Source organism: Paenibacillus luteus (assembly GCF_006542765.1).
Taxonomy (GTDB): domain Bacteria; phylum Bacillota; class Bacilli; order Paenibacillales; family Paenibacillaceae; genus Pristimantibacillus; species Pristimantibacillus luteus.
In genome coordinates this window covers 57,672-112,724 of the sequence record NZ_SKCD01000024.1, presented here as the reverse complement: position 1 = coordinate 112,724, position 55,053 = coordinate 57,672, and the positions used below count along the sequence as shown (strand labels likewise).

Sequence of the window (55,053 nt, the reverse complement as noted above, 5' to 3'; positions counted from 1 at the left end):
CTCGGATGGAGTACTTTCCAGATAGAACATCACGAATCGCAGTCTGCTTGAGCGCATGTGAGTATGTTTTCCAAGCCTTGGATTCCTTTAACCCCTCATAACCATCCGCTTTGTATTTCCTTATCCAATCCACAACAGTCGTATAGTCGATCCCCAGCTGCTTTGCTTCATGATGAGGATTTGAATTCTGTTTAAGGCACCTTTTTACAACCTGTAGTTTTACATCTAATGTAATTGGACTCCTTTTTGACAAAGCAAAAACCCCCATCATGGTAGAAGTAGAAGTTTTGTTTTTTCTACTGTCTACTATGATGGGAGCATATCAGAATCACCGTGTATGGGCTGTTTGTCGCCTGCTTATGCGAATAATACGAAAACGAGGGCGATAAGCGCTGGCAAGCCTTGCACGACAAGAATCGACTTCTTTGCCGTTAAACCGCCATACACCGCAGCCACCAATACGCAGATTAAGAAAAACAATTGAAGCTGATATCCGAATTCAGCGGTGGGATGGAACAAACCCCAGAACAAGCCCGCTGCCAAAAAACCGTTATATAACCCTTGGTTAGCAGCCAAGGATTTGGTGCTTTCCGCGAACTCCTTCGTTGTACCAAAGGATTTGCGTGCCCGGTCCGAGGTCCACAAAAACATCTCTAGCACTAATATGTACAGGTGCTCCATTGCTACTAATGCCACGAATATAATGCTTGCTATAACCATCTTTGTCACTCTCCTTCCTTAAATGGGCCGTTCAATGGTAAATTGCTGTCCCAGCTTCGCATAATCATTGCCTGCCAAACGGCTGACGGGCTGCAGTGCTTCGGCGTTAATTCTTCCGTTTTCATAGAGCTCATCTGCTACATGAAAATGCACGACTCGCCCGATCAAGAGATCGCAAGCCGGCGTTTCGTCGGAGCCGCCAAGCGGCAATGCTTGCTCAAGCACGCACTCCATGCGAATTCTCGCCTCGGCAATGCCTGGAACCTTTACCCGTTCGCTCGCGATAGCCGTCAAGCCTGACAGCTCCACCTCACTTTCCTCCGGCGGCAAATTAGCAGCGGTGACGTTGATCGCCTCTATATAGCTCTCATCAGAAATATGGACAACGAATTCGCCTGCATAAACGGCATTTCGGGCGGTGTCCTTCTGGACACCACCCGGCTTGCGCTGTACGGATACCGCCACCATCGGCGGATTGGCCGTTACGATATTGAAGAAGCTAAAGGGTGCTGCATTCAGCACCCCTTCGCTAGACAACGTGGTGACAAAAGCGATCGGTCTCGGCACAATGCTGCCAATGAGGAGCTTGTAATTGTCTTGAACGCTCTGACTCGCGGGATCAATGGATCGCATCTTCAGTCTCCTTTTTTCCTTTATCCTGCTATTGTGACAGCTCGTTGCTTATCCATTAAAGGTTTCGTTATACCAGGCTGCCGCTGCGGCTACCTCGGTACTGGTCAACTGATGACCATATGGCTCCCAGTGAACGGTAACCGGCGCGCCCGCTGCCTGCAGCAAGCGGTCAAGCTCCTCTGTCTCCTGCGGAGGACAGATCGGATCATTGGACCCTGCGCCGATGAAGCATGGAACAGCGGACAGACCAGGAATCTCAAGCCCCCGAATCGGAACCATCGGATGATGCAGGATGGCCCCGCGCAGCGTGCCTTCGTAGTGGAACAGCAAGCTGCCTGCGATATTAGCTCCGTTAGAATAGCCGATTGCTACCATATTGCCACGATCAAATCCATATTCCACTGCGGCGTTATCCAGGAAATCATTCAGCTCCTTGGTGCGAAACGCCAAGTCCTCTAAGTCGAAGACCCCTTCAGCGAGCCGCCGAAAATAACGCGGCATCCCATTTTCCAACACATTGCCCCTTACGCTTAGAACAGAGGATGCGGGAGAGATACGGTCGGCAAGCGGGAGCAAGTCCCGCTCCGTTCCGCCAGTTCCGTGCAGCAGCAGCAATACGGGTGCATTAGGATCAGTACCTTGTTTGAATATATGCTTCATCATTTGTCCTCCTCTAGAACTCTTACTTCGAATGGCGATAACAATTGCTCAATTTGTGTGCGATGCTCTTCGAACCATTCTGGAAGCATCAGTTTCTCGCCTAAATGCTCTGGCTCTTCATCGCGGGCAAAGCCTGGAGGATCGGTCGCAATCTCGAATAAGATGCCGCCTGTTTCGCGGAAATAGATCGCGTTGAAATACTGACGGTCTACGATCGGCGTTGGCTGATAGCCGCTGCTTTCCACAAGGCTTCTCCAAAGCGCATGTTCAGCGTCGTCTTTTGCCCGCCATGCAATATGATGCACCGTTCCAGCACCGCCATGACCAGGCTCCATATTTTCCACGTTCACGTCAATCAGGTTGCCTAGATCGCCAGTTGATTTGAACCGGGCATAGCCGCCTTCTTCGCCTACTTTCTCAAGTCCCATTACGTTCACCAGAAGCGCTGCCGTTTGGGCAGCGTTGGTGCTGTACAGGATGGCTCCGCCAAATCCTTTAATCGCTTTTTCCGCAGGAACCCCGCCAAACGCCCACTGGCTCTGCGCTCCTTGTTCACGGGCAACGATCTCCAGTTTCAAACCGTCCGGATCGGCAAGCTGCAAATACTCTTCGCCAAATCTTGAGGTTTGTGCAAAATCAACATTCAGCTTAGTCAGCCGCTCTTTCCAGAAATCAAGCGTATGGGCAGGGACAACATACGTGGTATAACCGACTTGGCCTCCGCCAATTTTGCCTTTACGCGAGTTTTCCCAAGGGAAAAAGGTGATGATCGTACCTGGACTGCCTGCTTCATTGCCAAAATAGAGATGGTATACCTCTGGTGCATCGAAGTTAATTGTTTTTTTGATTAGGCGAAGTCCAAGGACCCCTGCATAAAAGTCAGCCGTTACCTGTGCGTTTCTTACAAAAGCAGTTATATGGTGAATTCCAGCGGTTTGAGTTGTCATGTGTTTCCACTCCCTAGTTTATATTAGTTTCTAAAGTATTGTAACTAACAAAATAATTTCTTAACGAATGAGCGCATCCAGCGAATAATCGCCCGCTCCGATTAAAGCAATACCTATAGCAATGGCTACAAGAACCAGATTATATTCATAACCGTTTGCTGTCGCCCACAAACCGTTAGGCCCATGAACCTTTACGATAGCTACAAGCATCGTTAGCACGATGATAACGGCAGCTAGCGGAGTAAGCAATCCGGCTGCAAATAATAAACCGCCTACAAGCTCCATCAGCCCGGCAACCACTGCCATAGCAACCCCTGGCTTAACGCCAATCGATTCGAGCCAGCCGCCCGTTCCTTTAGGTCCGTAACCTCCGAACCAGCCGAACAGCTTCTGAGCGCCATGCCCTACGAACAATAAACCGACAACCAGACGTACAATCAACAATCCCAATGCGATACTCATTTTAAATTCCTCCATTTGGTTTTTATTATTATTTAAAGAATCTTTAATTTAAGATATTAGACAAACATAATCGGCTGACTATACACTCCGGCTACAAGTTAAAACCAGTAAGGCTAAGCGGGAGAAGCAGCCGTTAGAAAACCCTATTTTGCCATGCGTATCAAATAGTTGTTAGATTTGCAGCAAATCCACAGGCTCAGCTACTTGTAATGCTCCTGTGCAAACTTGCCGAGCTTCTTCAACAGCTGGCTCGCCTGCATCTTCTCTTCTGCCGTAAGTCCATCTACCGCCTGTTCAATGACGACCTGATGGGCCGGGAAAATTTCTTCTATAAATTTCGTGCCATGCTCCGTAATCTCAGCATAGATGAGGCGTCTATCCTCAGTCGAAGCTCGCCTGCGTACCATTTCCTTCTTCTCCAGCTTATCTACTACATAAGTGATGTTGCCGCTGCTCATGAGCACCTTCTCGCCAATTTGCTGCAAGGGCTGCGGTCCTCTATGGTAAAGCAGTTCAAGAACCCCAAACTCCGTCCGGTTCAAGCCATTCTTGCGAATATCGCGATCCGCATGGGCATTCACCCATTGAGTCGCTCTAGACAGCGCGATGAAGAGATCTAATGAATCATTTGGTTTCTGATTTTCCTTGGACATGATGATCACTCCCTTCTGCGCTGCATTTATCTTTAAGTTAATTATCTTGAATTAAAGATAATATATTTCGAAGCTCCTGTCAACACCTTTTACCAAACTAATTTGATTTCACCCATGAAGCTTGAAAAACTGCAGTCCGCACTCATGAGCTTATTGTAACCATTTGGTCTCCCTCATACGCTAGTATCAGTCGTTAAGCACACATTGGCGCTTAACGACAACTAACTCGAACGACCTAAATGCTGTTAGCATATGGACGCACGTACTGCTTCCATTATCCTGCCTTTTCATTCAGCTATTGCCATACCATCTTCGCTTATCGCCACCAAGGCAAGGAGGGATAAGCTGCCGACGGAACGAAGACGGTCTCGCCTATTTTCGGAGTAGCTATCCGCGCTTGGCGATCCCTAGCTGCTTTAACTGCCCGCTCAACGGGATCGGTCCAATCATGCAGCGCCAGTGTAAACGCGCCCCAATGGATGGGAATCATCACTTTGCCTTGCACGTCCAGATGAGCCTGAACCGTTTCTTCCGGCATCATATGAATAGCAGCCCAGCGCTCATCGTATTGGCCGCATTCCATTAAAGTGAGGTCAAACGGGCCATACTTATCGCCGATATCCTTAAAGTGGGGGCCATATCCGCTGTCGCCGCTAAAAAAGATTTTGGATTCGCGTCCCTCAATGACCCATGAGCACCATAACGTAGCATCTCGATCGGACAAGCTTCTGCCGGAAAAATGCCTAGCAGGCGTACAAGCCAGCCGCAAGCCAGCATATTCAAACTCATCCCACCAGTCATGCTCTTCAATAATAGCCGCGCTCACTCCCCATCTCACCAAGTGCGGAGCCACGCCAAGCGGTACAATGAATCGCTTCACCTTACCCTTAAGCTTCACGATCGATCCGTAATCGAGATGGTCATAATGATCATGAGAGATAATAACAGCATCAATTAGCGGCAGCTGCTCAATTTCAAACGGCAGCTTGCTGCTGAAGCGTTTGCCTCCAATGAAAGGGAACGGCGATGGCGCGCGGCCGAACATCGGGTCAAGCAGCAGCGTCTTCCCATCTAATTGAAGCATAGCCGCCGAATGGCCGAACCATGTGATGGCTGCTTTGCCGCTCTGCTCAGCTCCTACTTCCCCATTGCTCCCGCGAAACGGTTCGACAGCCACGGGAATGGCAGGCCTACCCTTTGGATTGCCTTTTGCAAATTCCACCAGCAGCTTTATTTTCCCGCCCATGTTGGTGTTGTCGATCGGTGCTGGTGTAGCGTTTCTAAACTTTTTAGCGCCATACTGCGCAGACCGGCTTAGCTGAGCCTTCCTCGCCTTCGATTGCCTAGCCCCGAAAGCAGGGTAGTAGTTCAGCAGCACATAAACCATGACGACCAGTACAACAATGATGCCAAGCAGTATCCACATGTTCTAACCTCTTTCAATTTCACAAATTTTATGCAAAAAAAACCGCTATTGAAGTATACGTTATACTTCAACAACGGTTTTATCAAGTTTTCGCAAAGATCGTCTTACGCTCTTCTTGCGCCACGCATAATGGCACTCAAAATCAGAACGACTACAATGGCTCCGATAATCGCCGGGATGAGCGCAAACCCGCCAAGCGAAGGACCCCACGATCCTAGAATGAGCGTACCTAGCCAAGCTCCGATAAAGCCAGCGATAATATTGCCGATAATGCCTCCCGGAATGTCACGCCCTGCGATCAAGCCACCTAACCAACCAATGATTCCGCCTACAATTAATGTCCACAATAGACCCATATTTATCTTCCCCTCTCTGTATTACGATATAGCTAAGATTAACCGTATATACCGGCTTTGAAACAAAGCCGCGAGATGTAAATTGTGGGAACGATACAGAGGCTTTTATTGGCCTTCATAAAATGGAACCAACCGTTATTCGAAAGGCAGCGTAACTTTAAATGTCGAGCCTTCATGCAGCCGGCTGCTTACTCGAATGTCGCCATGATGCAGCTCTACGATCTTTTTCACGATCGACAGCCCAAGCCCGCTTCCATCGGCTGTTCTTGTCCGCTGCTTGTCGCCTTTATAAAAACGCTCAAATATGCGCAGTTGATCCTCCGGCGTAATTCCGATACCCGTATCCGTAATGTATACTTCGATTTGGTTTTCCCTGCTGTGCAGCCCAATCTTAACGCTCCCTAGTACCGGCGTAAACTTGATTGCATTATGCACCAAGTTGACCCATACCTGGCTCAGCATCTCTTCGTTTGCTACGATTTCCGTTTCTTGAAGCGCAAGTTCCAGCTCCAGCTCTTTCCCCAGCCACTGTGGCTCGCAAGCAAGCACGACATTTTCCAATTGGGTGTCCAATCGGTAGCGCTTCTTATCCAGCTGCTGCTGCTCGGCTTCGAGTGTAGTCAGCTTCAGCAAATTGTCGCTTATGCTCGACAGGCGCGTCGTTTCCTGTTCGATAATCGACAAATAATGCTTTTGCTCCTCTGGGCTCAGATCCTCGCGCTGCAGCGTGCTTGCAAAGCCGCGAATCGAGGTTAGCGGCGACTGAATTTCATGCGATACATTGGAAATAAACTCCTGCCGCAGCAGCTCCACCTGCTTTAGCTCATGGGCCATATCGTTTATAGACTGAATAAAATCGCCCATTTGCCCGTGATATTTTTTATCTTGGTCAACAATGACATTGAAGTCGCCTTTAGCCATTCGCTTCAGCGCGTCCATCATTTCCTTCCATACCGCTCTTTGCTTCGGCCGAACCAACACGTTCACGACTGCAAATATTAAAATCATGATGAAAACGCCCAAGCCCCAATTCACAAGCTGAAGCAGATACTCCGGCATGCGCACTTCATGATGGGAATAGAACCAATAGGTCAGCCAGTAGGCCAGTGAAAAGGCGCCGCCGCTGAAAGCGAACACCATCGCCGTCGCTCCCGAAATCCGCACCGCAATCTGCCATTTATTATATTGTGAATTCATTTCAATGCCTCCAGCCGATAGCCAAGGCCGCGAATGGTACTGATCTTAATCGATACGTTCCATGCGACAAATCGTTCTCTCAACCGGTTAATGTGTACGTCAAGCGTTCGCTCGTTGCCATCAAAATCATACCCCCATATCGCTTCAATCAGCTGATTGCGCGTCAAGGTGCGGCCGAGATGGCTAACCAGCATGAACAGCAGCTCGAACTCCTTCGGCGGGAGCGTACTATAGTCCGCATGGACCTTGACTTCAAACGTCTGGCGATCCAGCATCAGCTCGGCAACGGACACCTGCTGAGAAACGGCAATTCGGTAGCGCTTCATTAGCGCCTTGACTCTAACAGCAAGCTCAGCGGGGTCAAACGGCTTCACCAAATAATCATCCGTACCCAGATTAAACCCTTTGACCTTATCTCCCATTTCCCCTTTGGCTGTCAGCATGAGCAGCGGAATATCATAGTGCTGCCGCAGCTGCCTGCAGAGCTCCCAGCCGTCCATATTCGGCATCATAATGTCAAGGATGACCATGTCTGCCGGCAACGCCTCCATTTGCGCAAGCGCTGATTGCCCATCCGCAGCCTCCTGTACGTTCAAGCCTTCTTTTTGCAAAATAACGCGAACAAGCTCCCGGATATGCGGATCATCGTCCACAACAAGCACATAGCCCATCATTGCACCCTCTTCTCTGCCTAGGAGGCCGTTTTATTCATTCTTAGCTGGCCATTGGCGAACTCGCGATACATCGCGTGGCTGGCATACAGCTCTTCATGCGTTCCAACGCCCGTAATGATCCCTTTCTCCAAAAACACAATCGAATCCGCGTCGACGACCGTCGACAGCCGATGCGCGATGACCACTGTCGTTCGCCCGATCATCAGATTTTTGAGCGCATCCTGCACGACCTCCTCCGACTTGCTGTCCAGATTGGAGGTTGCTTCATCCAGCATCAGTATATGAGGGTCACGCAGCAGCGCCCTCGCAATCGCAATCCGCTGCCGCTGTCCGCCAGAGAGCTTGATGCCGCGCTCGCCAACCTCCGTATCGTAGCTGTCTGGCAAGGCTTCAATGAAACCATCCGCATACGCCCTTCGCGCCGCCTGTTCGATTTCCTGATCGGTGACCTCGCGCGTCAAGCCGTAACATAAATTATCTCGGATCGATCCTGCGATGATCGGGCTTTCCTGCGAAACGTAGCCGATCTGGCTGCGCCACGAGCGAAGCGAGGCATCGCGGATATCCGTTCCGCCTAACCGGATCGCGCCGGAGGTCGGATCATAGAAACGCTCCAGCAGCGAGAATAGCGTCGTCTTGCCGCTGCCGCTCGGGCCGACCAGCGCCGTTACCTTACCTGCTTCGATCGTCAAGCTTACATCCCGAAGAATCGGCTCCTCCGGCTTGTAGGCAAAGGATACGTGGTCTACTTGCAGCGTTTGATTCATTTTCGTAACGGCTTTGCCGCTTTCCTGATCTTCCTCTTCTGACTCTATAATACCAATAATGCTGTCCGTCGCCCCCATCGCCTTCTGAAACTGCGTGAAAAACTGCGAAATTTGCGTAATGGGAAGCATGATTTGGAACAGGTACATGATAAATGCAACCAGTTCTCCCGCCGTCATGGCACCTGATGACACCTGAACCCCGCCAAAGCCAATCAAGCAAACGAGCAGCAGCAAAATAATAAATGTGATGATTGGCGAAATAAGCGCCTGCATCCGGGCTTCCTTCAAGCCGAGGCCGAACAGATTTTGAATGCCTGTGCGTCCTTGCTCATATTCCACCGGCTCAGAGCCCGAAGCCTTCACGAGACGGATTTCGGAAACAACCCGGTTCACAACCGAGGTAAACTGGGCATTTTCCGCCTGCGTGGATTTGGAAATGCTGTACATTTTACGACCGATGGGAATCATAATCAAGGCTGCAACCGGGAACACCGTCAGCATAATCAGCGTCATTTGCCAGTTCATGTAGAACAGGATCGACAGGGCGCCGATAATCGACAAAATCCCTGTGAAGAAGCCGGTCACATGCTCCGTAATCAATCCCTTGAGCAGCGCTGTATCATTGGTCAGTCGGCTAATCGTATCGCCTGACGACTTGTTGTCATAGTAGGGAACCGGCAAACGAAGCAGCTTGCTCCACAGCCTCTCGCGGATAGACGATACAATCTTGTTTCCGCTGTAATGCAGCAAATACACCGAGACCCCGCCCGATACCACCTGCGCAATGAACGCTATCGCCATGCCGACAATCTGGGCCGTGCTTAACGAACCGAGCGAGAAGCCGTTCACCATGTTTTTCGTAAATAACGGTATCGTCAATCCAACGAGCGTGCTAATCAAACTTAGAACAATGGCTATGGTCAACATCTTCTTTGGAGGATTTGTCTCCATGATCAGTCCGATAAATCGCTTCACATTGCTTTTTTTATCTTTCATTGCTCCCACTCCTCTATCTCTCTTCTCTCCACTATGTCGTTTACTTTACCTTCCCTGTTTAAACGCAATTTAAACAAAGCGGCAAGCTGCCGCAGGATCGCTGAATACCTGTTAATACCGTTTTTCAAAAAAAGGGTTGCAGCTGAAGTTGCGTGAGAAATGATCGCTAGGTTACAGGTAAATACAGCTCTGGCGAAAGGGGATGGTGAAGAGATAAAGAGCAAGCCGGAAAGCCCGCAGCTTCATACGGAAGAAGCAGTATCCTCCAAAAGGAACAGCTTCTTTTTTATGGAAAATAGCGGTAAAATAAATCATGCGGCTCATTTCATCTTGGGCTGAATCAACGAAATAACTAGGGGGAATCCTATGAGCACCAAACAGGTCGTTATCGGTATCGATGGCGGCGGAACGCATACCCGTGTGATGATTAGCGATAAACAGGGACATGTTCTGGCTTACTTGGAGCGAGGCTCAGCCTCCATCTATAAAGACAAGCAGGCTGCACAAAACGTAAAAGGAGCCATAGCCGAAGCGCTGCAACAAGCAGACCGGACAACTGCTGACATACAAGCATTGGTTGCCGGGATCGCAGGCTATGATGCACCATCCGATCTAGAGTGGATAACGCCGTTAACAGAGCTGCCGGGTCTGAACTGCCCCGTCTTGCACGTCAACGACGCTGTATCCGCACATTCAGGTGCGCTGATGGGCAAGCCTGGCATCGTCGTTATAGCTGGAACTGGCTCGATTATTGTAGGCGTAACGGAAGATGGGCAATTCATTCGCAATTATGATTTTCATCATTATGCCGTAACTGCTGCCCGCTCCATCGCTTACGATGCCGTATACGAAGTGCTTGCTGGCAGCTATGACAAATCGGACAAGGGATTGCTGGACTCCATGCTTGCGCACTGGAGAGTTCCAAGCTTAGGCGAGCTTGCCGAGCTAGCAAAAAAAGGGTTCCTCGAGGAGCGCCGTGCACGAGACAAGCAGTTTGGCGACTTCGCCCCCGCGGTTACCAAAGCGGCAGAGCAAGGAAGCTCCGCTGCGATCCGTGTATGCGAGCGAGCGATTGGCCAAATCAAAATAGGCATTGAGCTTATTGCCGCCTCCTTCGCTAGCCAGGAAGTTTCAGTCACCTTCATAGGCAGTGTAGCAAACAGTGCTTATTACTTAGAGTCACTAAGGGAAAAGCTTGCCCAAGGGAACAACAAACGCTATCTTATCGTACAGCCGCAATTCCCGCCCGTCATCGGCTCGGTCTTACTTGCGCTAAAGCATGCGGATAGCTCCATTGATGAGGGCGCCATTAACCAATTACAAAGGTGGGAGCTTAGCAACAGTTAGCGCTAATTAACGTCCACCAACTGCAGAGATGGGAGCTCAGCAATCGTTAGCGCTACTTTACGTTCACCAACTGCAGAGGTCGGTGCCCGGTGATAGTTAGCATTTCATAACGGTTAGTCCAATCTATAGGATCCCCGTCCGTAATCGTTTGCCTACTCGCTATCCTGCATCTGTGCAGCAACTTATCCTTATTCCGTGCACTTGAGCAGCCTATCCTTCAAAATCGCATGATAAACGTATGATTTAGCAGCTCCATACACCAAAAAGAGCAGCTCTGCTGCGACGATGCAACATAGCTGCTCATTCAAGCAGTTTATTAACCCCTATCCTGCCAACGTGCAGGATAGCCTGCCGACAAATCACTTCGTCTGCCGATTTTTCGAAAGCACCAGCAGGCTGTCCTTATAGGTTTCCCCCCACTGCTTCATTTGCAATATAATCGGCTTCAGCGTTTCCCCGAATTCCGTCAGCGAATACTCCACCTTCGGCGGTACTTGATGATAAACCTCGCGATGAACGATCCCATCATTCTCAAGCTCTCTAAGCTGTAGGGTCAGCATGCGCTGGGTAATGTTCGGGCATATTTTACGAAATTCATTAAACCGTTTCGTTCCATCGATTAGATGATACAGGATGACGCCTTTCCACTTGCCGCCAATCACGTCCAGCGTGAATTCTACGGGGCAGCCTTCACCGGATGGACAATCGCCATACCCGCTTATCCGGTCTCTCATCTCACCTCATCCTCTCTTTCATAGTATACATTTTGATACTACATTACATGAATGTTCGTACTTACGTATCTGTAGGTTAACACCTATACTAGGGCTATGGCTAGTCAAAAAGAGAGGAATGAACCATATGACCACAATGAAAGCAATTGGATTGCACCGTTATTTGCCGATCGAACACGTTGAAAGCCTCATCGATTTCCACATGGATAAGCCTATTCCTACGGGCCGCGACCTGCTAGTGAGAGTTCAGGCAATTTCAGTTAATCCCGTAGATGTGAAAGTCCGTGCTCCTAAGGAAAAAATTGAGGCAGCCCCGCGCGTGCTCGGCTGGGATGTCTCGGGTATCGTCGAAGCTGTCGGCCCACATGCCTCACTCTTTAAACCGGGCGATGAGATTTACTATGCGGGCAGCATCACGCGCGCAGGCGGCAACAGCGAATTTCACCTCGTGGATGAACGCATTGCCGGCTACAAACCGAAAACCCTTGATTTTGCTCAAGCCGCAGCCTTGCCGCTTACCGCCATCACGGCATGGGAAGGGCTCTTTGACCGTCTCGGCATCTCACACGACTGCGGCAAGAATGAAGGCAAGTCTATCTTGATTATAGGCGCTGCCGGTGGAGTCGGTTCCATCGCTACCCAGCTCGCAAGCGAAGCAGGATTAACTGTGGTTGGAACCGCTTCGAGACCCGAATCCACAGATTGGGCACGGGCACATGGCGCTGCCCATACGATTAATCACCATGAGTCTTTTTTGCCTCAGCTGCAGGCCATCGGCCTTGCATCGGTCGACTACATTTTCTGCCTTAACCAAACGGAGCAGCATTGGGCCAATATGGCTGCAGCGATTGCACCGCAAGGAAAAATTTGCTCTATCGTCGAGATGAGCTCGCCTATCGACCTCACCCTGCTCAAAAACAAAAGCGTCACTTTCGTTTGGGAGTTCATGTTCACAAGAGCAATGTACGAAACAGCAGATATGGAAGAGCAGCATCGGTTGCTGAATGAGATTGCCAAGCGAATCGATAACGGCACGCTTCGTTCCACCCTCGCAAAGCGGCTATCCCCGATTAATGCCGCTAACCTGCGAGAAGCCCACAAAATCATCGAGACCGGCAGCATGATTGGAAAAATCGTTTTGGAGCGGTTTGAATAAGCTAACATCGTTTCTACCGGATTGCCCATCGTATCGGGATGAAAATGCCCAGTCGAAGGCATTTCGGTTTTTTTATTGCTTTGATCGCCTCTCGTCTTCTCCTGAATACTGTCAAACCACCTTTCTAGCAAGAAATGCGCCACCTGATTTTGATCAAAAGCGGCTTCCAATCCATCAGCAGCGCTTTGAGTGTCTTGCACAGATGATGGGAATCCATCCAAAAAGCATTCTCACCTTTAACGAACATTGTTCTTTACGAACATTGTTCGTTATGGTATAACTAGATCAATTCATTTCAAATCTAATACCGAGGTGTTGACTATCATGACAACTACAAACGCAGTAACAAAGAAACAACAACGCATAGCCATCGTCGGCGGAGGTCCTGGCGGGCTGACTCTTGCCCTCATTCTCCAGAGACACGGCATACCGACCGTCGTCTATGAACGCGAAGCTTCGCCATCGAGCAAGCAGCAGGGCGGTTCGTTGGATCTGCATGCGGAGTCCGGACAACGAGCGCTCAAAGAAGCTGGCTTGTATGAGCAGTTTCAAGCCATTGCCCGCTATGAAGGAGAAGATTTCCGCATTTTCGATAAAACCGGAAGAAACTATTGGGATGAAGTCGCTGATCCCGATGACACCGATGAAGGACAACGTCCCGAGATCGATCGCGGCACGCTGCGCCGGCTGTTGCTTGATGCTCTCGATCCGGGCTGCATCCGCTGGGGATATAAGCTGGACCAAGCCATTTCCTTGGAAAATGGTATGCACGAGCTTCGCTTCGAGAACGGGCACGTGGACACTGTGCATCTTGTCGTAGCAGCCGATGGCGCCTTCTCCCGCATTCGCCCGCTTCTTACGGATGCCGTGCCAGCCTACACCGGGCTCAGCATGGTTGAGATTAGCTTGCGGAATGCTGTCGCAATTCATCCTGAAATCGCCGCTTTCAACGGACGCGGCAAAATGTTCGCACTCTCCGACCATAAAGCCATTATCGGCCAGTTGAATGGAGACGGAACCATCCGGGTATATCTGAGCTTTAAAGTCGAGCAGGATTGGCTGGATACTTGCGGCATTCCCTTTGACCAACCCGAGGAGGCAAAGCGGCAGCTGCTTCAGCAGTATAGCGATTGGGATGAATCCCTAACCAAATATATCAGCGATGCCGATGGCCCTCTGCTGCCAAGACGCATTTATATGCTCCCTGTCGGTCTGACGTGGGAGCATAAGCCGGGCATCACGATGATCGGCGATGCTGCCCATGTGATGTCACCGTTTGCTGGAGAAGGTGCGAACCTGGCGATGCTGGATGCTACAGAGCTCGCATTGTCCCTCGTGCAGCACGACGATATCAACAAAGCCATCTCCGACTACGAGCAGAAGATGTATGGCTATTCCTCTAAATCAGCTGCGGAGTCAGATGATAGCCTAAAGCTTTGCTTTGGCGATGATGCCGCAGCGAAGCTTAGCCAGATGATGACTCAATTTCATGGGCAGCACTAAAAAGCGCGCCCGATTGTTTACTAATTTAAGCGGGCATGCTATAAGGAAACTATGGATAAACCTACTCGAACCATTATCAGTCGTCGTTCGCGGCCTGCCAAGGAGCCGCTAAGCAAAGAGCTCATTATAAAGACCGCCTTGGAGTTATTAAAAAGTGAAGGCCCATCCGGGCTAAGCATGCGAAAAATCGCCAAAGCACTAGATACGGGCCCTTCTTCGCTTTATGTCTATGTCACAAACCTGCAGGAGCTAAGCGCTTATGTGTTAGATCACGGGCTTGGCAAGATGGCATTGCCTGATGTCCAAGAAGGCTCCTGGAAAACGAACCTGTTCGATGCGCTAAACTCGTATCTCATGGTTTTGTATGAGACCCCGGGCATCGCTGAGCTTGCGCTTACGACCATTCCCGTCGGACCCCATTCGTTAGCGTTGACGGAGTATATTCTTGAGCGGCTGCATGAAGGAGGCATCCGCTCCACTTCGGCAGCTTGGGGAGTCGATCTGCTGCTGCTTTACCCGGCTTCGGTCGCTTTCGAACAAGCTTCCCGCAATCAGAAGGGCTCGCCGCTCCACGCGCTTACCGCTTCTTACCAGACGCTTGATGCGTCACGTTATCCGCTACTCGCGGGCCTGAAGGACGAAATGACATCCTCCGGCGGCAAGGAACGGTTTCATTGGGGGCTTGAGGTCATCCTGCAAGGAATTCTAAACAAGCAGGATTAATAGAAATAGACATGCAGGATTGGTCAGGCCTCGCCCGTGTTCTGCCGCAAATAGAAAGAGCCGCCCCATGAATGGGGCGGCTCTTTCTATTCTCACCTTCGCAGCTTGCATTTCGCACCACTGCTAAGTGGCTTCACTCTCTATTTGGCGGACTGCGTTAACCAGCGGCCCACACGTCCAGTTCAATTTTTAATTCAGGCAAACCTAATCCTTGAACATAAGCAATGGTCATGGAAGGAGGCGTATCGCCGAAGGTTTGATTCCAAACGCCATAGAAATGGTCCCAATCAATTTCTTCCGTTGCCCAGATATTAACCTTAACCACATGATCGGGAGTCAGCTTCTGAGAAGCAAGAATCGCAACAATATTGCCCATCGTATTGGTCACCTGCTGATTGAAGTCCGAAGGGATATGCTCGTTCATGTCCACGCCAACTTGACCAGAAAACACATACATCTCCGCATGTCTGCTGATCTTAGTCACAAGGCTATATCCACCGACAGGTTTCGCTATATTTTCCGGATTATATCGTTGTACAACGTTATGGTTTGAATTCATCATGGATAAAGTCTCCTTATAAATTGAAAATCAACCGCCAAATTACGGTGATCCATTTTCACTGTTTTTTTAATTTCCGAATTGTTGACAGACCTATCCCGTCCACATTCATTCTAGAAAAAAACAGCAGTGGAATACCCGATGCCCCAAGACAGCGATTTGATCGATCTTTTTTTCATCCGGTATCCCTCCTTCCAATGTATAAGAAAAATGACTGACTACAAAAGCTTATCATGAACAATATCAAAATTAAAGTCAACGTTTGCAGCTAAACATCCCGAATAACAAAATTCCATAAAAATAACGCCATAAATTCCTGCTAAATCAAATAGGAAGTCGTCATAACGAGGTCAAAACGAAGACATATTGAAACGGAAGCTCAGATAAGGAGGCAGCTGAAAGCCTGATTTTCTACACCTATCATTTGTCGATTTAATAGTTCATTCTAAATGAAAACCAAAAAAAACCGCACGTTGGTCACTTTTGCGAAAGTGTCCGACGTACGGGTTAAAATCATGCTTAGCCAAGCTTCTGTATACACCAAGTCGTCATGCAGCGCTTTCCGGCTACGATAACGGTTTTGAGAGGCTCATATAACTCGCCGTTCAGCTTTTTGGTCATTTGCAGCAGGCGTTCCTCATTCACGAGAAAACGAGTGCTGCCGTCGGGGAGCAAATAACGCTCATTGCCAAGCGGCTGCATAGCCGATTCCATTCCAATCGAAGATGCCAAGCGCGCGAACAGCCTTCCACCGGGCTTCAGTACACGCCAAAGCTCTTGGACCATTTGCTCAAAATGGGCCTCATGCTCCGCAAAATGCAGCACTGCGCTGCTGATGACAAAATCAAAGCTCCTATCAGGGAAGCTCAACTGCTCAACCGCTTCCACGCACGCCCGATCCTTCTGCCAATCAGGCACTAAAGCAGCTCCGAGCTTCTGCACCTCCAAAACCGCAGCCTCCGAACGGTCGGTGGCATACACCTCGTAGCCCTCGCGGAGCAAATAGGCGATGTTCCTTCCCGACCCGCAGCCAGCATCGAGGATGCGCAGCTCCTTCGTGATCCGGCCTTTCAACAGCTGATCGAATAAATAAATGTCGATATCTCCGAATTGTTCCTTAATGCTCATCTGCATGAAAGGATGCCACCTCTTTTCCCGTTTCCCTCTTCAGGCCGTATAGAGATAAAGCTTAGTTCGATACATATCACGGCAAACCACAATCTGCTCTGGCTTCCAACCCGGCAGCGCAAAGCAGACGCTAATGATATGCGTGCCAGGTTTCAACTGATCGCGAAATACCTCGCTTAACCGCTGCATCGCTCCTGGAAAGAGATAACACACAACCATATCCACATCCCGGTACAAATATGTGTATAAATCGCCTCTAACGAACGTTACATTCCGGCTTTGATCCAATTTGGCTGCCAAAAAAGATATCCACATGGGGATAAGTGAATTTTCGATCCCTATAATTCGCCAGCCTTTCGTGCTTCTTCCGATTTGCAATGCCAGCGTTCCCCAGCCCGAGCCTGCCTCTACCATCAACCCCCCGCTCCCTCCTGGGAGCTTTCGAATCGCCGAAATAACCGCTCGCCTGACAGGCTCCGATGCAGGCATGGGCGAAATGCCGTTGCGCCAGCTAACATAGACAATAGATAAGACCGCAGCCAGCACGGCTGCGGCCACCGATAGTAACACGATCTGGTAGACGAGGCTCTCGATCGTCATCGCCCCCCCTTCCAACCCGCGCTTTGTCTTAGGACTTATTCCCTCTGCGAACCTTCAGTTGTTTGCCTTTAACCGTTGTATTACGCATCACCTCAAGCACGAGTGAGCCTTTTCCGTTCAATATTTCAACGTCCGTAACATTGTCGAGAATGGTAATGATCCCGATATCGTCGGCTGAGACGCCTTCAATCTTGGCGATCGTACCGACAAAGTCCACGGCCCGAAGCTTCTTTTTCTTGCCGCCGTTGAAGTTCAGCTTCATGATCTGCTTGTTCAATTGCTCGCGCTTATCCTTCTTAAGGACCGGACCAATATTCAGCTTCTGCTCGAAATCCTCGCGACGAAGATCAACCGCCTCTTCGGAAGGAGCCTTGGCTTTGGCAATAGGGAATCCGATATAATCCTCGATCTCCGCTAGTCGCCTTCCATCCTTAGGCGCGACAAACGTAATGGCCTTGCCCGTCTTGCCCGCCCGTCCCGTCCGTCCGGTACGGTGAACGTAGCTTTCTTTCTCCAGCGGAATATCGAAGTTAATGACATGGGTAATATTCGTAATATCGATGCCTCTAGCCGCTACGTCTGTCGCAACCAGATAACGGAACTGTCCCCTTCGGAAAGCATTCATAACTTCAAAGCGCTCATCCTGCTCCATGCCGCCGTGAATGCGATCGCAAGGATACGAGAGATCAGCCATCTGTCTGAATACTTGGTCCACGTTCTCCTGCGTGCGGCAGAAGATGATGCAGCTATCCGGATTTTCGGTAATCATCACGTCCTGCAGCAGCTTGAACTTGTCCGCTTCCTTTACCTCGATGACCGCATGCTCGATCGTCGCCGTAGTCAGTCCCGAAGCCTTGATTTCTACCTCTACAGGTTCCTTCATATATCTGCGCGACAGCTTGGCCACATCCTCCGGGAACGTCGCTGAGAACAGCATTGTTACCCTTTCCGTTGGAAGCTGTTGAATAATCGCCTGCACCTGCTCGATAAAGCCCATATTCAGCATTTCATCGGCTTCGTCGATGACCAAATATTTAATCTTCTCAATGGCCAGCGTGCCCCGCTCGATATGGTCATGCACGCGCCCAGGCGTACCTACAACCATATGCGTTCTTTGCTTCAGCTCCGCCTTCTGGATATGGAAAGGAGCTTTGCCGTAAACCGCCATGGATTTAATCCGCTTGAAGCGCCCGATGTTCGTAATATCCTCATTGACTTGAAGCGCAAGCTCTCTTGTCGGTGTCAGTACAAGCACCTGCGGCTTGTTCTCGTTCCAATCGACTAGCTCACACAGCGGAATGCCGTAGGCTGCCGTCTTGCCGCTGCCTGTCTGGGATTTAACCACCAGATCCTTCTGAGCAAGCGCCACGGGAATTACCTCGCGCTGCACCTCGGTTGGCGTTTCATAGGACAGGCTCTCTAGCGCCCGCACGATTTCTTGGCTTAATTTATAATCCGAAAATTTGATTTCACTCATCTATAGACCTCTTCTGCACATGTAGTTTATTCGTAACTTTAAGCATAGCATACTCGCTGGCCTTTTGATTCATAAACCTTTCCCCTCCACGTGTAAACGGTTTGCTGAAGCTTAGGCATAAGGTCTTAGGACTCATAAAGAGTCAAGACCTTAGTCTTATTATTCAACCAACATTGGAAATAAAACACAAAATAATAGTAAACTATTGGTTATACCCGCCAGCATAGGAGCCATTCGAATACAACGATTAAGGGAGAGTGTCCGATGAGTGAGCAGCAGGAATATCGGTTTCAGGTTAATTTAAGCGGAATGATCAATATATTATCTAATCACTTATATAGCAGTCCAAAGGTATTTTTGCGGGAGCTGCTGCAAAATGCAACCGACGCAATTACGGCAAGAAGCAGCGTTGACCCCTCCTACAAAGGGAAAGTATCTGTTGAAATAGCAGGAGGCGGCGAGCACGTTACGATGACGGTGGAGGATACGGGCATCGGCCTAACGGAAGAGGATATCCATCAGTTCCTTGCGATGATCGGCCATTCGTCCAAGGTCGGCAAGGACTTCCTTGCGACGGAAACCTCCTTCATCGGCCGCTTCGGGATCGGCCTCTTGTCCTGTTTTATGGTCAGCGACGAGATTGTCGTGCTGACCCAGTCGGCCAAGGGCGGCCCTTCCATGGAATGGCGCGGCAAGCCGGACGGCACCTATACGATTCGCAAGCTCGATACACAGCTCGCAATCGGAACCAAGGTGTACCTTCGCTGCAAAGCCGATTGCGCCGACTATTTTGAGCCTGCTGCTGTCGAAGAGCTGCTCTTCTATTACGGCGCCTTGCTGCCGTATCCGGTCACACTGGTCGCAGGCGGACAGCAGAAGACTATTAACGCTACGCAGCCTGTGTGGTTCGCGGAGCCTGAGCTCGCCCGCGGCAAGCGCCGCGAAGTGCTGGATTTCGGAACCCGCCTCCTTACGGAGCCCTTCGAAGATTTCATTCCGCTGCGCACGGCAAACGGCCGTACCGGCGGAATCGCCTACATACTTCCGCATAGCGTAAATCTGAATACGCGGCGCTCACACAAGGTTTACTTAAAGCAAATGCTGGTTTCGGATAAAGCGGAAAATATTTTGCCGGAATGGGCTTTCTTCGTCAAATGCCTGATTTGGACCGATGAGCTGCAGCCGACGGCCTCGCGCGAGCATTTTTATGAGGATGACCGGCTGCAATCCGTACGCGATGAACTAGGGGAAGCCATCCGTGATGAGCTTGTGCGCATCGGAAACCATGAACTCGAGCGGCTGCAGCGCATCATTTCGCTCCACGCCCTGCCAATGAAGGCGCTAGCTGCAGAGGATGCCGCGTTCCTGAACACTATCTACAAATGGCTCTCCTTCGAGAGCACCTATGGCGAGCGGACGCTCGGTGAGCTTATCGACGAGAAGAAAAAGATATACTACACCGCTACGGTCGACGAATACCGCCAAATTACGCATGTAGCCGTAGCGCAATCCTTGCTCGTGTTAAACGGCGGTTATATTTATAACCATCAGCTGCTGGAGGGGATCGCCTACATGAACCCAGAGCTTGAGCTGGAGCGATTGATGCCAGAGGACGTGTCCCTATCGTTCACTGATCTCACAATGGAGGAGAAAAATGCCCATTACGATGCGATTCGCCTTGCCGACATCACACTGCAGCGGTTTCGCTGCCAAATCCAGCTGAAACGCTTCAAGCCTGCTGAGCTGCCGGCTCTCTATACGCTGTCGAAGGAATCCTCCGCGCTGCGCTCGCTGGAGAAAGCGAAGGAAACCAGCACGGATCTGCTGGCCTCCGTGCTTGGCAATTTAGGCAGCAGCTTTGGCGAGTCCGCATATTCCACGTTGTATTTCAATCTGGATAACCCGCTCATTGACCGCTTATTCTCCTCAGGCAGCAAGGATATGCTTCCTGCGGCCGTGGAGATGCTTTACACGAATGCGTTAATGATGGGGCATTATCCGCTTAGCCGGCAAGAGCTTGCCGTGCTTAATCAAGGAATCGTTCGATTTATCGACTGGGGTTTGTCCGCGAATGCGGGGAATGGAGGGGCTTCTAAATGAACTATGATTTCGAGACACTAATGGATGAAGCTTATGATTTGCCCGATGGGCTTGCGAAGCTGGAGGTTCTGGAAGCGGCGGCACGGTATGCCGACGCGGAGGGGGACATCGAGCAAGGCTTTGAAGCGAGAAAAGAAATCGTGCATACCGCTATTTTTCACGGTTACCCCTTAAAAGCATTGATCGCCTTCTCTTGGCAGCTAGGGCAATATGACCGAAATCCCGAGCAGTTCGGCAGCTTCGATCTGATGTGGTCTTATAAGTGGATTGTCGGCCAGGTGGCCCACTTCCCGGAAATCCCGCTTCATAAGATCGAGGAGCTCGTGGATGACCTGGGCAAGCGCTACAAGGAGCACGGCTATAATGAGCGCACTTATTTCTATTACCGCTTCCGCGTTGCCATGGACCTTGGCAAGATGGCAGAGGCACAAACCTATCTGGAGCTATTCCAAAAGGCCGAACGCGATTATATGAGCGATTGCGATGCTTGTGAGCAAAACCAGATCGTTCAGTTCTACTCCCAGCTCGGCGAGCACGAGAAGGCGCTGGAAGCTGCGCAGCCGATTCTGTCCGGCGCTATGAGCTGCGCGGAGGTGCCGCATATTACGTTATCCTACTTGCTGCTGCCTATGCTTGAGCTGCAATCAGAGCAGGATGCGCGCAAGACCCATAACAGAGGTTACCGGCTCATTAAAGGCAAACGTGACTTTATCGAAACGGTGGGCAGGCACATGTCGTTTCTGGCTCGGACGGACGTGAAGAAAGGAATAGAGCTGTTTGAGCACCACTTAGCGATGACTCTCGATCACGAGGACCCGTTCCACAAGCTGGTATTCCATCTCTACAGCGCGCAGTTGCTACAGAAGCTCGCAGCGAACGGATCCAAATACCGTCCAAGGCTGCCGATGTCCTTCCTCGTCTCAAACGAGGAGATGAGTCTGGCGCATCTGGCCGATCATTTTGCCCAGCTCGCCTTATCGGCTGCCCAGCAATACGATACTCGCAACGGCAACTCGTATTATATGGAGTGGGCCGAGGAAGCGCTTCGCGCGTAGCGCGTACGTAGACGAGCGACAAAGAGGCCAATAGCAGCTATATTCTGGGCATTGAGCATTATTGAACTTGCCACAAATTATCATGGTCGCTTAGCATCTGCTTCAGGACCAACGCATTTCCCTACAAAAAGGCTTTTCCTAAAGATCCGATTAGGATCAGAAGGAAAAGCCTTTTTTTGCTGCGAGCGATTAATAAACGACTTTCACCGGCGTTCTGGTTTTGGCGGATTCCATAATCGCTAGAATAACCATCGTCGTGTTGTACGCATCCTCGATTGTCACCTGGAACGGCTCGCCCGTAATCAGCTGATCTACGAAATGACGGATGCTCTCGTATGCGAAGCCCTTGGGCTTGCCGTGGATGAAGTGGCGGACCAGCAGATCCGGGCGGTCTGCCTTCGTTTCCGTGAATCGCTCCATCATCTGGCTGTGCGTGGGATCAATATTGAACATCCCTTTCGTACCCGTAATATTAAGCTTCATATCGTTCACGTTCGGATTGGAGTTCGGCGTGATCCAACCGTTCTCCATCGTAGCGATGCCGCCGCCGCGAAATTCCAGAATCGTCTGATACACGTCGACGGTATCGACTCCCTCGCTCTTCAGCACACCTTCGCGGGATACGGAGTAAACACGCTCCACCTCGTCATCGAACAGCCAGCGCAGCACATCCACGCTATGATAACCAAGAAACCAAAGGATCGACGACTTGGCAGCCCACGGCAGCAGATCGGTCGCCACCCATTTGATGTCATTTAGCCGGTAATATGCGCTGTACGGCTCTCCGATCTCCCCGTCCACGATACTCTGCTTCGGCAAGGCGACAAGAGGGCTCCAGCGGCTGTGCAAATCCACCATCATCCGCACGTTGTTGCGCTCCACGGCCTCGACGATTTCCAGCGCTTCCTCGCGGCTGGTCGTCAGCGGCTTCTCGATAATGAAATGCTTGCCTGCGTTCGCGCAGTCCACCGCGATTCTCGTGTGGGCAAAATCCGGCGTCACGATAGCGACCGCATCCACATCGCCGCTGCGCAGCATCTCGTTATGATCGGTAAAAATGCCGCTTTCCGGAATATTAAACTTTGCCGCCAGCGCTTTAGCCCGCTCCACATTCATGTCGCATACAGCCGCAACCTCCGCGCACGGATGATCGTTGTAAATGAATGCATGGGTCTCCCCCCATGTGCCCGCTCCTACAATCCCCATTTTAATTTTCTCCATACCTCTCATCGCCTTTCAGTCAAGTTAGCTTGCCGTTACTTCACGCCGCCAAAGGTGAGTCCGCGGATCATATATTTCTGAACAATCATGGCAAACAGCAGCACGGGCATAATCGTCACGATGCCGATCGCCGACATCTCGCCCCATACGACGCCGCTTACGGAAAGGAACAGCGTTACTGTCGTAGGCAGTGTGCTTGCGTCCGCGCTCGTCAGGAATAACGCAAATACGAATTCATTCCAAGAATTAATGATGCAAAAAATAGCGGTAGCGATGAGCCCAGGCGTTGCCAGCGGCAGAATCACCTTCATAAATACTTGAAACCGCGAGGCGCCATCCACGAAAGCCGCTTCCTCCAGCGCCAGCGGAATCTCCTCGAAGAAGCTGCGCATCATCCAAATCGTAAACGGGATGTTGAAGAGCATATAACAAATGATGAGCACCAGATGCGTATCGAGCACGCCAAGCAGGCTGGCCATGACAAAGATCGGAATGACCGATGCCATCGGCGGCAGCATTCTAAGGCTAAGCACCCAAAACGCCTTGTTTTCCTTTTTCTTGAACTCGAACCTGGCAAAGCCATAAGCGGCCATGCCGCCAATAAATATCGAAAATAATGTAGTCAACACAACGACGATCGAGCTGTTTCTCAAATAATCAAGCGCATGCCGGTTGGCGAATACATTTTTGTAATTTTCAAAGGTTGGCGAGAAAAACCAAATGCTAGGATCATAGGTTTGCGTTTTTGTCTTCAAGCTGATGATGAGCATCCAGAACAAGGGAAACACGCAGGACACGCATACGATCAGCAGAACAATGGCCGTTCCAATACCCAATTTTTTCGTACCCATCGGATTCATCCCTTGTTCTCAACCCCTTTCCGGTAAGCCCTAATGAGGATCATGCTGATCACCGTGGTCAGAATGAGCAGGACGACGGAGACTGCTGCCGATCTTCCTACCCAACCGGTTTGGGCAAAGCCCAGGCGGTATACATGCAAGCTCAAAAATTCGGTGGCGCTGCCCGGTCCGCCCTGCGTGAGGGAATACGGGATATCAAAGGTTTTCAACGAATCTATTGCCCGGAAAATAACCGCCAGCAAAATCATGGGCCATAGCAGCGGCATCGTTATGTTTCTAAAAATTTGCAGCCGATTCGCACCGTCGATCGCCGCCGCTTCATACGGGTCGGAAGGCAGCGAGCGGATACCCGCGTAAATGATCAACGCCACGAAAGGGGTGTTTTGCCATACGTCCACGAGTACTGTCGACCAAAAAGCATTTTCGCCGGACAGCCAGATTACCTTTGCCCCTATGAATTGGAGGAAATAGTTAAGCACGCCATATTCAGCGTTCATCATCAGCTTCCACACCTGGCCCGTAATGCTCGGAGTCATGGCAATCGGTACGATCATGCAAGCAAAGACGAGAAACTTCAGCTTGAATTCTCGGTCCAGCAGCACGGCCAGCCAGAAGCCCAGCAGCAGTTCAACCACGGTAACGATAACCATGAAGCCAAGGCTGATCATGACCGAATACCAGAACTCGGGATCGCGGCCGGAGAACAAGCGGATAAAATTGTCCAAGCCGACAAAGTTGAAGGAAGAGTAACCCAGCTCATAGTCGGAGACGCTTAGCACATACAGAAACAAAGTCGGTATAAAGGTAAGCGCCCCGAGAATAATCATGGCCGGCATAATATATACAAGATGCGGTTTTTTCTGAAAGTAAGAGCGAATCATAGTTGTCACCTTCTCTGCTTAAGCTTATCGAGGCTGCTGGCGCAGCCCCGTTGGTATCCCTTACTTGCCAACAATATCCTCAAGCTCGGTTTGTGATTTCTTCGCGGCTTCCTCTACCGTCATTTCGCCAAACATCGCTGCGCTGACATAGTAGCCGACCCGGTCCAAAATTTGGCCAAGCTTCTCATGCGGCGGAATCCATGAAATTCCTTTTTCCACAAGTACGTTCGCATCGCTTAGCGCTGCTAGCTGTACTGGATACGAAGGATCAGCGGCAACAAGCTCCTCATCCTGATAGATGGATGTGCGAACCGGCACTCCTCCGCCTTCTACGTAAGCTTTGGCGTTCTCCTTGCTGTTCATATAGACGATGAAGGCCCAAGCCGCTTCTTTGTTCTTGGAGAGGGAGGACAGGGACATGTTCCAGCCCGCGAGCGCGCTTGCTTTGCCTTCCGGCCCTTCCGGCGTCGGCACAAAACCAACCTTGTCATAGACTTGCGAACCGGCAGGGTCCAAAATTCTTGTCGCTAGTGCCGTGGCATCCAGCCACATCGCTGCTTTGCCCGTCGTAAAGGCAGAGAGCGCTTCTTCATGCGTATAGGAAGCAACGTCTTTCGGAGCATTCTTCAGCAAATCCACATAAAACTGCATCGCTTCGACTGTTTTCGGATCGGTCATCGTTACGGCGCCTGTCTTCTGATCAATAAAGCCCCCGCCGAAGTTGTACATCACGGTCATAAGGCCAGAAGCGGCATGAATGCCTCGTTGTGCCCTCATCGTTACGCCGTACAACCCATCTTCCTTGCCGTTAAAGAACTTGGCCAATTCCAGAAACTCAGCCATCGTAGCTGGCGGCTGTTTGCCGTATTTCTCGAAGAGATCCTTGCGGTAGGCAATGAACCTTGTTTCGCCCGCCGTAGGGATACCGTAAGCCTTGCCATCGTATTTGCTGATCCCGTTCCGGTACGCAGGCACGATATCTTCATAATCGAACCAAGCTGGCGTGAGATCTTTATTCACGATATAGGAATCAAGCGGCTCTACGACCTTTTTGGCGCCGTATTCGCTCATCCAGAAGCCATCGACCATCAATACGTCATAAGTGCCGGTTTTGCCTGTGTAATCCAGCAGTTGCTTGTTCTTGAGGTAGGTTTCCTCCATGACTTCCCATTTCACTTTGATGCCCGTCAGCTTCTCAAAATCCCCGGTCAGCTTCTGGAACGATTCCGTTGACGGATGGCTGGCGAATGCCAGCTTGATTTCTTCGCCGTCGTACTTCTCTTTGATTGTCTTACCCCACGCCTCAAGCGTATCCGTAGCGCCGCCCGATGTTCCTTGCACCGGATCAGTTCCTTTATTCCCCTCGTTCTTGCCGCCGTTATTTCCCCCGCATGCTGAAATGATTGCCACCAGCAGCATTACGACGATGAGCAGAGACCCTTTTTTCGCCATTGCCAGACACTCCCCTTATCCTGAATGTTTTGCGTAAGGTTAAGTAACATATATCTGTCACTCATCTTACGAACGCGTTGTTAATACCACAAATAATATCCAAATAAAACGTTTACAACAATGTATTGTAGCGTCCATCCTTGTCTTCACGAAACTAAACTAGTCGAAAAATGAAAAAAACAAACCTTCGCGTGAAGGTTTGTTACATCAATCAACTATTTTTTTCCTTATATTCTAACGGCGATATGCCAAAGTACTTTTTAAATATTTTCGAAAAATAGGGATAATCATTAAAGCCGCATTGTTCGGCCACGATATTAATCTTTGCAGATGCTTCGTTTTTTAATCGCGAGCGCGCCTGCTCCAGCCGGTATTCGCTAATATGCTGCGTGATCGGCTTCTTCATCACTTCCCGAAAGATTTTACTGAGATACGGAGCGCTGACTCCGCAGCCCTCGGCAAGCCCCTGCAGATTCAAGCCGGCATCGCCGTAGCCTTTTTCGATTTTGGCCAGCACATCCTCGACTATCCGTTTATTACGGGGCGCTCTTCTCTCGGAAACTCTTGCAATTTCGCTTGCCAGGTAACTCTTCCAAACCGCAAACAACTCGTCAGCGGTCGTCGCCGCCTGATTGAGGGAAGGCGACGTCTCACCAGCCTCCTGCTTGAGATTAAGCAGTAGCTCCGAACGGAAGGAAAGCTGGAAATGCCCCATAATCTGCTTAAGCTCCAGCCAAGAAAACCCGTATGTCCGGCAATAGGCGCTCCAATCGTCTACAATCCGCTCCATTTCGTTCCGATTCTCGGCCAATACGTTTTTCACGAGGGATGCGACCGTATCCTTCATAACGCGAATGCTATCCACATCCATTTGAGAGGTCCATCTAGCAGGGTCTTTAAGCAGCACCTTAGACATAACCTCGTTTAATCGCTCCTGCGTGATCGGCTTTAGCAAATAATCGGCGACCTGATGCCGCAGCGCCTGCTGGACGTACTCGAATTCCGCGTAGCCGCTCAAAATAATCACGTCCATCTCCGGATCTCGGACCCTTATGCTTTCAATGAGCTGCAAACCGTTCATGACGGGCATCTGAATGTCCGTGATGACAATATCCGGCTTGCGTGCTTCGATTTTCAGCAGCGCTTCCTCACCGTTCTTAGCTTCTTCAATGTCCGTGATGCTCTTACTGAATTGCTCCAGCAGCTTTATAATCCCTTTTCGAATGACAACCTCATCATCAACGACTAGAATCCTCACTGTCTTTCCCCTCCTTAGGAAGCCATACTCGAACTGTTACCCCGCCCGTCATCGACTCCTCAAGCGACAGGCCAAATGGTGCGCCATAGCGCAGCCGAATGCGGTGATGCACGTTCAGCAGGCCAATGCCCCGTTTGCGGGTGTCGTCATTTTCCGGTAAATCGCTAAATTCCAGCGCAAAAAGCTCGTTCATCGCTGCCATCGCCAATTCATCCATCCCCTGCCCGTTGTCCTCGATATAGAGGGCGTAGGCCTCCTCGCCAATATCGCCGGCATAAATTTTCAAATAGTAATCACGCTCGCCGATAAACGCGTAATGAAAGGCATTTTCCACGATCGGTTGCAGCGTAAGCTTGATGATGGGGTATGAATTATAAGGCTCCAGCTCATCCAGATCAATCTCGATATCCGGATATCGCTCCTGCTGGATTTCCAAATACGTTCGTACGTGATCGATTTCGACTCGCAGCTCTACCTCGGCCTTCGGATTATCGATCGTGTACCGGAAGAAGTCGGCCATCGCCTTGCTCATCCGGCTGATCGCAGGCACATCATTCAGAATAGCCTGACAATTAATGACCTCAAGCGTGTTATATAAAAAATGAGGATTGATTTGATTTTGCATCGCCAGCAGCGTGGCGTCCTTTTGCTTCATTTCCGCATGTATCTTCTCCATTTCGACCACGTACACTTTATCGATCATGCCGGAGAGGTTCGCAAGCATCTTATTGAAGTTTCTCCCCAGCAGCCCGATTTCATCGGTATACTTGCTTGTAAACCGCACATCCAGGTCGCCGATCTCCACCTTCTTCATAAGCTGAAGCAGCTTTTTGATCGGCTGAACGAGCGTAAGCGACAGCACGAACGAAATGAGGAGCGTGAACAGCAAAATAAGAGCGATAACGAGCGGCTGCACGTTTTGAATCTTTCTGACCTTGTCGGAAATGGCCTGCTGGTTAATATAAGCCTGCACTTCAAAGCCGCTGTAGCTGAGCTTCGAATCCATTTTCAAATAGACGGAGCGATTAGCGCTGATATCCGTTGGAAAGGATGAATAGACGATATGTCCCCCCGCATCCTTCAGCTCAATAAGCAGATCCGACGCGGCAAGCAGGCGGAACGCATCGCTGAACAGCTTGCCATTGAGCCGCACGACAAGAATGCCATCCCTGCCTTCAACGTCATATTTCCCCAAGGTCAAATAGATCGTGCTGTAGGATCGGTCCTGATAAAAGAGATGCTCCTTGGTCGGCTTGGACCACAAATCGGTTTCCTTGTTTAAGAAATACCGATACCACGCTTGGCTCCGATAGTCGATATCCGGCACGCGGTCCAGATTCTGATCGTAGATCAGCGTCTCGGCTCCACCCTCATTGCTTTCCTTGATCATAAAAAATACCGATTCCAGCTCGCTGGAGTATTGGGTCCGATACGCTTCAAGCGCCTTCTCTATCCGGCTTCGGTCAGTTGCCTCGATCAGCTCTGAGCCGTTATCAGAATAATAAAAGAAGTAATAAACATTCTGAACGACTCTGTTCAGCTGGTTATCGAGATTGAGACCTGCTTGGTTAATGGAGCGCTGCACGCGTTCCATCTCGTTTTCGGTCAGAATCTTCTCGAAATTATGCTGATAAATATAAACTAGGCTAAATACGCCAACAAACGAGACGATGGAAATCGAAACAAATATTTTCGTGAAAAATTTTCGGTTCATGATCGGATTGACCAAGCTTCGAATAAGCCATTCCATTCCCGTTCACCCCGCTTTGTGTAAGTATGCCAAGCTGTCTGTGTAATAATGCCGTATTATAGCATAATCTCCTCGGCTTCCTTACAAAAAAACAAAGCCAAAATAATTTTCGAAAAAGAGTGATCCAAAAATCCATTCCCATCGTGAGCCTTAGTAAGAAAGCAAAACAACCACACACGAGGAGAGTGAATGTACCATGAAAATGAAAAAATGGCTTGCCCCCGTACTTAGCTTATCTCTGCTGCTTCCCGCACTCGCTGGGACGCAAAGCGTTCGTGCAGAATCAATGAAACCAAGTGCAGAAACACCCGCAGTAGAGCTTCGAGCAGGGCTGGACTACTTGCTATCGGAGCACTTTACACTTGCTGTAGTCTCGATGACCAAAGCTTACGACGGCACTTCCGATGCAGCAGCAGCCCAAACCGCACTGAATCAAAATGCGAAAGACATGGTGCCCGCGATCGCTTCGATTTACGGCGAGGCAGGCGCCAAGGAATTTGACCGCATCTTCGCAGCCCATAACGGCTATACCGACAAATATGTAACTGCCGTGAAGGGCAAGGATATGATGGGGCAAACCGCAGCCCGTAACGAGCTTGAAGCCTTTGCCAAAGAATTCGGCAGCTTCCTTGGTTCCGCGACGGAAGGCAATCTGCCCGCTGCTGCAGCTCAAGACGTTGTTCGTACCCACGAGAAGCAGGTGCTCGAAGTATTCGACTCCTATGCAGCAGGCAACTATAAAGCGGCATACAGCGAATTCCGTGAAGGCTTAGGGTTCATGTTCGGTGTCAGCGATGCACTCGCTGGAGCCATTACAACGCAGTATCCATCGAAATTCGACAATACGCGATCGGATACGCCAGCAGGTGACCTGCGTTCCGCGCTGAACCACCTAGCTGCAGAGCATTACGCGCTCGCTGTTCTCAGCATGCAGAAGGGCTTCGAAAAGTCGCCAGCTTACAGCGCGCTGTTGGAAGCACAGGAAGGCAACACAAACGACTTCACCGCAGCTATTTCCTCTATTTATGGCGCTGAAGGCGGCGCAGCGTTCAAGCAAGTATGGACAGGTGACCATATCTTCGCGCAAGACGTGATCGTCAAAGCGGCACTCTCTGGCGATATGGCAGCTATTACTAAGGCTAGAGCGAAGCTTGATACGTTCTCAACGGAATTTGGCAAGTTTCTTGGTTCCGCTACAGGACAGAACCTGCCGACGGAAGGCGCTACGGCAGCTGTAGCTGCTCATGAGAAGCTTGTACTCGAAGCATTTGATATTTATCAAACTACAAACAAAACAGGTCTATTTGACAGCTTCCGCAAGGGCTACAGCTTTATGTTCGGCGTAGGCAAAGCTCTTGGCGGCGCAATTGTTACCCAAAAACCGGAGCTTTTCCAAGTCAAACCACCGGTAACACAGCCTGAGAATCCAAACAACGTAACGACCATCTGGTTCCAACTTGGCAACAAAACCGCACAAATTAATGGCAAAAATGCCATGATGGATGTCGCTCCTTATGTTAAGAACGGCACAACCTTCGTCTCGCTTCGTACATTGACGAATACGCTTGGCGCCGATGTGAAATACGTTCCATCGAACAAAACGGTTGAGCTTAAATTAGGCAATGATAAAGTCGTATTCTGGCTAGGCAAAAATGTCATTCAAGTCAACGGCGCTAACGTAACCCTTGATGCTGTCGTTCATATCAAAGACGGACGTACACAGGTCCCTCTTCGCTTTATCGCAGAATGGCTAGGCTGGAATGTTAATTGGAATGGGTCCAACCAATCTGCTACGTTAACGAAAGCTATGTAATTCAGTGTTATGCCTGAGGCGTGATGAGTGATCATTGATGCGTTATGCGTGAGGCGTTAAACTAATCTTCATAAAATCCTGCTCCGGAGCTTGAAAGCGCCGGTGCAGGATTTTTTGGTATGGTGAGAGGCTAAGGGGAAATCGATTATGGCCTATTTGCTGGACTAGTCGTATTTGAGAGGCCGCTTAATCCATCTAGTGTCGGGGTAAAATATAAGAGTGCCTCCTCGGCAGGTACTATAAAAAGTGAGTACTAGTTGGGTTGCGAATGGGTCATTATAATACAAGACATACCAATAAGAAAGGCAAGTGAGTGCTATGCTTCGTTTAAATGTTACCCGTGTCGGTTTTCTCATGGGCGTGTCTCTGCTGCTTGCTGCCATCATCTATTTCTTTGCAGCTAACTGGGGCGGCCTTGGCCGTGCCGATAAAATCTTAGCCTCCGCAGGCATTATGGTTCTGTTCTACGGAGCGGCCTTTATTTTCTCCAAAATGAAGATCATGCTGGGCCACCATTCTTTCCTGTCAGCCATCTTTCTAGTTGGCGGCTGTATCTCGTTTGGGGCTGCCGTCGCTCTGCTTAATCAAATCTATAATTCGCATGCGGACACCTATGAGCTCTTTCTCGTATGGTCAGTTCCGGCGCTGTTGTTTGCTTTTATAACGCGTTTCAGTCCGTTTTATCTTCTCGCCTATACGCTCGTCCATTTGACGTTATGGCAGTACTTTTTCCCATCTTCCCTGCATGTCTATCATAGTGAAGCGGAGCTTTACCTGATCGGCTGCTTGTTCGCCTTGATCAATCTAATTCTGTTCCTTCTGACCGAAACAAAGCTGCTGGCTTCCGCACCGCTCAAAGCGGTCAGCTTCATCGCTTTCCATACAGCCTTGCTCATCTTAAGCAACTCGTTGCTTTATGAGCGGTACGGCCCTTGGATGAACATCGCATCCGCAGCTGCTATTGCCTTCGGCTTCTATTATTTCAGCCGCGTGCGTCTGAATAAGGCCATGCTTACGCTTAACGCGTTGGCTGCATCCGCCTTTGCCGTATTCAAGTTTTTAGAGCTGTTATCCGAGCATGCCTCCACAGCCTTCTTTTTCTATGGATTACTCTTTGTGGCGGTACTGCTCACTGCAAACGTGTTTTTCTTCCGTTATTTGAACAAGCTGGATCAGCCCGCAGAAGACCATGAGAAGCAAGCTTCTGACCAAGAGGAAAATAAACATAAAAGTGCACTTATCGGCAAAATCGTCTCCACCGTCGTCACCATCGTTGGCATATTAATCGGCAGCATCTCGCTTGTTGGCCTTGTATTTCTAGCCTCAGACGGCCAGGACACGGAATATGTGCTGTTTGCCATCTCGCTGCTATTCATTATTCCCGTCTTGTTCTTGAGCCATCTGAATGCCGTTGTTCGATACACCATCCTTACGATCGGCTACGCGGCTGGCATGATTGCCATAGCCTGGATTGAGCAGCCAATGCTAACCTTGCTCTTTCTGGTCGTGACGGGAGCCGGCTGGATACGCCTTGACGGGCGAGGCCAGCATCTCTTCATCTACTCGTTATTCAATATCAATATCGCGATCCTGTTGATCCAATTGTTTGAGTCCGTTCAGGATGCCTACTCTTTTATTATCTTGATTATGGCGGCGCTGAACGCCTTGATTTATGCCTGCCATCACCTGCTGGGTGAAGGGTCTCCACGGCAAAATCTGCGGGAATGTGGCCTGCTGTATACGCTGCTCTTCCTATTTTGGCTGACCTTTTTGGACGACATTTCCCCCTATTCTTATGAAGTTTTTAATATCTTGAATTTCGTTGCCGTCACTGCTCTGGCCTTCCTATTTGTCCGCCGCAGCCAGGCGCTGGAAGCAACCGCGAGCCTTGCATTCTGGTTCATCTTTATCGTGTTCAAATATTACGACATCTTCTGGACGCTGCTGCACAAATCCATTACGCTCGCCCTGCTTGGCATTCTCATTATTGCGGTCACCTATGTTTTCGCTTACCGGACCCGTGCCAGCGTACCCGCAAAAACAGATGAATTCAGCCGCCTGCTGAGCAAGAGCCCCGTTCTGATCGCCATCGTTATCGTACTGCAGTTGGGTTACGTTGGTTATCACGCTGCTACCAGCGAGGTGCTGTTGTCCACCGGCAAATCCATCAAGCTCGCCATTGAGCCGCTGGATCCCCGGTCACTGCTGCAAGGCGATTATGTAAGGCTGAATTACAGCATTTCCACACCTCCGGAAACTGCTCAACAGGAGCTGGAAAACAGACGGGGACTAAGCCGAATCAAGGTTGTTTTGCAGGAAGGCGCCGACGGTGTATATACGTTTGAACGTTTTTATCAAAGCGGAGAAACGATTTCGGCCAACGAGGTCATTATCAACGCTTCTACCAGCGGCTGGCGAAGCCTCTATTACGGGATCGAAACGTTTTTTGTGCCGGAGGGTACAGGACTCGAAACTGAGCGAAACGCCCACTACGCCTATGTAAAGGTTGGCAAAAAAGGCGACGCCCTGTTGGAGAAACTGAGCAAGGATTAACGGTTAGATGTATGAAATCGGAGTGGGAGTGACCTGAGTACATTGATTTGAGAAAACGTGGCGTTCGCCCTTGCAGCCTTATTCTGGCTTCTAAATATGTAAAGTGAAAATGCCAACGAATGCGGCTGCATTTACGACTCTAATGATAATGATTGATCCGCTCATGCAATGCTTAGTTTAACTTATATATGCTGGTGTGGGCGGGATGTGCGGGGCAAGCGGGTGAGCAGGGTGAGCGGCTGAGCGACATCATAGTTTTAATTTTAAATACCTGACCATACTGGCTTGGAAAAAATTCTCAAAATGCTGCCCTTTTCTGCCCATTCTGGGCCACACAGCGATATTAGATCTACTTTTTAGATCTATCTCCTCCAACTCTAGTCAAGTCCAAATTTGTGTGTAAAATCTCATCTAGCTTAGCGGAATGGATATCAGCGGTTGTTTCGCCATTCATGGTACGCAGCCATGTCCTTGAATTTGCGGCTGGTATCCCAGTGTTCTTCAATCTCCATAAACATAGCCCCAATCATGAAGTTTTAGCTAGCGAGCAACAGATTTCCCTTGAGAAATGCAGCTTTCGCAGATACATCCTTATTTTCACCTCGATATACTTATGAATTCTATCCAGCTCCAACCGCAATCCTAAAATAGGTCCTGCTTGAAGAGCAGCCACAACATGCAAATGACATGTGAAGACCAATCCTGTGAAAGGCAGCATTCGACTTAGCAGCTCCTCCTTATCCTCTTGCATGAAAAAAGAGCATGAACGTATACAGCCGCCAAGCCGCATAAGTCCCTGCTCTATTTATTAGTTCGCCAACTTGCTCAGCTCTGGAAACTCCTCCAGATAGCCGTTTTTCTCCAGCTCCATGATCGCTTTCCGGATGCTTTGCTCGTCCTCACCTGATTGGTCAGAGAGAGCAAGCAGCTCCTCCAGCGTAATTCCCCTATTCTCCTTGCAATAAGTGAGCAGCCCTTTCGCTGCCCATGACAAGCGGTCATCCTGGAATTCTCCGATCATTTTGCGGAACAATTTATGTGGGATTAGCTGTTCATCAACTAATGCTTGCATCGCTTTAATGGCATTTTTGGTGGTCATGCGGCCTTTCTTCGCTACCTCGTCTATCGTGAGTGAGGCAGAATCAACCGTGCTCGAGCTAAGCACGATATAAATCATTTGCGAGTAAATATCCAGGCTCGGATTATAAAAGATTTCAGTGGAAACGGTAAAGTTTCTTACATTGCTTGGTGTTAGTTCAGTTGTCATTTGGTTGATCTCCCTTCCGATTGGTCTATACCATAATAAAGGTTCGGAAGGTGGGATTCAATTTAGGCTTTATTAAAAAAAGTTAATTGTAAACAATCTGTAACCTTTCACCACTGCTCTGTTACCTGTTTACTTGTTCTTATCGCCATAAACGGCCATCGCATTGCGCATGAATTTCGCCAAGCCTTCGCCAAACTGGTCAATGTTTTTCGTAAACCGCTCGTCTTCAACATACATTTGGCCCAGTCCTTGGAAGGCTTCAAGGGAATAGCTGCCCATACGGTTCAAATAAACAAACCATTCATGAATGGCAGCCTGGGACGGTTCCGATTCCGGCGATTCGACCCTTAGCGCTGCAAGCCTTTCATAAATGGCGTTCATTCCGTTTGCCCAATTCTCTTGCTCTTGCTTGCTCATTTTGCGCACCTTCGCATTGGACTGATCTACTCTTTCATCCCCCCAACGCTCGCGCGCTTCCTGCTCATAGGGATTGCTATCGAAGTTGAAGCCTTCAAATTTCTGTTCATTTGTCATCTTGATTTCTCCTCTCGCGTCCTGAATGGTCCGGTCAATGGTTTTGATCATCCGCTCCACCTGACGCTGCTTATCGAGCAGCATCTTGCGCTGCAAATGAAGAGCCTCTTCCCGGTTAAAAGAAGGACTGTCCAGTATTTCTTTTATCTTCTTTAAGGGAAAGCCCAGCTCTCGGAAAAACAATATTTGCTGAAGCTGCTCAAGCTCCTGTCCGGAGTAAAGCCTGTAGCCCGCTTCCGTTATGTTCCCCGGCTTAAGCAGTCCGATTTCATCGTAATGATGCAGCGTGCGCACGCTGATCCCGACCAAATCCGCGACTTCCTTTACTTTCATGGCTGTTCGCCTCCCTTATTCATCACTATAGGGTATCACGCAACGTGAGAGTCAATAGGCAAGGTATCGTATTCATGATTGCCACACCTTTATGAAAATCAGCTACTTTTTTGGATCCGCACCCGTCTTCCTTACAATAGCCAGCCCTAGTATGGATGGCAAGCCAAGAAAGGATGTTGACTCATTTGATCGCCATACAGAACATATCCCATCAGTTCCATATTGGCAAAAAAGGCAGCGAGAAGCTCGTTCCTTTCCTGAACAGCGTAAATCTTGAAGTTCAAGCAGGGGAGATCGTATCCGTCCTTGGTCGGAGCGGCTCCGGCAAATCCACGCTGCTGAACTTGGCCGCCGGATATATGAAGCCGACAAGCGGCAGTATCCGTATCAACGGCACCGAAGTGAGCAGCTACAGAGAAGCGCAGTGGTCGAAGTTCCGGTTGGCCCATATGGGCTTTATTTTCCAGAGCTTTCAGCTGATCACGAGCATGACCGCCTTCCAAAATATTGAGCTGCCCTTAACCCTGAAAGGGATCGAGGAGAAAGAACGTGCCGCGCGGGTAAGAGAAACGATGGAGCTCGTAGGAATGGGTGAATACCAGCACTATTATCCCAGCGAGTTATCCGGCGGGCAGCAGCAGCGGATCGGCATTGCAAGAGCCATGGTGCTGCGCCCTGCCCTTATTCTAGCGGATGAACCAACGGGCAGCCTTGACAGTGAGACCGAGCAATCGGTACTGGACTTCATTCGGCAATTGAATCGGGATTGGGGTACCTCGTTTCTTATGATTACGCATGACGCCGAGGTTGCTTCCATTGCACACCGTCCGGTCACCATTCATAACGGGCAAATCGTTGGATAGGAGCGAAGAATACTGATGGAATGGAAAGATAAATATCGTTTTGTGAAGCAAAATATGAAGAGAAACAAATCAAGGCTGTTCATGACGATCTTGGCAACGGCTATGGGCTGCTGCTTTCTTGTCGTGTTAGCCTCCATCGGCTTTGGCTTTCAGAAGAGCATAACAGAGGAAATTACTTCTTTCGGCAAGATTACGGAGGTTTCCATCTACGGAAAAACAAATACAAGCGGCGAGATGACGAAGGTGGACTCCGTCTTCCTCTTCGTGAAGCTTGGCTTATTGTTTGTCGGAGCCATTGCCGTCTTGATCGCAGCGATTGGCATTTATAATACGATGACGATGGCCGTTACCGAGCGGACACAGGACATTGGGATTATGAAGGCTATTGGCGCTTCCCCTTCTTCAATCCGGAGCATCTTTCTAATCGAGAGCAGCTTTATCGGCATCGTCGGTACACTGATTGGCACGATCGTTGCATTCGGCGTAAGCTTGGCAGCCAATCGGCTTATTCCGATTATTTTAAGCAAGCAAAACGAGAGTAACGAACCGATGAATTTTGTATTCAGCGATATCCCGTATTCGTTAATAGGGGTGTCAGCAGCCATTAGCATCGGCATTGCTATTCTATCTGGCATGCGTCCTGCTCGTCGCGCTACTGAAGTCGATGTGCTGAAAGCTCTTCGAAGAGACTTGTAGCCTAAATGCAAAGCTAGCTCTCCCTAAAGAAAGGGCTAGCTTTGTTCCGCTTCAGCTGGGCAATAACGGTACTTATCCAAATCAACGGTGCCCTCTCGGCTGACCTGTACGCCTTCCCCGTCTAAATACAGGATTTGTATATCGCGTGATTCCACGTCCCTTATGGCAATCTCGCCCTTCGCATTCACTACCCGGTGCCAGGGAAGCTTATGAGCGCCGCTTAAGGAATGTAGTATCCGGACTACCTGACGCGCCGCTCTTCGGCTGCCCGCCTGCTCAGCAATTTGCCCATAGGTCATCACAGAGCCCTCTGGAATAGCTTTAATCACTTGAATGACTCTCTCTGTAAAAGGCTGCATAGGTATTCTCGCTCCTCGCTATAAAAAGTAACTGCATATGAACTGCTGTATTAGATTACACTAAAAGGTAGTCATACCGATAAAAACGAAGTCATTGCCGTTAAAAATCGACTTTTTGCAGCTTCTGAGCGCCCTTTGGAAGCAAAGGCAATATTTTTTTAAAAAAGTTATAAATTTCTTTTTAACTTTTGGCCAAAACGATGTAGAATAGAAGCAAAGGGTTTGAATCCGATTACGTCATACTGCTATCACATCTATCTCCTGTATTTGGGAGATGAGGCTGTTACGTGCGCACAGACATTTTTTCGTAAAACTATGTGAAAAGTGTAACAATCTTTTAAGGATGCATCCTTACCTTTAGCGGCTGGCACAATTGAGACTACAACTTACTTTCAAAATTTACGTAAAGGAGGACATTCTAATATGTCACAACCATCTGCTGGACAAGAGGTCGCAGCTAGCCTCGTTGAAGAAAAGCAAACGTTAGATGTACTTGATCAGTTATTGAAGCCGGAGGTTCAACAGTCGTTGACTGTGCTCGTGGACAACCTTCCTAAGCTAGCTGAAATGGTCACGCTAATGACAAAAGCTTACGACTTCGCGCAAGGCATTGCTACAGACAAAGTGTTGATCAACGATTTCGCTCAAGGTATCGGTGAATTCGTCAAACCGGTTCAAGAAAAAGCAAAAGGTATCGCTACTGCAGCTATGGAAGCTGGCGAGCGCTCACAAGAGGCAGCTGGTTCGTCAGTGGGCCTGTTCGCTATGTTGAAAATGCTGAAAGATCCGGAAGTTCAAAAAACGCTACGCTTTGCGCAAGCTTTCTTGAGCGTATTGTCCGAACGCAAAAACGAAAAAGCATAATACACCGAATACGTATAGAACGAACGGAGGATGAACATGTCGAAGCAAATTTTAATTCTTGGTGGCGGCTATGGCGGTCTTCTTACTGCTCTTACAGCACGCAAGCATTTGACACCAGCAGAAGCGAGCATTACTATCGTTAACCGTTTTCCTACGCACCAAATCATTACCGAGCTACACAGACTTGCAGGAGACACTATCGCTGAGCAAGCGGTCGCTCTTCCACTTAGCAAGCTTCTTGGTGACAAGCACGTTAATATCATCGTTGATTCGGTTAAAGAAATCAAACCTGACGATAAACAAGTCGTTCTTGCAAGCGGCCAGGTTCAAAAGTACGATACGCTTGTCGTAGCACTAGGCAGCGAAACGAACTACTTCGGTATCCCGGGACTGGAAGAGAACAGCCTTGTTCTTAAATCCGTTGCCGATGCTAACAAGATCCGCAAGCATGTTGAGGATCGTCTTGACGCTTACAAAAAATCAGGCAACAAAGCAGACGCAACGATCGTTGTTGGCGGCGGCGGCTTGACTGGCGTTGAGCTTGTTGGCGAATTCGCTGACAGACTTCCTGAAGTTTGCCGCAGCAAAGGCATTGATTTCAATGACATTTCGCTATATTGCGTAGAAGCCGGCCCAGCCGTTCTGCCAATCTTTCCGAAAGTCTTGATCGACCGTGCCGTAACAAGCCTTGAGAAACGCGGCGTAAACTTTATTACGAGCGTAGCGATCACAGAAGCGACAAAAAGCTCTGTATCCCTCAAAGACGGACGTACGATTGAATCCAGCACAATCATCTGGACTGGCGGCGTAAAAGGCAACCCTGTTGTCGGCAGCAGCGGCCTTGCAGAAGACCGCGGCCGTTCGACCGTTACGCCAACATTGCAATCGACTTCGCATGCTGATGTATTCCTAGCTGGCGACTGCGCGGTTGTATTCCCAGAGGGAGGCGACCGTCCTTACCCTCCAACAGCTCAGCTTGCTTGGCAAATGGGCGAAACGGTAGGCTACAACCTAGCGGTTCAAATTAAAGGCGGCTTAATGGACAAATTCGTGCCGGTATTCTCCGGAACGCTTGGAAGCCTTGGCCGCAAAGACGGCGTAGGTACAATTGGCGGCAACGCGACACAATTGAAAGGTTTGCCTGCATCGCTTATGAAGGAAGCAAGCAACATTCGTTACCTATCGCACATCCACGGTCTATTCGCGCTTGCTCACTAGTCTGTAAGCATAAGAAGAAACGTATAGAGAAAGTATGAGCAAACTCATATACTTTCCTATACGTCAAGGTGAAACGGCTTCGCCGCCCTCTGCAAGAGGCGGTTATCCGTCTCTCAACGTAATATAAGACTACTCTACTTCATCGTTCCCAACATAAAAAGTCTTATATTATTATAAAGGCCGCCAGAGAGATCATTCCTGGCGGCCTTTTTAGGTGTTCCACATATCCATTAGGTTTGCATGCTCAGCAGCTGATCATCCATTGAACGCCGAATTTATCTTCTAATTGTCCATACATACCGCCCCAGAATACCGGCTCGAGTGGGTGCAACACATTGCCGCCTGCTGCGAGGTTATCGAACGCGTCCTTCCCTTCTGCACTGGATTCAAATATTAAATTCAAGCTGAAGCCATTCCCGCGTGTCAGGGGATCAAGCAAGTCAGCCATAAAGAAGGTTACTCCACCAGCAGTCAGGCACATATGCATGACTTTATCTTTATTTGCCCCATGAGGCTCCGGCCCATCTCCAAACGTCATAACAGACTGAATCTCACCACCAAGCGCTCCAATATAAAACTCCGCTTGTGCTCGGGAATCCTCCGAAAATAAGAACGGTTTAAGTGTAGCCATTCTTCATCATCCTTTCTATTACAATTCAGTTATTAGTATATTATTTCTCATTATAGCAGCTCAGAAGGAATGGAATTTCTTATGGATTGCTCTTTATAAAACATCATTCTCAGCCGCAACCCCGGGTATAAAACTTTGGGATTTAACAGAAAAATACCGAGTAACACTTAGTGTCACTCGGTATTAATTGGTATTATTATATATTCCCCAGTAATCCTTATTTTAATCAAAATTAGGTGTTACCAAGTGTTACTAAGTAATATTTTCTAGCTCCAAGCCTCAATATCATCATCATCTATCTCTTCTTCCACTACCGGTTCAGGCACAGGAACTGCCTCTCGCGACGCTTCGGAAGCGGCTGCCATTTGCGCTAAAGCTGCGGTATTCGGAGAAAAATCGCCCTCTGTCCGCGGCAAGCCGGAGTTGCCTTGAAGCAAGTTTCGCTCCATGGGAACAAACGCCTGCAGGTTGCGCACACCATTTTGCGCGATCTCGCTTTCCACCAAATAACGCAGAGAATCCATGAGGTTGGTTTGTGAATTCAACCATTGCATCACCAAAGGATCCTCGTTTTTTTTCGTCTTCAAGCTGATATTATCACCGGGAAGCTTTGTTTTCTTCATCATGAGTCACCTACCAGAATCCGTTAGATTATGCCCCTGATCGAGCTGATTTGTTATGCAGGCTGAACCGCCTTGTTTTTCAGCGCTTCGTAAATTTTGCCACGCACAAACGCATCAAGCCCCATCGCATTTAACAGCACGGCATACTCAGCCGGAATATACAGCAGCTGCATTTCTCTTTCCGCACAAAGCTCCTTAAGCTGCGGATAAAGAACCGAACGCATGAGGATGCTTCCTCCGCCATATACGCAGATAAGATCAATCTCATTACGCGCCTTTGTGAGCTGTTTCTTCACATGCTGCACAATTTGTCTAACTTGGCTCTCTAGTGGACGCTTCAACGTTTTAAGAGCTCTAGCATGATATTTATGCTTCGGGTTTTTAATCACATCACTGAAGAACTGCCGCGGGCTATCCGGCAAATGAATCAAGCGATTAAACTCCTGAAGCGCTTCTTCAATGGCATAGCCAGCGCCGTGGTGGCTGCCGTGCACGAATTGGCGCAAAAATTTATTGCCTTCTGTAATCGGATACTCCGTTGAACCGTCGCCGATATCAATATGGAGAATCCGCTTATCTTTGAAATAGCTGCCGTTAAATTTCTTCTCAATGCCGTAGGATTGAAGGAAATCGTCAAAGATCTCGCCTTCTCTCCAGCCGCCTGCCGAATCCTTCTGAAGCGTGAAAATGACCGGTGTCGCTTCAGGTACAACCTTGGCGAACGGGAACACAATTTTCACGGCAACGCGCTGAATGCCCAAATGCACGGTCACATGATGCGTACCGGAAGTGAAACGCTTCTCGAACTTTGCAGAAGTCTCATCCGTGTGCTGCGTCACAGGCAAAGCCGTAGCCATATCAGCCTCAACATCGATTTGCGCCGGTATTTTTTTCTCTTCCTCATACGCTTTCTGAACCGCCATCGCTGCAATTTGTGCAAGTGTATTAATCACTGGCAGATCCATATCGCTCTTCATATCGATACCGATTTGCAGGTTGTCCAATATTTCGCCGCTCTCAAGAGCGAACTTGCCGACATAATACATACCTGGCCTTGCAGCAGGCGAATCAATCGTCACGACGAGCTGATCCTGCAAGTTCTTGATAAAGCTCTCTGGCGATTGCTCCTCGCTCCAAGGGAGCTCGTCCACCGTGCAATTGACATTGGGCTGCTGAATCAATTTACCGTCAATGATCAGATCATGCTCGCTGTTTCCGTTGTCGTTGCCTACAAAAAAATGATAATTCATAATAGCTTTCCTCCTAGAAAAGGTTTTGGAAAACAAATTTGGCTTCCAAGGTGTATGTTCGCGCATTGCATATTCCTAAGTATTACTTTGCCATACAAAGTATTAGTTTACATCAAACCAGAGTCCCATACCCCATTAATCTTTTCTCATCTAATTTTGTCGGATTATGAATGACTGGATCACATGTACAGCAATAGTGTCGGAACCATTCCTTAAAACGAAATAAGCTAACCCCTCATTGTTGGATTAGCTGATTTCGCCGCCTGCTTCAAAAGCAGGGTTTGGCAAATGAAATTAAATAAAATTAGACCCTAAAGGCGTTGGCATTCCATCAATGGTCTTCGTATTTTTCTCTTGCCAATATTTCTTCAAGCCCGCTTCGCCTTGCTGAACCGACCAGCGCTGCAGCGTCTCCCGTTCTCCTGTATAGGACATGAAAGGAATGGAATATCCGCAGGAAGTCTGTACCAAATGAACTTCAATCTCAATGATTTGCCTTGCGCCTGGAAGTGGCGTGAAGAGCGGATATAACTCCTCCCACTCCGGTGAGCTGGGTAGTACGACCGTCCCTGTACCATACAGCCTCAAGATGTTAGGAGCGCCCTCAAACGCACAGAACATGACGGTAACCCGCCTGTTCTCATCGATATGCGCACTCGTTTCATTTCCGCTGCCCGTTAAATCCAGGTATGCAACGCGGTTAGGGGACAATATCCGCAGCGAGTCATGCCCCTTAGGTGAAATATTGACATGTCCTTCTTCCGATAACGGCGCTGATCCTACGAAAAAAATATGCTGCTGGCGAATAAACGCCTCATGCTGCGGGAGCATTGCGTCAAATTGTTTTCCCATCTGCCATCACCCTTTGTTTTAGGTATAAATGATTACATTGCTCTAATTTCAAGAAGCTCGTATTTAATAACGCCCATTGGTGCATTGACGAGAATAATACTGCCTACGCTCTTGCCAAGAAGCTCCTTGCCCAGTGGACTCTCATAAGAGATCTTATTATCGGCAACGTCTGCTTCTTCCGTACCTACGATCTTGTATTCAATCTTCTCACTGAATTCAATATCGTTCAAAATCACGGTTAAGCCGATATTCACCTTCGAGAGATCTAAGCTTTTCTCTTCAATGACACGGGCTTTTTTCAGCATTTTATCCAAAATGAGAATTCTCGTCTCCATAAAGGACTGGTCGTTTTTGGCCGAATGATATTCGCTGTTTTCCTTGAGATCGCCGTAGCTGATCGCCAGCTTAATCCGGGCTGCCAGCTCTTTGCGCTTTACATACTTGAGATCGTCAAGCTCCGCTTGCAGCTGCGCCAAGCCCTCTTTGGTCAAAATCACTTCGTCTTTCGACATTTCAACAACTCCCATTTGCTTTCTTGCTCTAATCTTACTCTATATTCGGAAAATAAGCGAAGAACGATGACTGGCAAATCGCATTCTCTATCCATATGGGTGCGCAGTTTGGGCAATAAAACGGAACAATGATCACCTATCATTCTTTCGATATCCCTAAACTATTTCCCCTTTCCTAAGATCGTAAGATGGCCATAAAAACAAGCCTCCTGCTCAAAAACAAGCAGGAGGCTCTTTATCCCAAGCGGGAATGGCACTATTTTGAAATATCAATAAAACCTTCGCCAAATACGTCGCGCACATCATGGATCGTAATAAATGCGCTCTTGTCAGCCGCCTTGACGATCTTCTTCAGCTGGCTTAGCTCCTGCTTACTAATAACGATATAAAGAATCTCCTGAGGCGTTTTCGTATAGTAGCCCCGGCCATAGATAACGGTGACACCCCGATCCATCAATACATTAACTTGCTCGGCAATCTTATCCTGTTCCTTGGATATAATCGTGACCGCTTTTTTCGGATTCACGCCCTCTATGATAAAATCCATCACCTTCGTTCCGATATAAAGCATGATGATCGTCAACATCAGCGCCTGCGCCCCAATGATAAAGTAAGAAGAGAACGCAACAATAAGATCAAAAAACAGCAGCGCGTAGCTGATGTTCCAGTCCAAGTACTTGTTTGCAAGCCTCGCCAGGATCGCCGTGCCCGCCGTTGTGCCCCCGACCCGGATAATCATGCCGATCCCTATACCTGCGAATAAACCTCCAAATACGGCATTCACGGTGATCTCATCCGATGCAATAGACCAACTCTCGGTTAAGACCAGGAAAAAGGAATGGAATATTACCGCTGCAATCGTATAAACCACCGTTCTTTTGTCCAGAAACCGATAGCCAATGAGCAGCAAAAAGGAATTAAAGATAAGACTGACGATCCCCGGCGACCAGCCGAATAAATAATATAAAATAATCGTTATCCCGGTAACGCCGCCTTCGCCAAGCTCGTTCGGAATAACAAATAAATTGATAGCTAACGCAAATAGTAACGCTCCTGCCATAATAATAAGCAGGTCCAATAATACCTTCTTCTTCATCGTATCCATGCACCCTTCTCAGCCAAAAATAACGCCATATAGCAAATTCATCTTATCAGATATTGTCAGGAAGCAGAAGACTGTCACGTTAACGCAATACACTAATAAAACCGTCCTCCTCTAACCATCTTCGCCCTAACAAATTTATACATCCTTATATTTTAAAAATAGGGGCGCTCCCTATAAGCACTATGCTTATTGGAACGCCCCGCCCTATTTCTATATTATCCAAGCTGAAGCTCCTTGGATTTCTTGATTTGCTTGCTTCTCAGCTGACCGCAGGCCGCGTCAATATCGGTGCCGTGCTCCAGGCGCACGCTGACGCTGACGCCTTGCTTCTTCAGCGTATCGTAGAACGCGCGGATTGTTTCACGGTCCGTCCGTTGATACTGGCTGTGCTCATCCACCGGATTGTAGGGAATGAGATTCACATTAGCCAAGCTGCGGCGGTTCCCGATGAGCTCCGCAAGCTCAAGCGCATGCTCCTTCTGATCATTAACATCCTTGAGCAAAATGTACTCCAGCGTAATTCTCCGGTTGGTTTTCTCCAAATAATAATCAATCGACTGCATCAATTTCTCAATTGGAATCGCCTTGTTGATTTTCATAATGCGCGTTCTCAGCTCATTATTAGGCGCGTGCAATGAAACAGCAAGGTTAACCTGCAGGTCGGAATCAGCAAACTCTACGATTTTGTTCGCAAGACCGCTTGTAGATACCGTAATATGCCTTGCCGCAATTGCTAGACCCTTCTGGCTCTTGATTACGCCGATAAAGTCATTCATGTTCTGGAAATTATCGAAAGGCTCGCCAATGCCCATAACAACCACATGGCTCACATGCTCATCTTTCTCCATACGGTCCAAATGCATTTGCGCCTGCATAATCTGCTCCACGATCTCAGCGCTGGACAGATCGCGGCTCTTCGCCAGCAGCCCGCTCGCGCAGAAGCTGCAGCCGATATTGCAGCCCACCTGCGTCGTCACGCACACCGATAGTCCGAATTTATGCCTCATGAGTACCGTTTCAATCAGGTTGCCATCCTTCAGCTTGAACAAAAATTTGTTCGTTCCGTCAGCAGACTCCTGCCTTGTATGCTCCGTAAGCGTCTGGATAACAAAATGCTCTTCCAGCAGTGCAATGCACTCTTGCTTCACATCGGTCATTTCAGCGAAACTGGTTACCCGTTTACGGTAAAGCCATTCCCATACTTGGGATGCACGGAATTTCGTAAAGCCATGTCCGTTCAGCCATTCCGTTAATTGTTCAAACGTTAATCCATATATAGATTCTTTAATCATGTGATAGCCTCTTTTCAAAACGCCATAATTCAGTCCTGCTTTGACCAGTCTGCCGAAACGTATAATCTGCTTATTATTGTCCCAAAATTGCATCATTAAAACAAGTAGAGAAGAGGCTTTTATTTTGAATAAAAAATACCTATTGACTTGGTGTTAACACCAAGTTGTAGCATAAACCTATTCCTATATAAACGCCACCGCCTAGCAGGCGATATTTCGAATTTGGAGAAGCAGGTGAAAACATGAGCGAAACTTATACCATTAAACAAATTTCGGCAAGAACGGGCCTAACCGAGGATGCACTTCGTTATTACGAAAAAATTGGGCTTCTTCCACCGGCTAAAAGAAAGAAAAATGGCCACCGCATCTATCATGCGACGGATACAGACATTATGGAATTGATCACCTGTCTCAAAAAAACAGGAATGACCTTGGAGGAGATGAAAATCTACGTCCCGCTTTCTTTTAAAGAGGAAATTACTAAGGTGCCCGAGCTGCATGCCATGTTTGTGGAGTACAGACAAAAAATCCAGCGGCAAGTCGATGAACTCCAGCGCGTTTTGCAGTTTATAGATCACAAGCTAAGCAACAACCAGTCCCTACTAAGTGGACCTGATGAGCCGATGAATCATAGATGAGGAGACGAACATGACCAATATTAATCAAACGAAAGTAGCACTAGTTACAGGCGCGGCCTCTGGTGTTGGATTGGAGCTAACCAAGCGCTTGCTGGCTGAAGGCTGGCAAGTTCTCGCTCTGATTCGCTCCAGCCTGACGAGTGACGACCCGCTCATTGCCAGCTCCTTACAAACGAAGCAGCTGAGAATGTACAGAGCCGATTTAGCCGACTTCAAGGCTCTCAAGACGGCATTGAACCAAATCAAAAGCAAGGAGCCATACATTGACGTAATCTTTAATAATGCAGGGGTATCTTTAGGTGAACGAAACTATTCGCTTCAGGGCCGCGAGATGCATTTTGAGGTGAATACCGTAGTCCCTTATTTCGTCTACTTGGAGCTGAAACCACTTTTGCTTAAGGGAACGATGAAAACAGTGATCAACACCTCTTCAAACGCATTGTTGTTTCTGAAACAGTTTGACTTCAAGACACTGGATAGCCCCGCTACATTTAAGAAGCTTGTTGGTCCGTATGCAGCCAGCAAGTTAGCTCTTTCCCTCTGGACACAAGAAGCCGCTTTGTCAGCTCTTACAGAAGGAATTCGATTGAGGAGCGCCTGCCCTGGAGGAAACAAAACCACAATGACCAAAAATGCTGGGATGCCGCGGTACATGATTCCGATTCGAAATTTGTTTTTCTCCCATCCAAGCAAAGGTGCCTCCCGTTTATACGAAGCTGCGCTAGGCAATGCAAAAGAAATGACAGGCGTCTTCCTTAACAAAGGAAAGACGACTCCGCTGCGATTTGCGGATCAAAGCCAGAACGTGCTTGAGAAAGTCCATTTCATCTACCAACAAGAGTTCTCCATGGGAAGTGTTTAGATAACATTATTGGCCTTATCAAGCCATACGTTACTCCTCGAATGAAAGAAGCCTGCAAACGACGCCGGATTGGCGAAGCTTGCAGGCTTCAGTTTAGAATCTACACTATTTAGCTTACTTTGTTTTGTTAAGCAGCCCAATAATGAGCGCTACCGACTCGGCTCTTGTAGCCACCTGCATCGGTGCAAAACGGTTTTGGCCAACGCCGCTAACCAGTCCAGCATCAACGGCTGCTGCTACATAAGGTACAGCCCATGCCGGAATGTTCTTCGTATCCGCAAAGGATAGCTTGGCATCCGGATTAACCTTGATTCCGCTGGCGCGAACGATCATCGCAACCATCTCGGCACGGTTCAGTTCTTTCTCAGGGCCAAAGGTACCATCCTGATAACCACTGATGATGCCTGATTCTACAGCTTGTGAAACAAAGGATTGCGCCCATGCCGGGATCTTGCCAGCATCCTTGAAATCCATGGTCTTGCCTGTGTCAGGAAGCTTCAGCGCGCGAGCCAGCATCGTAATAAACTCGGCACGGTTCACGCCTTTATTCGGACGGAAAGCATTGTCTTCATAACCTTTCACGAAGCCCGCTTCTACCGCTTGTTCAATGGCAGACGCAGCCCAGTGGCTGGCGATGTCTGTCAAGCTAACGGATGGCGTGCTGCCTCCACCGTTGCCTGTACCAGGGTTGGTTGTTCCTGGATTTGTAGTCCCTGGGTTCGTTGTTCCAGGATTAGTTGTTCCAGGATTGGTTGTACCTGGATTTGTTGTGCCCGGATTCGTACCTGGGTTTGTGCCAGGATCTGTTCCTGGGTCTGTTCCTGGGTCTGTTCCTGGGTTTGTGCCCGGGTTAGTGCCAGGATCTGTTCCTGGGTCTGTTCCTGGGTCTGTTCCTGGGTCTGTTCCTGGGTCTGTGCCCGGGTTAGTGCCAGGATCTGTTCCTGGGTCTGTAACGCTCTTCTTCACAATTCCGAACTGATCCACGATAAACGGCTCAGCATTGTACTGGTTTTGATCAATTTCATACGTTACTGCCGTCAGCTTGCCGCCATCGATCGTAATGCTAACAAAGTTCTGTACTTGGCTGCGCTTCGGGCGCTTGCTGTCGTTTTCATCTGGGCCATACTTAGCTGCATGGTTCTCTTCAGCACGCTCGAAGAGGCTGTAATACGCATCGCCAAGCTCTGGTTTTGCGTTTTTGTAATAAACTTTTGGACCTGCTGTAGCAGGGATTACATAGATCGAGCCGTCAGGATTAACAGAATACTCGATTTTCTCGCCGTTCAGCGTTTCTGTAATTTTCTCTGGCGCAGAAGCTGTTCCGTCTTTTTGGATCGGCTTCGTACGCGCATAGATATGGTCATGGCCTTGAACAACAAAGTCGATACCCAGCTCAGCCATTAACGGAGCTATTTTGTTACGCACCCCGTTAGCGCCCATAATATCGGAATCCGTTGCATGGTTTGAAGTGGTATACGGACCTTTATGAATATTTACGATGATCCACTCCGCGCCTGCCGCCTTCGCAGCTTGCACGTCCTTCTTCAGCCATTCCACTTGTGCCACCGAGAAGTTTGCGTACTCCTCCGAATTTTCATTAGAGTTGAGCACAACAAAATGCGCGTTGCTGTAATCATAAGAATAGTAAGCACCGGTTATCGTTGCGGAATTTCCCGCTTCTTTGATGTTGAAATGCTCGTAGAAAGCGTTGTTCTTGTCTTCATGGTTACCTGCAGAAGGAACGATTGTCGTGTTCAGCAAGCTGGTTTGGGAATTGCCAAGCAGCCAGTTCCACTGCTCTTCCTTTGTTCCCGTATCTACAATGTCACCATTATGCACAACGAATTGTGCGTTTGGTACTTGGATAAGCGCTTTTGCCAACGTTTCGGCCGATAGCTTCGCTTCGTCCTCTTCCTTCGCTTGCGTATCCGCCAAGTCAATAAACGTAAATGCTCCGCTCTCTGGTGCCGTGCGGAAGGTACCCTTCTCGCTCCAAATATTCAGTGCCGCATCGCCGACGCGGAAATCATAAGCGGTATTCGCTTTAAGGCCAGTTGCCTCCGCTTTATGAACAAGCTCGTTCACCGAGTTCGAGGATACGCTTGAGCGTCCAGTAAACGTCAACGCATGGTTGAAGTCAGCCGCTGCGTCTGTTTTCTCAACTACCTGAAGATCTGTTCCTGTAAGCAGGAGGGAACTATACCATGCAAAACCTTTAGCGCTTTTCGTATCTCCGTTAAACGTAACGGTCACCTTGCTGATTTTCTCGTTGCTGTAGTCTGGTTTTGTTTCTTTAATAATTCCAAATTGATCCACAATAAACGGCTCAGCATTGTATTGGTTTTGATCAATTTCATACGTTACTGCCGTCAGCTTGCCGCTGTCGATCGTAATGCCAACAAAGTTTTGCACTTGGCTGCGCATCGGGCGCTTGCTGTCGCTTGGGTCTGGTCCGTACTTGGCAGCATGGTTCTCTTCAGCACGCTCGAAGAGGCTGTAATAAGCATCGCCAAGCTCTGGTTTTGCGTTTTTGTAATAAACCTTCGGTCCTGCTGTAGCAGGGATTACATAGATCGAGCCGTCAGGATTAACGGAATATTCGATTTTCTCGCCGTTCAGCGTTTCTGTAATTTTCTCTGGCGCTGAAGCTGTTCCATCTTTTTGGATCGGCTTCGTACGCGCATAGATATGGTCATGGCCTTGAACAACAAAGTCGATACCCAGCTCAGCCATTAACGGAGCTATTTTGTTACGCACCCCGTTAGCGCCCATAATATCGGAATCCGTTGCATGGTTTGAAGTGGTATACGGGCCTTTATGGATATTAACGATGATCCACTGCGCACCTGCTGCCTTCGCAGCCTGCACATCCTTCTTCAGCCATTCCACTTGTGCCACCGAGAAGTTTGCGTACTCCTCCGAATTTTCATTAGAGTTGAGCACAACAAAATGTGCGTTGCTATAATCATATGAATAGTAAGCACCGGTTATCGTTGCGGAATTTTCCGCTTCTTTGATGTTGAAATGCTCGTAGAAAGCGTTGTTCTTATCTTCATGATTACCTGCTGAAGGAACGATTGTCGTGTTCAGCAAGCTGGTTTGGGAATTGCCAAGCAGCCAGTTCCACTGCTCTTCCTTTGTTCCCGTATCTACAATGTCACCATTATGCACAACGAATTGTGCGTTTGGTACTTGGATAAGCGCTTTTGCCAACGTTTCAGCCGATAGCTTCGCTTCGTCCTCTTCCTTCGCTTGAGTATCCGCCAAATCAATAAATGTAAATGCTCCGCTCTCTGGCGCCGTGCGGAAGGTACCCTTCTCGCTCCAAATATTCAGTGCCGCATCGCCGACGCGGAAATCATAAGCGGTATTCGCTTTAAGGCCAGTTGCCTCCGCTTTATGAACAAGCTCGTTCACAGAGTTCGAGGATACGCTTGAGCGTCCAGTAAACGTCAACGCATGGTTGAAGTCAGCCGCTGCGTCTGTTTTCTCAACTACCTGAAGATCTGTTCCTGTAAGCAGGAGGGAACTATACCATGCAAAACCTTTAGCGCTTTTCGTATCTCCGTTAAACGTAACGGTCACCTTGCTGATTTTCTCGTTGCTGTAATCTGGCTTAGTTTCTTTAACAATTCCGAATTGGTCAATTATGAACGGAACGCCATTGTTAATGTTTTTGTCGATTTCATAGGTTACGGCCGTCAGCTTGCCGCCGTCGATCGTAACGCCGACAAAGTTTTGTACATGACCACGCGCAAGGCTAGTCGTGTCGCCATATTTTCTTGCATGGTTCTCATCAGCAAGCTCAAACAGATTAAAGTAGGCATCGCCAAGCTGTGTTTTCGTATTTTTGAAATATACTTTCGCTCCTGCAGTCGCCGGAATTAAATAAATCGTTCCATCTGGCTTAACCGCATATTCAATCGTTTTTCCGTTGATCGATTCTGTAATTTTTTCAACCGCTTCCGCAGTGCCATCGCTTTTGATCGGCTTGGTGCGGGCATAGATATGGTCATGGCCCTGGAATACAAAATCAATGCCCAGCTCATTCATCAGAGGCGCGATTTTGTTCCGCACGCCGTTAGTGCCAATAATGTCGCTATCCGTTGCATGGTTGGAAGTCGTGTACGGACCTTTATGGATATTAACAAGAATCCACTCTGCACCCGCTGCTTTCGCAGCTTCTACATCCTTCTTCATCCATTCTACTTGCTCAACCGAGAAGTTAGCATATTCGGTAGAGTTCTCATTAGAGTTCAATACGATAAAATGCGCGTTGCTGTAATCATAAGAATAGTACGCTCCCGTTTCCGTAGCTGCATTCTCAGGAGTTTTCACATTAAAATGATCGATAAAAGAATAGCTATCATCTTCGTGGTTTCCGGCTGCCGGAACGAGCGTGGTGTTCAGCAAGCTCGCTTGCGAATGGCCAAGCAGCCAATTCCACTCTTGCTCTGAATTGCCGTTCTCTACAACGTCGCCGTTATGCACGATAAACTTGGCATTTGGCACTGTAGCCAGCGCTTTGGAAAGCGTTGCTGCCGAAAGAATCGCTTCGTCTTCTTCTTTTGCTTGCGTATCAGTTAGATCAATAAAGGAAAATGCTCCGCCAATCGGTGCGGTTTGAAACGTTCCCGTCTCACTCCATACATCCAGACTTTGGTCGCCAACACGGAAGAAATAAGATGTATCTGCTTTAAGGCCAGAAGCTTCTGCCTTATGCACATGCTCGCCGTTTGAATTTTTCGAAACGGTAGTTGTACCCGTAAACAGGGCTGCATTTGTAAAATCAGCTGTGCTTCCCGATTTCTCTACCACCTGCAAATCACTGCGAGTAGAAGCAAGCGGCGTGTACCAGGTAAATCCTTTGGAGCTGACCGGATCACCGTTAAAAGTAACCGTCACCTTACTAGCTTCAATGGCTGGCGCCTTGTGAAGCGCTGCTAGCTCCATATCAAAATATAGATCCGAGCTGCTGTCGCTTTGCTGATGAACCTCTACCGCCAGCTCATTGTCGCCTGGGTGAAGCGCTGCTTTTAATTCAGCTGTCAGGTCAACAGCCTCGTAAAGGACCGGTAAGTCCTTGCTTGATGTAGCAAGCGTGCTGTACGTGATCTCGCCTTCCGGCAAGCCGAAGCGTTTGATTTCCGTTCCGTTTACATAAAAGACGGCACCGTCATCAATCGCGAAAGTAGCCAGCAATTGGCCATACTCGTCAATTTCATTTGCATCCACATTTAGAATCTGACGGAAGTAAGTCGTCCGATGCTTTTTCTTTTTATCGCCGCCGTAATCAACAACGGTCTTCAAAGCGCCGAAACGCGCTGTGCTGATCACTGCTCCCGAATCCTTGTATCCGAAAGGCGCACTGCCTGTGCTCCAAGCCGAATCATCGTAAGTAGATTGCCATACTGTTCCTTGATTGACGCCTTTATCGAAATATTTCCACTCCGAATTTCCTGGCAATAAGACAACGGGCTCATCCGCTGGAGCTGCCGATACCGAGGACGGTGCGGCTGCGCCGAACATACCTAGCAATAGTGCCGAAGATAACAGAATAGATAATAACCGGTTGTAAACCTTGTTCATAATAATCTCCTTTGTAAATGAATTTGACTCTTCCGGCTCTACCGGACTGGCCCATCATAACAAGAAGATATTATTGTTCTGTTTTCGCAGCGTGAAGGTTTTGTAAAAAAAGAAGGTTTATTTTAGGCTGCCATACTTAAATTTCATAAGGAGCGTAAACCTGTAAAAATAGCATAAAATCGCGACATTAACTGCTCACTGTCTTAAAATAGTGATTAATTCGCTGCAGCTTCTGAGCATGCTTGCCTTTTGGGCTCTCCATGCTGCCAAACTCAAAAAACTTTACTTTTTTAATGCCAACATAGTTGAACAACGCTTTCCGCATCAAGACCTTGTGCGCATTATACAACCAATATAGCGGGTACAGCGTCGGTCCTTTCATACTCGAAATGCAAACAACCGATTTCCCTTTCAGCAGTCCTTCCGGCAGCATTCCGCCTTTATCCTTATAGGCAAAGCCGGATGCAAACATCTGATCAATGTAACCCATAAGCATAGCCGGCGGACGCCCCCACCAAATTGGGTATACCAGCACAATTTTGTCGGCCCACGTCAGCTGCTCCCTATATTGGGCCAGTTGAGGGTCGGCATGCATGTCTCTACGGCGCTTGTTTTCATTAAAAATTAAGACCGGATTAAACTGTTCCTCGTACAAATCCAATACCTTGACCTCCTTAATTGCCAAGTTCTCCTTACTCCCCTGAATGACCTCCTGCAAAAAAGAATAGCTTAAGCTTTTATGGTTAGGATGCGTATAAATAATGAGCATGTTCATAATAAAACCCCTTTTACTTATCATTTGATAATTAAATCGTAGCATATTGATAAAATAGTTGTCAAATGATAATTGTTTTATGAGAACTATTTTGCTATCGTGTCAATAGAGGTGATTCCATGGACCACAAAGCCATGTTCCAACAATTCGTGGCCTTTACGACGGCTGTTCATCAGACTACGAATGAAATATCCAAGGATATACGACCCAAATCGATTACGCCCGTTCAATATAAAATCATGGAATACATTGCCGTAAGCCAGCCAGTTACGATCAGCGAAATCAGTGACTGCATGCTAATGTCAATGCCGAATACGAGCCGGGAGCTGAAGAAGCTAACCGATAAAGAGTTATGCGAGAAAGTAACCGATGAGGAGGATCGGCGCAAGCAGTTTATTCGGCTTTCCGCAAAAGGCGAAGCGATGATGGGCGAGGCTTTCGGGTTCATAGCAGCTCGTTTCGCGCAGCGGATTGAGCAGCAATCGGCGAAGGAGCTGCAGGAGCTGGCAGACGCGCTTGAACTGCTGCATCGCAAGGTGTTTTACTGAGGATGAACGTGAAGCCATTCCTTTTGCAGGCAAGAGGAGCCCCTGAACTATTCAGGGGCTTTTTGGTGTTTTTGGACTAACGCATAATTAAGACAAAAAAGTTAATTTGGTTAGATCATCCATTTTTATATATTGACACGATATATATTGGAGTGATATATTACAAATCGCAGCACATGAAAAATACAGATGAAGCCAAGACGCCCTATTTCTTTGAATAGCATGGAGGAGGTACGTATTTGAACAGTCAAGATGTTATTTTAGGCATGCTTATGAAGCGATCATTATCCGGCTACGAAATCAAACAATTATTTGAGGATATTTTCGCTTACTTCTACAGCTCCAGCTATGGAACGATCTATCCCATGCTTCATCGGATGGAGAAAGAAGAACTGCTCACGAAGGAAAATGTCGTTCAGGAGGGCAAGCCGAACAAAAACGTGTATACGATTACGGAACACGGCAAACAACAATTCCATTCCTACTTGCATAGCCCTATGGAGTCGGATTCAATCAAATCAGACTTTTTGATGCGGCTTTATTTTGGCCAGTTTGTCGGGAATGATCTCGTCATCGCTTGG

At 48.6% G+C, this 55,053-nt stretch carries 52 protein-coding genes (1 of these 52 cut by a window edge); 17 read left to right on the top strand and 35 right to left on the bottom strand.

The window, feature by feature from the left end:
* The 12 genes from E0496_RS37220 to E0496_RS19695 form a co-directional block, all read right to left on the bottom strand.
* Positions 1–268 (bottom strand): helix-turn-helix domain-containing protein (locus E0496_RS37220; protein ID WP_421924288.1); only part of this gene is annotated, 268 nt, incomplete at its 3' end.
* Positions 269–357: 89 nt separating this feature from the next.
* On the bottom strand, positions 358–720 hold the full coding sequence (locus E0496_RS19745; RefSeq protein WP_141503562.1) for a DUF1304 domain-containing protein: 363 nt from the start codon (positions 718–720) through the stop codon (positions 358–360).
* A gap of 18 nt (positions 721–738) precedes the next feature.
* Positions 739–1,353, bottom strand: a complete 615-nt coding sequence (locus E0496_RS19740) for a flavin reductase family protein (protein WP_141503561.1) — start codon at positions 1,351–1,353, stop codon at positions 739–741.
* A 48-nt stretch (positions 1,354–1,401) separates the two neighbouring features.
* Positions 1,402–2,013 (bottom strand): alpha/beta hydrolase, encoded by a 612-nt coding sequence (locus E0496_RS19735; RefSeq protein WP_139996713.1) that lies wholly within the window; start codon positions 2,011–2,013, stop codon positions 1,402–1,404.
* A complete protein-coding gene (locus tag E0496_RS19730; protein WP_139996712.1) occupies positions 2,013–2,960 on the bottom strand; it encodes a ring-cleaving dioxygenase in 948 nt (315 codons plus the stop codon). The genes E0496_RS19735 and E0496_RS19730 overlap by 1 nt, the downstream gene beginning before the upstream one ends.
* 60 nt (positions 2,961–3,020) lie before the next feature.
* Positions 3,021–3,422, bottom strand: coding sequence for a DoxX family protein (locus E0496_RS19725; protein ID WP_141503560.1), 402 nt, complete (start codon positions 3,420–3,422; stop codon positions 3,021–3,023).
* A 200-nt stretch (positions 3,423–3,622) separates the two neighbouring features.
* Complete coding sequence (locus tag E0496_RS19720) at positions 3,623–4,075, bottom strand: MarR family winged helix-turn-helix transcriptional regulator (RefSeq protein WP_141503559.1); 453 nt, start codon at positions 4,073–4,075, stop codon at positions 3,623–3,625.
* Positions 4,076–4,391: 316 nt separating this feature from the next.
* Positions 4,392–5,501 (bottom strand): MBL fold metallo-hydrolase, encoded by a 1,110-nt coding sequence (locus E0496_RS19715; protein WP_141503558.1) that lies wholly within the window; start codon positions 5,499–5,501, stop codon positions 4,392–4,394.
* A 104-nt stretch (positions 5,502–5,605) separates the two neighbouring features.
* Complete coding sequence (locus E0496_RS19710; protein ID WP_139996694.1) at positions 5,606–5,857, bottom strand: GlsB/YeaQ/YmgE family stress response membrane protein; 252 nt, start codon at positions 5,855–5,857, stop codon at positions 5,606–5,608.
* Positions 5,858–5,992: 135 nt separating this feature from the next.
* Positions 5,993–7,054 carry a HAMP domain-containing sensor histidine kinase gene (locus E0496_RS19705; RefSeq protein ID WP_141503557.1) on the bottom strand — a complete coding sequence of 354 codons (1,062 nt, stop codon included), beginning with the start codon at positions 7,052–7,054 and terminating at the stop codon, positions 5,993–5,995.
* Positions 7,051–7,725, bottom strand: a complete 675-nt coding sequence (locus E0496_RS19700; RefSeq protein WP_141503568.1) for a response regulator transcription factor — start codon at positions 7,723–7,725, stop codon at positions 7,051–7,053. Before E0496_RS19700 ends, E0496_RS19705 begins: the two co-directional genes overlap by 4 nt.
* Positions 7,726–7,745: 20 nt before the next feature.
* Positions 7,746–9,491, bottom strand: a complete 1,746-nt coding sequence (locus E0496_RS19695) for an ABC transporter ATP-binding protein (RefSeq protein WP_141503556.1) — start codon at positions 9,489–9,491, stop codon at positions 7,746–7,748.
* A 159-nt stretch (positions 9,492–9,650) separates the two neighbouring features.
* Between E0496_RS19695 and E0496_RS19690 the strand changes: the two genes are divergently transcribed.
* Both E0496_RS19690 and E0496_RS19685 read left to right on the top strand, forming a co-directional pair.
* Positions 9,651–9,830: a hypothetical protein gene (locus E0496_RS19690; RefSeq protein ID WP_141503555.1), complete on the top strand. Its 180-nt coding sequence runs from the start codon at positions 9,651–9,653 to the stop codon at positions 9,828–9,830.
* A gap of 27 nt (positions 9,831–9,857) precedes the next feature.
* Positions 9,858–10,838 carry an N-acetylglucosamine kinase gene (locus E0496_RS19685; RefSeq protein WP_141503554.1) on the top strand — a complete coding sequence of 327 codons (981 nt, stop codon included), beginning with the start codon at positions 9,858–9,860 and terminating at the stop codon, positions 10,836–10,838.
* A 359-nt stretch (positions 10,839–11,197) separates the two neighbouring features.
* Here E0496_RS19685 and E0496_RS19680 read toward each other — a convergent pair whose 3' ends face one another.
* The gene (locus E0496_RS19680; RefSeq protein WP_139996686.1) at positions 11,198–11,572 is read right to left on the bottom strand and encodes a winged helix-turn-helix transcriptional regulator; all 375 of its coding nucleotides are present in this window, start codon (positions 11,570–11,572) and stop codon (positions 11,198–11,200) included.
* 127 nt (positions 11,573–11,699) lie between these two features.
* Between E0496_RS19680 and E0496_RS19675 the strand changes: the two genes are divergently transcribed.
* The 3 genes from E0496_RS19675 to E0496_RS19665 all read left to right on the top strand — a co-directional run bounded on the left by E0496_RS19675 (position 11,700) and on the right by E0496_RS19665 (position 14,954).
* Entirely contained in the window at positions 11,700–12,728 is a 1,029-nt protein-coding gene (locus E0496_RS19675) for a zinc-binding alcohol dehydrogenase family protein (protein WP_141503553.1), read from the top strand.
* 324 nt (positions 12,729–13,052) lie between these two features.
* Positions 13,053–14,231 carry an FAD-dependent oxidoreductase gene (locus E0496_RS19670; RefSeq protein WP_141503552.1) on the top strand — a complete coding sequence of 393 codons (1,179 nt, stop codon included), beginning with the start codon at positions 13,053–13,055 and terminating at the stop codon, positions 14,229–14,231.
* Positions 14,232–14,282: 51 nt separating this feature from the next.
* Complete coding sequence (locus E0496_RS19665) at positions 14,283–14,954, top strand: TetR/AcrR family transcriptional regulator (RefSeq protein ID WP_141503551.1); 672 nt, start codon at positions 14,283–14,285, stop codon at positions 14,952–14,954.
* 157 nt (positions 14,955–15,111) lie between these two features.
* Here E0496_RS19665 and E0496_RS19660 read toward each other — a convergent pair whose 3' ends face one another.
* The 4 genes from E0496_RS19660 to E0496_RS19645 form a co-directional block, all read right to left on the bottom strand.
* Positions 15,112–15,516 carry a RidA family protein gene (locus E0496_RS19660; protein WP_241674890.1) on the bottom strand — a complete coding sequence of 135 codons (405 nt, stop codon included), beginning with the start codon at positions 15,514–15,516 and terminating at the stop codon, positions 15,112–15,114.
* 516 nt (positions 15,517–16,032) lie between these two features.
* Positions 16,033–16,647, bottom strand: coding sequence for a class I SAM-dependent methyltransferase (locus E0496_RS19655; protein ID WP_241674889.1), 615 nt, complete (start codon positions 16,645–16,647; stop codon positions 16,033–16,035).
* 33 nt (positions 16,648–16,680) lie between these two features.
* Complete coding sequence (locus tag E0496_RS19650) at positions 16,681–17,241, bottom strand: class I SAM-dependent methyltransferase (protein WP_141503550.1); 561 nt, start codon at positions 17,239–17,241, stop codon at positions 16,681–16,683.
* Positions 17,242–17,269: 28 nt separating this feature from the next.
* Positions 17,270–18,718: a DEAD/DEAH box helicase gene (locus E0496_RS19645; protein WP_141503549.1), complete on the bottom strand. Its 1,449-nt coding sequence runs from the start codon at positions 18,716–18,718 to the stop codon at positions 17,270–17,272.
* Positions 18,719–18,982: 264 nt separating this feature from the next.
* Between E0496_RS19645 and E0496_RS19640 the strand changes: the two genes are divergently transcribed.
* Positions 18,983–20,818 carry an HSP90 family protein gene (locus E0496_RS19640; RefSeq protein WP_141503548.1) on the top strand — a complete coding sequence of 612 codons (1,836 nt, stop codon included), beginning with the start codon at positions 18,983–18,985 and terminating at the stop codon, positions 20,816–20,818.
* A complete protein-coding gene (locus E0496_RS19635; protein WP_139996677.1) occupies positions 20,815–21,873 on the top strand; it encodes a hypothetical protein in 1,059 nt (352 codons plus the stop codon). The genes E0496_RS19640 and E0496_RS19635 overlap by 4 nt, the downstream gene beginning before the upstream one ends.
* A gap of 189 nt (positions 21,874–22,062) precedes the next feature.
* On the opposite strand, the gene E0496_RS19630 is transcribed toward E0496_RS19635, so the two are convergent.
* The 6 genes from E0496_RS19630 to E0496_RS19605 all read right to left on the bottom strand — a co-directional run bounded on the left by E0496_RS19630 (position 22,063) and on the right by E0496_RS19605 (position 29,259).
* Entirely contained in the window at positions 22,063–23,094 is a 1,032-nt protein-coding gene (locus E0496_RS19630; RefSeq protein WP_139996675.1) for a Gfo/Idh/MocA family protein, read from the bottom strand.
* A gap of 35 nt (positions 23,095–23,129) precedes the next feature.
* On the bottom strand, positions 23,130–23,945 hold the full coding sequence (locus tag E0496_RS19625) for a carbohydrate ABC transporter permease (protein ID WP_139996674.1): 816 nt from the start codon (positions 23,943–23,945) through the stop codon (positions 23,130–23,132).
* A gap of 5 nt (positions 23,946–23,950) precedes the next feature.
* On the bottom strand, positions 23,951–24,835 hold the full coding sequence (locus E0496_RS19620) for a carbohydrate ABC transporter permease (protein WP_139996672.1): 885 nt from the start codon (positions 24,833–24,835) through the stop codon (positions 23,951–23,953).
* Between the two features lie 60 nt (positions 24,836–24,895).
* Entirely contained in the window at positions 24,896–26,287 is a 1,392-nt protein-coding gene (locus E0496_RS19615; protein ID WP_141503547.1) for an extracellular solute-binding protein, read from the bottom strand.
* Positions 26,288–26,498: 211 nt separating this feature from the next.
* Complete coding sequence (locus tag E0496_RS19610) at positions 26,499–27,545, bottom strand: response regulator (protein WP_141503546.1); 1,047 nt, start codon at positions 27,543–27,545, stop codon at positions 26,499–26,501.
* Complete coding sequence (locus E0496_RS19605; RefSeq protein WP_206669823.1) at positions 27,526–29,259, bottom strand: sensor histidine kinase; 1,734 nt, start codon at positions 29,257–29,259, stop codon at positions 27,526–27,528. The genes E0496_RS19610 and E0496_RS19605 overlap by 20 nt, the downstream gene beginning before the upstream one ends.
* Positions 29,260–29,491: 232 nt before the next feature.
* Between E0496_RS19605 and E0496_RS19600 the strand changes: the two genes are divergently transcribed.
* Together E0496_RS19600 and E0496_RS19595 are read left to right on the top strand one after the other, a co-directional pair.
* Positions 29,492–31,108, top strand: a complete 1,617-nt coding sequence (locus tag E0496_RS19600) for a copper amine oxidase N-terminal domain-containing protein (RefSeq protein WP_141503545.1) — start codon at positions 29,492–29,494, stop codon at positions 31,106–31,108.
* A gap of 318 nt (positions 31,109–31,426) precedes the next feature.
* Positions 31,427–33,661, top strand: a complete 2,235-nt coding sequence (locus tag E0496_RS19595) for a GDYXXLXY domain-containing protein (RefSeq protein WP_175598088.1) — start codon at positions 31,427–31,429, stop codon at positions 33,659–33,661.
* A gap of 808 nt (positions 33,662–34,469) precedes the next feature.
* Here E0496_RS19595 and E0496_RS19590 read toward each other — a convergent pair.
* The gene (locus tag E0496_RS19590) at positions 34,470–34,928 is read right to left on the bottom strand and encodes a hypothetical protein (RefSeq protein ID WP_141503543.1); all 459 of its coding nucleotides are present in this window, start codon (positions 34,926–34,928) and stop codon (positions 34,470–34,472) included.
* Between the two features lie 129 nt (positions 34,929–35,057).
* On the bottom strand, positions 35,058–35,795 hold the full coding sequence (locus tag E0496_RS19585) for a MerR family transcriptional regulator (RefSeq protein ID WP_141503542.1): 738 nt from the start codon (positions 35,793–35,795) through the stop codon (positions 35,058–35,060).
* A gap of 185 nt (positions 35,796–35,980) precedes the next feature.
* Between E0496_RS19585 and E0496_RS19580 the strand changes: the two genes are divergently transcribed.
* The gene (locus E0496_RS19580; RefSeq protein ID WP_141503541.1) at positions 35,981–36,658 is read left to right on the top strand and encodes an ABC transporter ATP-binding protein; all 678 of its coding nucleotides are present in this window, start codon (positions 35,981–35,983) and stop codon (positions 36,656–36,658) included.
* Positions 36,659–36,673: 15 nt separating this feature from the next.
* Positions 36,674–37,354, top strand: coding sequence for an ABC transporter permease (locus E0496_RS19575; RefSeq protein WP_141503540.1), 681 nt, complete (start codon positions 36,674–36,676; stop codon positions 37,352–37,354).
* 35 nt (positions 37,355–37,389) lie between these two features.
* On the opposite strand, the gene E0496_RS19570 is transcribed toward E0496_RS19575, so the two are convergent.
* Positions 37,390–37,713 carry an MGMT family protein gene (locus tag E0496_RS19570; RefSeq protein ID WP_139996655.1) on the bottom strand — a complete coding sequence of 108 codons (324 nt, stop codon included), beginning with the start codon at positions 37,711–37,713 and terminating at the stop codon, positions 37,390–37,392.
* Positions 37,714–38,136: 423 nt separating this feature from the next.
* Here E0496_RS19570 and E0496_RS19565 point away from each other — a divergent pair, with 423 nt between their 5' ends.
* Positions 38,137–38,577, top strand: coding sequence for a DUF1641 domain-containing protein (locus E0496_RS19565; protein WP_139996654.1), 441 nt, complete (start codon positions 38,137–38,139; stop codon positions 38,575–38,577).
* Between the two features lie 36 nt (positions 38,578–38,613).
* Positions 38,614–39,795, top strand: a complete 1,182-nt coding sequence (locus tag E0496_RS19560; RefSeq protein ID WP_141503539.1) for an NAD(P)/FAD-dependent oxidoreductase — start codon at positions 38,614–38,616, stop codon at positions 39,793–39,795.
* Between the two features lie 244 nt (positions 39,796–40,039).
* Here the strand turns inward: E0496_RS19560 and E0496_RS19555 are convergent, their stop codons facing one another.
* The 7 genes from E0496_RS19555 to rlmN form a co-directional block, all read right to left on the bottom strand.
* Positions 40,040–40,426 (bottom strand): VOC family protein, encoded by a 387-nt coding sequence (locus tag E0496_RS19555; RefSeq protein WP_141503538.1) that lies wholly within the window; start codon positions 40,424–40,426, stop codon positions 40,040–40,042.
* 266 nt (positions 40,427–40,692) lie between these two features.
* Entirely contained in the window at positions 40,693–41,049 is a 357-nt protein-coding gene (locus E0496_RS19550; RefSeq protein WP_141503565.1) for a hypothetical protein, read from the bottom strand.
* Positions 41,050–41,102: 53 nt separating this feature from the next.
* The gene (locus tag E0496_RS19545; RefSeq protein WP_141503537.1) at positions 41,103–42,299 is read right to left on the bottom strand and encodes a ParM/StbA family protein; all 1,197 of its coding nucleotides are present in this window, start codon (positions 42,297–42,299) and stop codon (positions 41,103–41,105) included.
* 294 nt (positions 42,300–42,593) lie between these two features.
* On the bottom strand, positions 42,594–43,151 hold the full coding sequence (locus E0496_RS19540; RefSeq protein WP_141503536.1) for a pyridoxamine 5'-phosphate oxidase family protein: 558 nt from the start codon (positions 43,149–43,151) through the stop codon (positions 42,594–42,596).
* Between the two features lie 32 nt (positions 43,152–43,183).
* Positions 43,184–43,663 carry a transcription elongation factor GreA gene (gene greA / locus E0496_RS19535; RefSeq protein ID WP_141503535.1) on the bottom strand — a complete coding sequence of 160 codons (480 nt, stop codon included), beginning with the start codon at positions 43,661–43,663 and terminating at the stop codon, positions 43,184–43,186.
* Between the two features lie 256 nt (positions 43,664–43,919).
* Complete coding sequence (locus tag E0496_RS19530) at positions 43,920–44,759, bottom strand: YitT family protein (RefSeq protein ID WP_141503534.1); 840 nt, start codon at positions 44,757–44,759, stop codon at positions 43,920–43,922.
* 224 nt (positions 44,760–44,983) lie between these two features.
* Positions 44,984–46,060 carry a dual-specificity RNA methyltransferase RlmN gene (rlmN, locus tag E0496_RS19525; protein WP_141503533.1) on the bottom strand — a complete coding sequence of 359 codons (1,077 nt, stop codon included), beginning with the start codon at positions 46,058–46,060 and terminating at the stop codon, positions 44,984–44,986.
* A gap of 242 nt (positions 46,061–46,302) precedes the next feature.
* Here rlmN and E0496_RS19520 point away from each other — a divergent pair, with 242 nt between their 5' ends.
* Positions 46,303–46,698 (top strand): MerR family transcriptional regulator, encoded by a 396-nt coding sequence (locus E0496_RS19520; RefSeq protein ID WP_141503532.1) that lies wholly within the window; start codon positions 46,303–46,305, stop codon positions 46,696–46,698.
* Positions 46,699–46,708: 10 nt separating this feature from the next.
* Complete coding sequence (locus E0496_RS19515; RefSeq protein WP_141503531.1) at positions 46,709–47,560, top strand: SDR family NAD(P)-dependent oxidoreductase; 852 nt, start codon at positions 46,709–46,711, stop codon at positions 47,558–47,560.
* Between the two features lie 114 nt (positions 47,561–47,674).
* On the opposite strand, the gene E0496_RS36050 is transcribed toward E0496_RS19515, so the two are convergent.
* Together E0496_RS36050 and E0496_RS19505 are read right to left on the bottom strand one after the other, a co-directional pair.
* Positions 47,675–53,149, bottom strand: coding sequence for a metallophosphoesterase (locus E0496_RS36050; protein ID WP_241674888.1), 5,475 nt, complete (start codon positions 53,147–53,149; stop codon positions 47,675–47,677).
* Positions 53,150–53,336: 187 nt separating this feature from the next.
* A complete protein-coding gene (locus E0496_RS19505; protein WP_141503530.1) occupies positions 53,337–53,924 on the bottom strand; it encodes an NAD(P)H-dependent oxidoreductase in 588 nt (195 codons plus the stop codon).
* 119 nt (positions 53,925–54,043) lie between these two features.
* Here E0496_RS19505 and E0496_RS19500 point away from each other — a divergent pair, with 119 nt between their 5' ends.
* Together E0496_RS19500 and E0496_RS19495 are read left to right on the top strand one after the other, a co-directional pair.
* The gene (locus tag E0496_RS19500; RefSeq protein ID WP_141503529.1) at positions 54,044–54,472 is read left to right on the top strand and encodes a MarR family winged helix-turn-helix transcriptional regulator; all 429 of its coding nucleotides are present in this window, start codon (positions 54,044–54,046) and stop codon (positions 54,470–54,472) included.
* Positions 54,473–54,711: 239 nt separating this feature from the next.
* Positions 54,712–55,053 carry the 5' portion of a PadR family transcriptional regulator gene (locus E0496_RS19495; protein WP_141503528.1) on the top strand. It continues 195 nt past the right edge of the window, so the window shows 342 of its 537 coding nt (coding positions 1–342); the start codon lies at positions 54,712–54,714; the stop codon falls past the right edge of the window.

What these genes read in the sequence shown, in the direction of transcription:
- E0496_RS19685 (WP_141503554.1), top strand. Translation starts at nt 9,858, where the DNA reads ATGAGCACCAAACAGGTCGTTATCGGTATCGATGGCGGCGGAACGCAT.
- E0496_RS19560 (WP_141503539.1), top strand. Translation starts at nt 38,614, where the DNA reads ATGTCGAAGCAAATTTTAATTCTTGGTGGCGGCTATGGCGGTCTTCTT.
- E0496_RS19695 (WP_141503556.1), bottom strand. Translation starts at nt 9,491, where the DNA reads ATGAAAGATAAAAAAAGCAATGTGAAGCGATTTATCGGACTGATCATG.
- E0496_RS19530 (WP_141503534.1), bottom strand. Translation starts at nt 44,759, where the DNA reads ATGAAGAAGAAGGTATTATTGGACCTGCTTATTATTATGGCAGGAGCG.
- E0496_RS19605 (WP_206669823.1), bottom strand. Translation starts at nt 29,259, where the DNA reads ATGAACCGAAAATTTTTCACGAAAATATTTGTTTCGATTTCCATCGTC.
- E0496_RS19635 (WP_139996677.1), top strand. Translation starts at nt 20,815, where the DNA reads ATGAACTATGATTTCGAGACACTAATGGATGAAGCTTATGATTTGCCC.
- E0496_RS19555 (WP_141503538.1), bottom strand. Translation starts at nt 40,426, where the DNA reads ATGGCTACACTTAAACCGTTCTTATTTTCGGAGGATTCCCGAGCACAA.
- greA (WP_141503535.1), bottom strand. Translation starts at nt 43,663, where the DNA reads ATGTCGAAAGACGAAGTGATTTTGACCAAAGAGGGCTTGGCGCAGCTG.
- E0496_RS19570 (WP_139996655.1), bottom strand. Translation starts at nt 37,713, where the DNA reads ATGCAGCCTTTTACAGAGAGAGTCATTCAAGTGATTAAAGCTATTCCA.
- E0496_RS19715 (WP_141503558.1), bottom strand. Translation starts at nt 5,501, where the DNA reads ATGTGGATACTGCTTGGCATCATTGTTGTACTGGTCGTCATGGTTTAT.
- E0496_RS19680 (WP_139996686.1), bottom strand. Translation starts at nt 11,572, where the DNA reads ATGAGAGACCGGATAAGCGGGTATGGCGATTGTCCATCCGGTGAAGGC.
- E0496_RS19745 (WP_141503562.1), bottom strand. Translation starts at nt 720, where the DNA reads ATGGTTATAGCAAGCATTATATTCGTGGCATTAGTAGCAATGGAGCAC.
- E0496_RS19575 (WP_141503540.1), top strand. Translation starts at nt 36,674, where the DNA reads ATGGAATGGAAAGATAAATATCGTTTTGTGAAGCAAAATATGAAGAGA.
- E0496_RS19515 (WP_141503531.1), top strand. Translation starts at nt 46,709, where the DNA reads ATGACCAATATTAATCAAACGAAAGTAGCACTAGTTACAGGCGCGGCC.
- E0496_RS19545 (WP_141503537.1), bottom strand. Translation starts at nt 42,299, where the DNA reads ATGAATTATCATTTTTTTGTAGGCAACGACAACGGAAACAGCGAGCAT.
- E0496_RS19650 (WP_141503550.1), bottom strand. Translation starts at nt 17,241, where the DNA reads ATGACGATCGAGAGCCTCGTCTACCAGATCGTGTTACTATCGGTGGCC.
- E0496_RS19735 (WP_139996713.1), bottom strand. Translation starts at nt 2,013, where the DNA reads ATGAAGCATATATTCAAACAAGGTACTGATCCTAATGCACCCGTATTG.
- E0496_RS19660 (WP_241674890.1), bottom strand. Translation starts at nt 15,516, where the DNA reads ATGATGAATTCAAACCATAACGTTGTACAACGATATAATCCGGAAAAT.
- E0496_RS19675 (WP_141503553.1), top strand. Translation starts at nt 11,700, where the DNA reads ATGACCACAATGAAAGCAATTGGATTGCACCGTTATTTGCCGATCGAA.
- E0496_RS19720 (WP_141503559.1), bottom strand. Translation starts at nt 4,075, where the DNA reads ATGTCCAAGGAAAATCAGAAACCAAATGATTCATTAGATCTCTTCATC.
- E0496_RS19665 (WP_141503551.1), top strand. Translation starts at nt 14,283, where the DNA reads ATGGATAAACCTACTCGAACCATTATCAGTCGTCGTTCGCGGCCTGCC.
- E0496_RS19730 (WP_139996712.1), bottom strand. Translation starts at nt 2,960, where the DNA reads ATGACAACTCAAACCGCTGGAATTCACCATATAACTGCTTTTGTAAGA.
- E0496_RS19655 (WP_241674889.1), bottom strand. Translation starts at nt 16,647, where the DNA reads ATGCAGATGAGCATTAAGGAACAATTCGGAGATATCGACATTTATTTA.
- E0496_RS19700 (WP_141503568.1), bottom strand. Translation starts at nt 7,725, where the DNA reads ATGGGCTATGTGCTTGTTGTGGACGATGATCCGCATATCCGGGAGCTT.
- E0496_RS19540 (WP_141503536.1), bottom strand. Translation starts at nt 43,151, where the DNA reads ATGGGAAAACAATTTGACGCAATGCTCCCGCAGCATGAGGCGTTTATT.
- E0496_RS19690 (WP_141503555.1), top strand. Translation starts at nt 9,651, where the DNA reads ATGATCGCTAGGTTACAGGTAAATACAGCTCTGGCGAAAGGGGATGGT.
- E0496_RS36050 (WP_241674888.1), bottom strand. Translation starts at nt 53,149, where the DNA reads ATGAACAAGGTTTACAACCGGTTATTATCTATTCTGTTATCTTCGGCA.
- E0496_RS19600 (WP_141503545.1), top strand. Translation starts at nt 29,492, where the DNA reads ATGAAAATGAAAAAATGGCTTGCCCCCGTACTTAGCTTATCTCTGCTG.
- E0496_RS19585 (WP_141503542.1), bottom strand. Translation starts at nt 35,795, where the DNA reads ATGAAAGTAAAGGAAGTCGCGGATTTGGTCGGGATCAGCGTGCGCACG.
- E0496_RS19590 (WP_141503543.1), bottom strand. Translation starts at nt 34,928, where the DNA reads ATGACAACTGAACTAACACCAAGCAATGTAAGAAACTTTACCGTTTCC.
- E0496_RS19550 (WP_141503565.1), bottom strand. Translation starts at nt 41,049, where the DNA reads ATGAAGAAAACAAAGCTTCCCGGTGATAATATCAGCTTGAAGACGAAA.
- E0496_RS19500 (WP_141503529.1), top strand. Translation starts at nt 54,044, where the DNA reads ATGGACCACAAAGCCATGTTCCAACAATTCGTGGCCTTTACGACGGCT.
- E0496_RS19740 (WP_141503561.1), bottom strand. Translation starts at nt 1,353, where the DNA reads ATGCGATCCATTGATCCCGCGAGTCAGAGCGTTCAAGACAATTACAAG.
- E0496_RS19595 (WP_175598088.1), top strand. Translation starts at nt 31,427, where the DNA reads ATGCTTCGTTTAAATGTTACCCGTGTCGGTTTTCTCATGGGCGTGTCT.
- E0496_RS19615 (WP_141503547.1), bottom strand. Translation starts at nt 26,287, where the DNA reads ATGGCGAAAAAAGGGTCTCTGCTCATCGTCGTAATGCTGCTGGTGGCA.
- E0496_RS19640 (WP_141503548.1), top strand. Translation starts at nt 18,983, where the DNA reads ATGAGTGAGCAGCAGGAATATCGGTTTCAGGTTAATTTAAGCGGAATG.
- E0496_RS19670 (WP_141503552.1), top strand. Translation starts at nt 13,053, where the DNA reads ATGACAACTACAAACGCAGTAACAAAGAAACAACAACGCATAGCCATC.
- rlmN (WP_141503533.1), bottom strand. Translation starts at nt 46,060, where the DNA reads ATGATTAAAGAATCTATATATGGATTAACGTTTGAACAATTAACGGAA.
- E0496_RS19725 (WP_141503560.1), bottom strand. Translation starts at nt 3,422, where the DNA reads ATGAGTATCGCATTGGGATTGTTGATTGTACGTCTGGTTGTCGGTTTA.
- E0496_RS19630 (WP_139996675.1), bottom strand. Translation starts at nt 23,094, where the DNA reads ATGGAGAAAATTAAAATGGGGATTGTAGGAGCGGGCACATGGGGGGAG.
- E0496_RS19710 (WP_139996694.1), bottom strand. Translation starts at nt 5,857, where the DNA reads ATGGGTCTATTGTGGACATTAATTGTAGGCGGAATCATTGGTTGGTTA.
- E0496_RS19645 (WP_141503549.1), bottom strand. Translation starts at nt 18,718, where the DNA reads ATGAGTGAAATCAAATTTTCGGATTATAAATTAAGCCAAGAAATCGTG.
- E0496_RS19505 (WP_141503530.1), bottom strand. Translation starts at nt 53,924, where the DNA reads ATGAACATGCTCATTATTTATACGCATCCTAACCATAAAAGCTTAAGC.
- E0496_RS19565 (WP_139996654.1), top strand. Translation starts at nt 38,137, where the DNA reads ATGTCACAACCATCTGCTGGACAAGAGGTCGCAGCTAGCCTCGTTGAA.
- E0496_RS19705 (WP_141503557.1), bottom strand. Translation starts at nt 7,054, where the DNA reads ATGAATTCACAATATAATAAATGGCAGATTGCGGTGCGGATTTCGGGA.
- E0496_RS19625 (WP_139996674.1), bottom strand. Translation starts at nt 23,945, where the DNA reads ATGGGTACGAAAAAATTGGGTATTGGAACGGCCATTGTTCTGCTGATC.
- E0496_RS19620 (WP_139996672.1), bottom strand. Translation starts at nt 24,835, where the DNA reads ATGATTCGCTCTTACTTTCAGAAAAAACCGCATCTTGTATATATTATG.
- E0496_RS19520 (WP_141503532.1), top strand. Translation starts at nt 46,303, where the DNA reads ATGAGCGAAACTTATACCATTAAACAAATTTCGGCAAGAACGGGCCTA.